Below are 55207 nucleotides of genomic sequence, written 5' to 3' on the forward strand. Positions count from 1 at the left end.
TGAGGTGTCCTGACAAGATCGGACAGTCCCGGATCAAGCAGCCTGAGCAGTTCTCCAATACCTCTTGTTAAACTCCGCCGGGCTGACATTGCCAAGTCGTGAATGCCGACGCTGGCGGTTGTAAAAATCTCTATGTATTCCTGAATCGCTGCCTTGGCCTCCGCTCTCGTCTTGAATCTATGGTGGTGAACCAGTTCATTTTTAAGAGACCCCCAGAAGCTTTCTATCGGGGCATTGTCGAAGCAGTTCCCCTTGCGTGACATGGAGGTCTGCATGTCAAATTGTACCTGGAGAGCCCGGTAAGCCTTGGCACAGTACTGACTGCCACGGTCTGTGTGATGAATAAGCCCAACGGGTGGCCTCTTCTGCTGCACAGCCCGAAACAGCGCCTGACTGACCAACCCGGTGGTCATTCGCTCTCCCATCGCATAACCCACTATCTCACAGGTAAACACATCCTTGAGACCAGCCAGATAAAGCCAGCCTTCGTCGGTGGCGATATAGGTGATATCACCGGTCCAGACTTCGTTGGGCTTCGTCGGCGCAAAGACCTGACCAAGGAGATTCTCCGCCACAGGCAGGGAATGAGCAGAATGGGTTGTCGCCTTGAATTTGCGCTTTTGTTTGCAAGACAACCCCATTTCACGGCGCAATCGCCCAATCCGGTCCCGCCCAGCGTAAAATCCTTCGGCGGCCAACTCAGCTTGTAAACGCGCTGCGCCATAGGTCTGGCGCGTCTTGCTGTGAGCAGCCCGAATGGCGACCTTGAGTCGTTCATCTTCTTGTTGGCGCTGTGACGGTGGACGCAGGCGCCAGTGGTAGAAGCCCGCACGAGAGACCTCCAGCACACGACAGATAACGGAAATGGGATAGAAGTCCTGCTGGTTGGCTATCCACGCGTACTTGGCAGTGACTCCTGAGCAAAGTACGCGGCGGCCTTTTTTATGATGTCGCGCTCCATGTTGGCTTGTGCGAGAGCTTTGCGTAGCCGGGCCACTTCAGCCTCCAGCTCGGCGACAGAACGCGCTCCGGGAATGGCCGATGTATCCTTTCCTCCTTTGGCTGCGACCACCCAGTTGCTCAGTGTGCCTTTGGCAATACCCAACCTTCTAGCGGCTTCAGCTTGGCCAAGGCCTTGCTCCAATACCAGTCGAACCGCCTCTGCCCGAAACTCTGGTGAATAGTGTTCTCTCGATTTCATTCAATACCCCCGATTGTCTCATCGTAACAATCGGGACTGTCTGTGAAAATCAGGATACCTCAGTAAGGGGCATTATGGAGGCAAGAGCCCGCAGGCTGCTCCGAACACGCTGGCACGCCAGTTTAAGGTCCCAGCCCCCAACATCTCCTGGGTGACCGACATTACCTATATCCGCACTCAAGAAGGGTGGCTGTATCTGGCGGTGGTGCTCGATCTGTTTTCTCGCCAGATCGTCGGCTGGGCAATGAAGCCACGCATGACGGCAGACTTGGCGGTTGAAGCGTTATTGATGGCCGTCTGGCGGCGCAAGCCAAAGCAGCCGGTACTGGTGCATTCGGATCAGGGCAGCCAGTTTACCGGTGGTGAATGGCAGGACTTTCTGAAGGCCCACAACCTGAGTTGCAGCATGAGCCGACGTGGCAACTGCCACGACAACGCTGTTGCCGAGAGCTTCTTTCAGTTGCTCAAACGAGAGCGGATCAAGCGCAGGATTTACGTGACAAGAGACGAAGCCCGCAGCGATGTGTTTGATTATATCGAGATGTTTTACAACCCCATCAGGCGCCATGGTTCCAATGATGGGCTGTCGCCGGTAGAGTTTGAAAAGCAGTTCAATGTTCAACAACAGAGTGTCTAGAAAACCCGGGGCAATTCACTACGAGCTGATTGCATCTGTGCCAGCTGGGCCCAGGAACGGCAGAGCAGGTCATGCCATGTGAGCGGGGAGGTATTGTCTGTGCCGTTGCTCTGGCGACGGGGTTGCTGATTTTCATCAAGCGTGTAGGGATGGATGTGGACTATCCGCAGCAACCATTGCTGGCCCCCTCTACTGGGAACCTTCTGCTCATCAATGACCAGAATGTCGGACAAGAGGCGTATTTTGGAGAAGGTGTACCACATAGACCAAGCGGAACCGCCTAATATGGCAGCGGCCTCTCGTGTACTGACCAGGCGTTGCTGTTCATAGAGCCAGTGGGCTACCTGCAAGGTGCGGGGAAGGGGTTTGTCAGTTGGACGGCTTGCCAATGGCCTCTCCTGGTTTTATCTGGCTGGCGCTGGATGGGCGTGCGTTGAGAATTGTCAAACGTGATGGTCTCTGCTAAGGTTCCGCCTCTTTGCGGGCCTATAGCTCAGTTGGTTAGAGCAGAGGACTCATAATCCTTTGGTCGCAGGTTCGAATCCTGCTGGGCCCACCACAACGCCAGAGTGGTGAAATTGGTAGACACAGCGGACTTAAAATCCGCCGGGCACATAAGCCCTTGCCGGTTCGATCCCGGTCTCTGGTACCATAGCCATCGGGCGTCCTCTCCTGGTTTCTAACGCCAGCCATACTTTTCCCGTAACGGTATGAACTCTTCGAGCAAGTTGGAGGCGTGGTTAATTCGAGCTGTGCTCCCTGGCATCAAGCTCACCCCCGGCTGGAATTTGGTTATCTTGAAATCAAGATCCTCCTTGGCCGTAGATAATGCTCCGCCACACATAGGGCAATCTAATTGCACCCCGAATGGGGCTTGTTCAATATTTTCTCTCCACCAAACTTTTTTGCAGGTACCCTTACATTTGTAAATCGGATGTTCATCCAAGTCCGAGCTGGTGATGTGGTACTCGGTTGTCACTTCAATCATGGTTTCTCCTTAACTCTCGACCAGAGAGAACCCCGTCCTCATGCGCTCTTGCACGATAGCTAGCTGGTAGCCACTAATCTTTCCAGCCCCTCTTCGGTCATCTGGGCGGGGCGGGGTTATCTCTCGGCCACGCAATATGCCACTCAGAAGCCATTCATTCAGCTCACCAACGTGGATACCCAACATTTTCGCTGCCAGCTCCCGGCTGTAACTCTGCTTTGAGCAGGGCGTTATCCCTCAACTCGTCGTATGTACCGGCCTGCATCGCCAGTAGGACACGGCGGGCAAGTAACTCGGCGGCCGTTCGGTGAATGTTACGCGCTGGCCCATGTGGGTGGCTACCCAGTGTCCTTTAGCATTTCGGGCTAACCCGTTCATCGTTTGTTCCTCTGACTTAGGCCGATTTATTTGCCTCCGGCAATGTTTGAATTGAATACCGGAGCCCGCACCTGCGTTTTTGTTGGCTCCGGATAAATGGCCAGAACTTTGATAAAGATTCGGCGACGTGCCATTCGCCCAGGTTCCGGTTTGCAACATCGAGTCTCGGCCAATTTATCCACATAGCTCAACGATCTCAGATAGATCACCACTTTGCTTGCATCGCTGGATGGTATCCCAAGCAGATAGGACACATCGTAAAGGTCGAAGAACTCACCATGTTTAAGCGCCCATCTTGCGACCTTCAACGCTGGCAATTTCAGTTTGCTGTCCATTGAGTCCTATCCTTATCAACGCAGTGTCACAACAATGGCGTGCTTGGCGTCAGTCTTCGTTAACTGCTTGATCATGCGCTGGGCTCTGTTCTGTCTTGGGGCTGTGTGACATGAAAAATAGAGTTTTCACTCGAATAGTTGGTGAGGCACCGCTAGCACTCGCGCACTACGAAATAAGTCCGTGTTGCTCAATGTGATCTAGAGCCTGGCGCGCAACAGCCTCGAACACGCGAAATGCCTCATCCCAAGTCAACGCATCCCCATACACCATAGGCTTCACGAACGCCTCATAACGATCTTTGTATAGGGGGTCACCAGCAATCACATCCAGGCCAAACCGCATCACACCGATAGGATCTTTTGCAAACTCGGGGTGTTGGGGACCATAGCGATCACGATCCATCTTCATCCCTTCAGCTATCAGCCCTGCCAGTTCTGCCAAATCAAAGGTGGTACTTTGTTGCAGGCGATAAGTGTCATAAATGTGGCGAACCAACGACTCATCGTCCAATCGTTCTGGGTCATGCTTGACGCTGGCTGTTCTGCGCAGCATCGACAACACTTTCTCGGCTTGGGTGGAGATCAGGGGAACCGTGTTGAAGGCTGGCACTTCAGGTCCTTGCTGCATGGCTTCATTGTGCAGCGAACAAATGGGCATGGGGTTATGGCCTGCAAGCAGATCAGTCTCAATGAGTTCGAGCTTGATGAAAGGCCGAAGGCAGGGGGCCTTGCTGAAGGCCTGTGGGTATCTCACCGGCATTTCAATGTACCTGTGCTCATCCCGACAAGTGACCTCAGCCTTCTCTACTTGGAAAACGCCAGTCGCATTGAGCTCTTCAATCAAACCATCTCTGATGGCTTTGCGATGGCGCTTCATCGCGCTTCGAGATTCATCTTTAGCACTATCGTTAACAGATAACTTGATGTCGACATCTTCAGACATACGCTGAAGCTTGACGTCAGCTTTGGCTAATGCGGTCCCGCCTGCAAACACCATGGTGTGGTGCTGGCAAAAATGGCTTGCAAGCAGTTTGAGCAGTTGGACGACGTAGTAGTCCTTTTCTGCTATCGCAGGGTTATCGATCCCGAAGTAGTCAGAAACGTCGGCGAAAATCGAATAATCTTTAGGCTGCATTGAACACTCGGCTTCCTATTTTCAGCTTTCTGGAAAAACGCTTTTTAGGCTTAACTTCCATAAAGGCGGGAACCTGAGTGGATTTCCCCGCGGCATAAGCTGCGGTCAGGCCCTTCAGTTCGTAAGGCACCTTCAGGCGGTCAAGCGTAGCAATGAGTACGGCGTCTGGACCACCAGGGGAGGCGATCATCAAGCGACTATTGATCCGGTTACGCCGTGCCTTTGCATACACGCCGTAGCCGACCTTCAGAAGCAGACCCTTTTCACACATCTGGCGTAAGGCTCTACCTATTTGGTCATAACCGCCCAAGTCATCGAAATCCTCACGGAGAAACACATCTCGCTTAGATCGTTTGATTCGTGCTTCAACACGGTCTGCAATGGTCATCATGAGTCCTCCTTTCTACATCTCCCTCAATTATACAAAAACACGACAAATTTGCATGCAAAAACACGACACCGCTATCGTGGTTGTATGTCGTTTTTTGTCTCATCCCCCCCTATATTTTATCCACCGGGTCAAATACTAGCTCTAGCAGGTAGGAGGCCTGCTTGTGCAGTTCTATGAGCGTGAGCCTGTCGGATCTGAGGTGCAGACTCTCCGCAACCGCTTGAACAGTGGCAACCCAGGGGCGGACTTCTTGGGCCTGTGTGTATCCAAAATGCCACCCCTGCAGCAGCGGCAGATGGCCGAGTTCTTCGGCCTTACAGCACCAGAGCAAACGCCCTCCTGATCTCCTCCTTCCTCACGTCCAGGTATGGCCAGCTCGGTGACGTGCACACCGGTTGAATGGGTGAGCCATAGCAGCATCACATCACGGATGGGCTGACGGCCTGTTACCGAGGCTACACGGATCACATGGCGAAGCTGTCCAGGGCGAAGGGATGTGGCATGACTGGCAGCTGGTTTGGGGTGGTAGTGCATGGGGGGGCTCTCTGTCTAGCGCTGGAATCCGGCAGGGTATCGAGAGAGTGAAGGGCAGGCCTCCTGGTGATCATACCAGCAGGGCCGCCCTGGTGTTCACGGAAAGTTTATACGTAGTCATGGACTGGCTTCATTTGATTCTTTATGATGGGCGCATCGCTCGGCGTCTGGTGCTGCCTGAACCATCAGGCGCTGTGTGGTATTCCTTTCTGAATCTTTGCATGGATATGTGCCACTTTGCCCCGCGGCTACCTGGTTGCGGGTTTTTTTTGCTCTGATGCGTTGTCGAGAGCAAAAAAAAAGGCCATTAAATGGCCTCAAATGTCTATTGGTCGTAGAAGCTCTATGACAGATGCAACCATACGGAGCTGCACTTGTCTGGATGAGTATAGCGCAGTCAGTGTGGGCCGATAGGAGAGGTAAGACCGAGCGGAACCTTGATGGGGTCGCTGCCCATGGAGAGTGGCAAGATGCCCTTCAATAGTTATGAAGAGAATACCTATCTGGATAGGCTGCTCCGAGAAGCGATCAAGCGATGGGATCCCGTCAAACCACGGCGCTGGCTGGCTCGCTATGGCAGCCTGCATGCTCTGGGCATTGGCAACGGAGATGGCGCTCAGAGATACAGGGAGATCCAGGCGCAGGCCATTGCGTTAACGCGCCGAGGAAAGCGCCCTGAAAGCACAGGTTCACTCCCCAACATTATCTACCCGGATTGGTGAAAGACCATCACGTTGCCTACCCCATCCCCCCAAGGGGAGAACAGGGTGAGCTGGTCAGTGTCTGCCCTTAAACTGCCGCGCTTCGCTTGCCTGCTGGCTTGTTCGTCGCAGCGAAAAGATGCCGCTCCTCAAAGCCCAGCCGTGACATGCTATTGCTTGAGTCCTGTGAGCCAGCTTGCGATCAATTGAAATGCGATATTGATTGATCAGATGGCGATTTTGATTATTGCAGCACCTCAGTCAATGCTCTCGAGGTGCTGCTCCTGCACCCGTTGCCACTTCTTGCATTCAGCGCTGTTACCCTGCTGTGTCCAGTAGCCGCAAATCATCCCGGCCAGCTCCGCGGCCAGGGCATGGTCACCATCCCGGCGACTCACCAGGTAATGGGACAGGTAGTTCTGGTATTGTTTCAGGCTCATCATCACTTACTCATGGGGTGGCGGATGTCAGGAGGGTAAACGGCCATCCTCAGTGCAACAGGGTTTGGTTTCCCCCGACATCCGCCATAAAAAGGTTGGGTGCTTGCGACCATGAACAAGCCATCTGAACAACCCCGAAAAGGCGGGGCTGGAGTCCCCGCCTTGCCGGTGTTACCTCTTCGCTTCGTAGGCCAAGTTCAGCCGGATCTCCGTTTGTCCCTGGTGAACCTCAAGTTCACACAGGGAGTCTCGTACCAGGGAGATGACCCCCAGTGCGGTGATGCACACGATGAGCAGTGACACCACGGCGGTTTTTCCAAACATACTTGCCTCCTTCGGCAGAAGAGGCTTAAAATCAGTTTGCGGAACATGACTCGAGCCTCGTTGGTGAATGAAAATTGACCTTCGGGGCTTTCGTCTATCTGGCTCTTGCTTGCGCTTGAGACAGACAGCCTCAAGCACCCGCGCCTATGATACAACCTTGACGCCCAATGTCCCAGAGAAGCCGACAAAACGACAAGCGAGCGCACCTGGCTCACATCGATGCACTGCTGCAGGAGGCCATCAGCCAATGGCAGCCCGAGCAGCCTCGCCGTTGGCTGGCTAAATATGGCGGCTGGGCGTTTGAGGGGAATAATCCCCTTGTCCTGGAGTACCGCGCTATCCGCAGGCAGGCCATGCAGCTGCTGAAGCGACGCCGCTAACGGCGAAGGCTTTCCATCAAAATCGCCATTAGATTATTCATTATCTGATTTTGATGGTTGGCGAGATGATCTGATAGCCCCGTTGCTCGCGTCGGCGACACTCCTGGTGGAAATAGTGGGTTGCCTCGTGCTCACCGGGAAAGGCTTTAACCAGTATCTTGCCCCTGGCCGTGCCCTTGCGGCCAAACACCTTGACCACCGTCCAGTCACCAAACAGGTCTTTTTGCAGCAACAGCGCGTAGTGGCGGGTATCTCGCTGGTACTGGATGAGGGTGGTGGCCATTGTCTTCTCCTGGGGCGTTGTCGGCATGGTGGCATGAGCGGTGACGGGTATCGCTCAGGTTATCCACAGAAGTGGGGGACAGGGTTGTGTGCAACAGGGGATAACCGTGTATTTCTGGTAGCGCTTGCGGCTCTCATCGCATAGTATGAGTGGTGCCGCTTGAGTCATCATGCGCTTTCCATCAACCGGAACGTTCCTCGTCACCTGACCCAAGCGGCACTTAAGCACTGTTTTCCGTATCCTGGTTAACTCCCTTCACACCGCGATCTCGTGGCGTTTTTTTCTGTCTCCAACCGGGGCTGCTTATCCCCGCGATCCGGCGCTCTTTGTGTCGCGGGCCTTGTCTCTGTGGTCGTGTGGTGGCCCGTCATCAGAGATTATCAAATCAGTCTTTTGAGTTATCAAAAGCGCCATTTGATGGTTGTTACTGGCTGATCTCGGTGAGGTGTCGAGCGGTGATCATGTTGTATTGCCCGGCCCCGCCTGCTCGTCGGTTTGCCTGAGTGCGTTGAGTTTGGCCATGGCTCGCGCTCGATCTTCATCACTGATGGGGGTCTGCTCGCCGCGTGGGCCAAGCCGATAAGGGGCTCTGGTGAGGGCCTTGAGGTAGGAGATCCGGCGGCAGTGGCTGGCCAGGGCTCTGGCTATCTGCTTTTGATCAAATGGCTCGCCCGCTTGTTGCAGGTGTTCGGTGATCTCTTCGAGGATCCCAATCTGCAACGGGATAGCTTGCCCGTCCGGGAACAGGGCTGGCCAGTGTTTGCGCAGGCACTGCAGCAGGGGAGAGGGGGCGCTGGCTTTCTTCTTGGGCTGCTTTCTTTCGCCTGTTTGCGGTGGTGGGCTGGGGTGATCGGCTGGCTGTGTGATCTGTGGTTTGATTTTGTTGAGGCTCAGCACTGGACGGGCGGTGATGTCACTCACGATTTCCTCCAGGGGGTGGCAAGGGGGATGGGGAGGACTTTATCGAACCCGTTCTCAAGATGCAAAACGCTTCTGCTGCGCGCTATTTCGCCTTGAGGTCACCTCGTGTTGCTTCGGGCATGACCGCGAGCGGTCGCGCTGTCATGCTTCGCAGCGAGCCAGCGAACCGATGCTGTCTCGCCCCTTCGGGTTTCCATCGCTCATGCCTGCGCCTCTTCGAGGCTGCGCGCTCCGCTTGCCGCGCCTGTGGCCATCTCGATTGCTCCTGACTGACCTCTCCGAGCCCTTCACCGCCCGTCAAACTAACACGCCGGTCATCTGCACCAGTGTGCGCTTTGCCGACCTCCTCACCCGTTCGCACTCACTGCGTTCGCTTGCGCTGCGGCTTACGGGGTCGCACTGGTGCCGACTCCCTGGTCGCGTGTTGTTTTCCTCTGTGCGGCGAAGAACTCAGAGAGGCAAATCAACAACAGCAACGCGGTAAAGAGCCAAAGGCGCAGAAAACCTAAAGCGCGGCTCGGAATCTAGAGAAGCAAATGGGGTTCAAGACCCGGCAACCAGCATAGAGAGGCAATCATGAGCGCAACCGTCATTTCAATGGAAGATTTCAACGCAGCCAACACACAGCAGCAGGGCACCCAATACGCCTGCCGTCCCGTCAGCGTCCTTGTTCAGCGCTCCGAGTCAAGCGCTTGGTGCGATGCGCAGCGTGTGACCTTTGCCGACTTTGAAAAGGAGGCCATGATCGCTGCCCTTGGTCACGCTGGTCGCGGTTATCTGAAAACACACGTCACCGTGACCCTGAGTGATGGCAACACCGTTGATCTGCGCCTTGACCTGGCGGCATCCGGGGATCTTGGCATCGCCGATCACTGCCTCTCTACGCTGAAATATGCCGAGACAGAAGAGGGCCGCCAGCGTTTGGCCGCTTACCCGGAGAGCATGCGTGATGCCCACCTTAACACCCTCGCGTTTTTGCGCAGGATTGATTTTGGGGTGGATGACGAGGGCTACCAAGCGGCGCGGATGATCGCGGGCCTCGCCGACATGGCGGCAATCGTGGAGCAGGACAAAGCAGCCAAGGCCGAGGCAGATGCACAGGAAAAAGCGCAAGAGGAGGCCGCGACAGTCGAGGCGGCCCGCCTGGCTGCTGGTGCCCCTGAATATGCTCACCTTGTTGCGCTCGGTGAGCAGGATCGCGGTGGCGTAGCTGCTGCCAAAAACGTGCGCCGCGATCTGAAAAAGGCGTTCCCTGGGGTCAAATTTTCCGTGAAAAGCACCTACTCCACGGTCAATGTCAGTTGGCTGGATGGCCCGACCCGCCGAGAAGTGGACGACCTGCTCGGCAAGTACGAGCAAGGCCACTTTGACGGGATGACCGATTGCTATACCTACCACACCAGTGCATTCAATCAGATGTATGGGGCCGTGCAATACACCTTTACCAGCCGCGACCATAGCGAGGCGCTGCGCGCCGTGGCCACCCGTTTGATAGAGCAGCAAAGCGGCGAGAAGGTGACCGGCGACACCCATCAGCAGATCTGGGGGGAGTGGGCGAGTTCCCTGGTGTGGCGAGAAGCGAGCCGGATCACTCTGGTGGAGGGGGTCTGGCACCACGATGGTGCGCCGATCGAATGGCGCAACGCGCAGCAGGCCGCGCCAGTGGTTGAGGTTGCCCCGCTATCACAGGAGCAAGTCACGCCAGCGGCAGAGCCGCAGGCCAAGCCGACATTTTTACCCCGGCGCATCGGCGGTACCTGGTCTGTGACCATCGGGCAGGGCGGCCAGACCCACCAGTTTGATGGCATTGTGGCAGCGAGTCCCGCCGAGGCTTGCCGCATCGCATGGGCCATGCTGATCCAAACCACGCCACCGGACGATGATCCGAGCGGCGAGCCGCTCCCCGTTGAGCCTGTTGCCGAACAGCTCACCCCCGTCGAACCGGGGGCCACGGCCCCCACACTGACCCGAGCTCAGACACTGGGCGACTATCGCGGGCGAGTAGAGCACAAGCGTGAGCGCCTCAAGGGCCGCGCCTGTCAGGCCGCCAGCCAGAGCGCGGGCCGTCATGTGGCGGTACGTGCCATTCTGAGTTTTATCTCTCCCGGCCAGCCTATTTTGGTTGGCCACCACAGCGAGAAGCGCCACCGCCGCGACCTGAAGCGCATGGATCAGCACATGGAGAAGGCTGTCGCGCTGGCGAACAAGGCTGACTATCTGGAGGAGAAGGCGGCCAGCGTTGGCCAAGGTGGGATAGCCAGTGATAATCCGGATGCGTTGGCGTTGCTGCAAGCCAAATTAGCCAGGCGAGAGGCCCGCCAGCAGGCGATGAAAGAGGCCAACAAGGTAACTCGCGGCACCTATCAGGGGTGGCAGCTCAGTAATAACTCGGCCGAGATCCGGCGCTTGCGCCAGCGTATCGAGCAGCTGCAGACATTGCACAACACCACCCCCCTCGAGCAAGCCGGGGCAGGGTGGCGGATGTTCGAGGATGATGGCCGTATTCAGATCCATTTTGATGGTAAGCCGGCATCCGAGCTACGCCAGTTGTGCAAGGGGGCGGGATTTGTCTGGTCACCCAGCCGCTGCGCCTGGGTTCGTAAAGTGACGGCAAGAGCGGTCAACGAGGCGCGCCGGTTAGCGCGTGCCTTGCCGGCGATAGAGTAACCCTGCCTGTGCTTATCGGCCCCGGCTTGCCGGGGCTTTTCCCCTGTCGATAAGGCTGGGCGCGTTGCGCCCGCTCTTTGTTGCTGCCGGGTGGCACCGTAGGTGCGGCGCGCCGGTTCCTCCCTGTACCCGATGGGGCATCCTTGCCTTGATAACGTCATAACACACTGCCGCCGGCACCGTCCGGGGAACCCTGCTGCCCTCTGCCATCGTGCAATGCCCCGCATTGCGGGACGCAAACAGCCTTCAAGCGGCTTTCGCGGCATATCCTCGCCGCGAAAAGCATACGGCTGCGGTATTCCACGTCCGCTTGACCCGCTGCAGAGCATTGCGTGTTGGCCTCGGGCAGCAGGGAATGGCGACCATCCCGGAGACCTCCTGCTACCCCATATGACGAGGCCAATACCATGTCACGATTCATGCTGGGTGATAGCGTTCAGATCATGTCTACCTTTCCAGATGCTGCCGTCGATTTCATTCTCACCGACCCACCCTATCTGGTCGGCTTTAAAGACCGTGCCGGTCGCTCGATTGCCAACGACGTCACCGACGAATGGGTACAACCCGCCTTTGAGCAGATGCACCGGGTACTCAAGCCTGATGCGCTGGCGGTGAGCTTCTACGGCTGGAACAAGGTTGACGTGTTTATGGCTGCCTGGAAGCAGGCAGGCTTTCGGGTGGTGGGGCACCTGGTATTCACCAAGTCCTATGCGTCCAAGGCGGCCTTTGTCGGTTATCGCCATGAGTGCGCCTATCTGCTCGCCAAGGGGCGGCCCCAGGTGCCCGGTCAGCCGCTGCCGGATGTGCTGCCCTGGGCGTACTCAGGCAATCGCCATCACCCGACCGAAAAGCCCATAGGCTCATTACAGCCGCTGATTGAGTCGTTTACCCGTCCGGGGGACATTGTGCTCGACCCGTTCGCAGGCTCGGGGTCTACGTGTGTCGCGGCGGCCAAGTGCGGGCGGCGCTATATCGGGATTGAGCTGTTGCCGCAATACCATCAGGCAGGGGTTAACCGGCTTAACCAACTCACAGGCCAGCGGGCTGCATAAGGGGAGGGGATACCATGTTGGCAGTGGAAACCCGGTTAGAGACCATGGCACAGCAGGCCCTTGAACTGGTGAAGTCCATGGAGGCACTCAGAATGGCTGCCATTGAGGTCAGCCGCGAGCAGGGCGAGCTTGAGCCTGTTGAGCTGTTGTTGCTTCAGATGATTGGCGAGGAAGAGGACAAGGTGCAGGCGGTGGCCCGCAATCTGTTCACCTGGCAGCACTTGGCGAGCAAGAGGAAGCCCCGCAGGCGATAGGGTGAGCCATGGCGGCACGGCAATCAGGGGCCTGCCGCCAGTCCGAGTAACCCGGAAACGCCACACATAAAGCACTTCCCCGGCTCCAGCCTTCGGCTGTGGCCGGGCCGCCCTCCGGGCGGTCTGAATTGTGCGTGGCTTCCTTCATCGGTTTAACCAGGTGCTTGCCCGATGGAGTGACAGGGTAAATCATCCTGGTCTGCTGGGTCTGCTGGGTCTGCTGGGTCTGCTGGGTCTGCTGGGTCTGCTGGGTCTGCTGGGTCTGCTCTACCCACATCAATCAAATGCTGATTTTGATAATTCAATTCCACAAAATGACTTGGGCATGACCGCAAGCGGTCGCGCTGTCATGCTACGCATCGAGCCAGCGAAAAGATGCTGTCTCGCCCCTTCGGGTTTCCATCGCTCATGCCTCCGCCCCTAAAGGGGCTGCGCGCTCCGCTTGCCGCATCATTGGCCGCTGCTGGTCTTATTTTCCTCCCTGAGACTTCACCGCGCATCAACATAACACGCCGGAATAAATAGCAAGAGCGCCCTCTGCACCCGTTCGCGCGAACAAGTTCGCTTGCGCTGCGGCTTTGAGTGCCCTCTTGCTATTTCTTCTTGTCGGCGTGTTGTGTCGCTTCGCACGGCGAAGAACTCAGAGAGGCAAATAAAAATAAGCAGGGAGCAGATGCCAATGACGCAGAAAACCTAAAGACCGGCTCAGAATCTAGAGACGCAAATTTCACAAAGACAAAAAAGGAATTAACCATGACAACTATCGAGCAAGTAAATAATGAATGCGGCATTGCAAGCCAATGGGGGCTTTTGCGTGATATTACGCCCAGCTTTGGGGCTAGATTGGTTCAGGAGCGTTATCGTCTGCATTTCCTTCCTGACCGTGCGGGGCTTGTTGGGGAATGGTCAGAGCAAGAAGTAGCCGCATTGGAAGCAGTTTTTACAACGATTATTAAAGAGCTTGAAGGCGCTTTGTTGGCGGGCGAACTGGACACACACCGCCAAAAGTGCATCCGCATAGAGCAAGGCGGCTTTATATGTGAGGCGGATAGTCTGGGGAACTTTGGATATATATACATTTCAGTGTATCCCGCGCGCTTGGTTTGATGTTGGATTTTCTTTTACTAATTTATGAATGAGGTGTTTGCTATGTCATGTTTGATTGCAGGGGTTGTGATTGAGTCGAAACGTTTGGATATGATGCCCAAGTATTTTGGTCGCTGGATGATGCAGACTGAAACAAACATTTACGGGTGGCTTTCTCGCATCTGCGCCGCGTATCAGGGTGGCTATTGGGATATGTGGGAAGTATCTAATGATGCATTCTTTATGGTTCCCCCTGCCATTGATGAAGGTTATAAACTGTCCATTGATAGCAATGGTTTTGAGGGGGTGTTATCTGCTCATGCTGCTGGTGTGGTTGTCTGTCTTTTTGCATATTGCCACGTTTGGGAAATAACAGGCGATGATCGCTTTGCAAAGCTCTATCACGCTTTGCGTGAATATGCCCTGACCTTGGACGAGTACAGCCTTATTTTTCAAGCGACAGACTAACATGCCTTGTATTAACCAACGTTATTTTGCCCCTTTCGTGGGGCTTTTTTTATGTCCTCATAAGTGGCCTTGACCCGCTGCGCATACCACTTGCGTTTTGCTGCCTGCTCTGGTGATGCGGAAAATCCGGCATAATAAGCGCCTACGGCCTCCCAGTTGTAGCCCATGCGTTTGATCGCGTGAGCCATATAATATGCCCCAGTGTAGATATTTAAACATGGATAACGATATAACCCCTCTGGGGTGATCCCGAACTGTGCCAAGTGGGAGAAATTACTAGAGTGGATCTGCATTAGGCCAACGGCATATTTTTTCTCAGAGACGACATTTAGTGCGCGAGGATTAAAGCTGGACTCTCTAAATGAGGTGGCCCGCAACAAATCGGGGTCGATACGGTAAGCCTGACCAGCGAGATCGAAACAATCGGCGGCACTCACGTTATGGGATAACAAGAGCATCAGCGTAAACAGTTTTTTCATGTCACTCCCTCTCTGGTCGATGCCTTCATTTTGCCACTGGATAGCAAGCCATGCCAGGTAAACCTCATTCGTTAATATGCCTGGACAGGGTAACGAGCAAATTGCCCGGCGAACTGATGCCGCACAATTCCCCCGTCACCCTGTCCTATATCGGCGAGAGAGTCACACAGAGCAAGATAACCCCATGAAAAACGCCGCGCAGAGGATAACTCGAAAATTTTCCGGCGAACGGATGCCGAAAAATCCCCTCGTCACCCTCTGCGCGCATATACCGAGTCAGCCAAAATCCCATATTGGTAGATAGCCTACTCCTCAACCCCAAAGCTCCACACCCGTAGCAAATCTTTGATTTGCAGATATGCACTTTAAAATCATCGGCTTATAACAACTCCTATGTTGTTTGTTTGTGTGATCTAAACAAACTAGAGTCTATAGGGACTTCTATAAGAGTCCCTATAGAGTGCAATCTAGAGTTCGATTAGAGTCATGCCGCATAAAAACTAGGGATAGACCCTGTGGGACTCTAAGAGGAGTCCGCATTAACTCATCATGCCGAGTCGGGTCTTTTGGTGATTTTTGATGCTACGCCATCCGCTAGACTCTAACAGGACTCTCGCGTAGAATGAGGGTATTAATACAATAATAGGGAACAATGATATGCCGAGAGTTCAAGTCTATCTTAAGCACAATTGTATTGATGAAATACATGGGCTAGTCGAGGAGGATATCCAGGCGGGAGCAAATCCAGCAGAGGTCAGTTTTTCCAGTAAAGCCTGCATGTTATTGGAATTGGGGTTGCGTGTTTATAATTTAAGGCGCTCTGAGCATACGAGCTCAGGTCATGATGATTTTGATAGATTGTTGCTCCAATCTAGCTTGGAGTCTATGTTTTTAAGCCAACACTTAACTGCCAAGCTTGGCAATATGGATAAAAGTGAAAAAGATTCTTTGCGAGCATCGATAGATAGAAAGGTGGCAGAAAAAATGGAGCCGTTTTTCCCTGCTACTGATGATGAGTAATGCTTAAATAAAGACTGCTCAGAATGGAGTTCTGAGCAGTCTTTAGGTATGGTGTGGTCATTTTTTGATTAGTCCAAACCCTTGCATTATTTTTGAGCTGAGTTTTCTAAGTACACTATTGACTGGGTTTGGTGGTGTGTACACTAATACTTCGGATACTTCGGATACTTCGGATACTTCGGATACTTCGGATACTTCGGATACTTCGGATACTTCGGATACTTCGGATACTTCGGATACTTCGGATTTAAGTATACCAACCTTCCCTTTTACGCCATCTTGGTTAAAAGGCAGTGATATTTTATCACTAAATCTAACAGAGAAGAACTCATAGTGTTCCACGTAAAAACATCCATTGTTAGGGGCATCTTTGGCAAAAAAGAATATGTATGGATATTTTGTCGGAGATTTTTTACTTTCATAATAATGTGCCCTTGCATTATCTAGGACATTGCCCACTGACAAATCGAACGCGAACTTTTTCTGTATAGACCAACTTTGAGTGTTTAGCTTTAGCTTGAATCGTTCTTCTTTGGATGTAAATGGCAGAAGAGTGATCGTTACAATCCCTTCTAACTCATAAGGTTTTTCATTGAATGACATTTGACAATAAAAGATATGCCCGCCCTTATAGTCTTTATTGGCAGTTATTAACTGGAATGCACTCTGGTAAGTGCTCTTTTTACTTCCAGGTAATTTTATGAGGTTTACCTTGGCCTGACTAGGGTCTTCTATGTAATAGTCAATTACGGCCTCTATATACTTTGATGATCTGCCATCATTGCTGTTTTCTTTTTGTGTCGCACTTGCACTGGCCTCCCTACGGTTGCGCGTTGCTGCACTGATGGTCGATGGCTCTCTGAGTTCATTTATATATGTGGAAAATGGGGCCTGCTGCCCTTCTTCCGAGTCGGCATGTTTTTCCTTTTTGTTATGTGTTGTTTCGCATTCTGGGTGGTGTTTCTTATACTTAAAATAAGACTCCACTTTGTTTGTTTCTTTGTAGGCGCAAGGGATAGCCGGCATCTCGCACTCATCATATGGACAAACAAATTCAGTTCTGTTTATTTCATCCTGAGTCATTGATTTAAGGTGTTTTCCATGAAAAATATCTTGTGTGTTTTTTATTTTGGCAATGGACATAATGTTTTCTATCCCTTTGGTTATATTGTGATGCCGATCTGTACCACAATACATATTGATTGACAATGTTGCGGATAGCCTAAGTGGATGTGTGGTTGGCCTACTTTCATTTATTCAACGAAATCCTGATGCTCGATCAGCATTGTTGAAGATAAAGACATATATATTTCTATGTGATTAAGTTTGTCATTTAAGTTCTAGCTTCATCTGTTCCTTGACGAACAATGAAGGGTGAGTGAAATGCTGTCACACAGACTGTGAAGTCTTAATGAGTGGAAAGCTAGGTTGTTTTCTAAAAATTAGAGCGAACAAGCCTTTGGCATTGGGGGGGGGCAGTTCAGCATTGGGTTAATTAAGATGCGTCCGTCAAGGCTGATGCCGAAAGTTCCACTGCTCTAGGGGTGAATACGTGTTGTACGCAATCAGGTACACGTGTCATAATCTCAGACAGTAAGCCATTGCCAAGGAGATAAATCATGCACACAGTTACCTTCTCGGATGCCCGTAAGCATTTTGCGGACACCATGAGCCGTGTAACCAACAACGCAGAACCGGTGCGCATCATGCGCCGCGATGCTCCCGACATTGTCATGGTCGATGCTGGCGAATATGAGGCTATGTTGGAGACTATCTACCTGTTCAGCAATCCCGCGAACGCGGCTCACATCAACGAATCATTAGGACAGTTGGAGCGCGGCGAAGTTGTCAAAGTGGACTATTAATTTCACCACAAACGGTGCGGCTGATTTTGCCTACTGGAAGGGGATAGATCTGAACAAGGTCGAGCGGATAAGAGCGCTCCTACACGCCATCGAGGTCGACCCGTTCAGTGGGATCGGAAAGCCCGAACGATTGCGCCATCACAAGAACCCTGCCTTGTACTCGCGACGCATCGATCAGCAGCACCGGTTGGTTTACAGCGTATCCGGCTCCACTGTTACGGTGGTCGCCTGCCGGTTTCACTACGGGGACAAATAAAAGGCCGCCAAATCAAAGAATGGGCCTTTTCAAGGCAGCAGCAGCAGGGAGCAGGTAGAGGTGGTGGCTACCAGCTACTTGGGGGATTTTCTGGGCGATGCTGATTCGGCACTTGCTGGCTAACCGTGTGGTGGTTTCTGAAGATCACAATGTGAGAAAGGCATCGAGAGCGCTACTGCAAAGAGCGTTTTTACTGTGTTATGCTGCCCGTCAAGGCTGACGCGCTAACCAGCCTCATGGCTTCCCTCGGATGCAAAGAGCCAAAATGTAAACCACCTGTGTGCCAGGTGGTTTTTTTTGGTCTGTTGATCTGGTTTCGGCTGGGCGGGGGAGGTGTGTTATTCGCCCAGTGTCAGCTCTTTCACGATATCCCTTTCCAGTCGGTCCAGCTTATCGTTGAGCTCTGCGGTGAACTTCACTCTGGCCGCTGCCTTGATGGCTGCGATCTCCCGTAGCTGCCTGTCACTGAGGGCCGCCTCGTTGTCCAGTTGCTTGATGTCCTGCTTGAGGCGCTCGGCATCCGGGTCACGGGGTACTGCCTTGTCATCCGGCAAGGGGATCGCCTCCTTGGTGTGTTCCCTGGCCACCTGTTTCATCACTGCCTCCTGGCGTTTGGCTTCCTCCTGCTGAGCTTTATCCTCCGGCAGTTTGATGGTGTCGTCGCTGCTGCCTGTATCCGTAGTGGCCAGCGCCTTATCGCTGTCGGTGACCAGCAGTTTGCCGCCAGTCATGCGCTGCAGGTTGTGCGGGTGCATGTCGCCGTTGATGCTCACCAGAACCCCGCTTTTCGGGTGGGCGGCAGCAAGCGCAATGCCTTCATCGAGACTGGTGGCGATCCGGGTTTCACCGTTGATGGCGCGCTGCAGCCCGATAAAGGCCGCCTGCTCGTTGCTCACCAGTCGATAGTCGTCGGCCAGACGTGGCCCTGGCTGGTCGGCCCGGTGGCGCAGCTCCACCATCGCGGCCCCGCTCGGCTTGCCATTGTTGTCCCAGGTCGGGAAGGCTGCATGCGGGGTCGGGTATTTCTTGCCGGGGGCGATGTATTTGCCCATGTGCTGCTGCTCATCGAGTGCGTGACTTTTCAGAACATGGCGGCCCAGGGCGGTGGCGCGCATCGGCGAGGCATTGCCCATGAGTTCCTCGGCAAGCCGTGCCCCCTTGCCCTGGTTGGGGGCCAGGGCGTCATGGGCGGTGTGGACTTGTTGCTTGAGGCTTTTATCCAGCATCTTCTGCCAGGTCTCGATACTGTCGGTGTAGGTCTGCAGGTGCTCCTTGGCCCGCGAGGCGGGCACATAGGCCGATGCCAGAGTGACCAGGTTGCGGTTGATGCCCTTGACCGCCTGCAGCTCGATAGCATATTGGCTGCTGGCCCCTTGCGCGCCATAGGCGGTCACGGCATAGCCCAAATCGATATGCTGGTCTTCTTGCTGCTGCCCTGGGCGCAGGGTTTTCTCTTTGCTGCCATCGCTGAGCACCAGGGTGCCATTCTCCTCGATGCGCGTGACCTGCCACTGGCTGTTGGCGACATGGCCATGCTCATTGACGGTGCGGGTAAAGCGGATCTTATCCCCCTCACTGACCTGGATGTCCCTTGGCTGATAGATAGCGAGGTCATGGGCGGTGTTCTCGACGTTGGAGAGCAGCCGCGTCTTGCCCTGGGCATCGGTGAGGGTCATGGTGCCCGCCTGGGTATCAACGGCGCTTAAGGTGTAGTACTGCTGGTCAACCACCGCGACCATGCCCTTTAAGTTATTGCCGGCCACCAGGGCGCTGCTGCGAAGGCTGTTTTCCTCGATGCGCACCGGGTCAAGGATAGTGAGGGTGGTTTGTTGCTTACCTAATTGGCCCTTATCAAACAGCGCCTGATGAATGGCTCCGTTTATCTCGTGGCGTACCTTGTTCAGATGCACGATCACCAGGGTGTTATCGCGGGCCTCCCTGGTGCGACTGACGTAATCGTTGACCACCAGGGCGGCAGGGTTGGCGTCCTCAATCACCGAGTGTTCCGGTGTCCAGGCATCAGGCGCAAGAGGCGGGTCGCGGGGCACCACGGTGGGGGCAACCGCTTCACGCTCTGCCAGTGACCGGGCCAGGTTGCCCTCGATAAGGCTGTAGATAGCGGGTTTGAGCTCGGGGCGTTGGCGGACAATCTCTTTCATCACCGCGACGTCGATGGCGCTGCGCTCTTGCATCAGCTTGAACGGGGCACCCGATGAGATGGCCTTGAGCTGGGCGGTGTCGCCGCTGCTGACCACCCTGGCCCCGCTGGCGGCAACGCGCTGGTTGAACTCGGCCATGTCCCGGTTGCCAATCATCGAGCTTTCATCGACCAGGAACAGGGTGTTGCGGTAGTCGGGCGTCTCGCCGGCCATGGCCTGCTGACGGCTTTCGCTCAAGAACGAGGCAAGGGTCTGGGCCTTGACGCCGATGGATTGCATTTCGTGCACGGCGCGGTGGGTCGGGCCGATGCCGACCACTGTGGGGCGCAGCTGTGCGGGGAGGGTGTCGATGGCACTGAGCACCGCCTTGAACTGGGTGGTTTTACCCACTCCGGCATAACCCTGGATGGCGATAAACTGGTCGTCACTCTCAAGGATGAGGCGAGTCGCCTCTGATTGCCCTGGGGTGAGCCCTTTGAGCAGCTGTTCGGGTACCTTGTCCATGTAGGGGGTAGCGGCGCCCTTGCCTTCGGCAATGGTGGCGATGATGGCTTTTTCCATCTCAAAGCTGGCGCGCGAGACCACATCGCCAGGGCTGCCTGGTACGGGCATGAGGTCACCTTGCGCCACTTTCATGTCGATGGCGGTAGCGATGGCCTCAACGGGGGTGGATGGCGCAAAGTCGAGCGCTGATTTGAGCAAGTCCGGGGTGCTAAAGACAATGCCCCTGGCTTCCACCTGGGCCAGACCAAGGTGAATAGCCTGCTCTGCCGGGGTAAAGAGGTTGCCTGTGGCGTGTTTCATGGCGGTATCGAGCTGCTCGCTCTGGCCGTGCGCTTTGACCTTTTCGCTGGCCAGCTGAAACTGCGGATAGCTGCCGAGCTTCTGCTCGGCCTTGTCTTGCGCGAGCGGAGTATAGAGGTGCAGCTCGTTGCCACTTCTGGCCAGCTGGTTGAGGGTGGTGCCGGTCATCTGTCTGGCGCTGAGCGCCGCCAGGACGGTGCCCTCTTTGTGGGCGGTGCTGCCGATGCCGGTGACGTAGTGGTGACCGAGTTTCAGTGCCCGGTCGGTGGGGAGGGTGAGCTCCCCGGCGGGCGTCTCGACGCGCAATTGCCCGGCCTCCACTGACGTCACGGTCAGCGTCTGCTGGGCCTTGAGCTCGCCTTGTGCTTCACGGCCCAGCACCTTGAGGGTATCGCCGGCTGCTACCTCGATGCGCTGGCTCTCAAACAGTGACCAGCTGCTGTCGATGGCGCGCACTTTTTGCACTTGGCGCGCCCCTTGCTCGCCAACCAGCACCAGGGAGTGGGTCTTATCGGCCACCTGCTCGATGCGGTAGCGATGCATGGTTTTGCTGTTGTCGTCCCACTGCTCCATCACCATGCCGGCGCGGTAGGTATCGCGCTGATGGCGGGTCTTGCTGTCGAGCCAGACCGGGGAGAGGACGTTCAGGGTGACATCTGGCCCGTGCAGTTGGCCGGCCTCTCGCAGGGCACTGCGAATGTCGCCGGTGAGCTGGGCCTGGTCACGCGCCCCGGAAACTTGCGCGACCACCTGCTCGCCTTGCTGCAGGCGTGTCACGTAGTCGTGGGCCAGTGCGGCAAAGCGCGGGGCCTTGTCCGACTCGCTGACCACGGATGCCTGGATTTTGGGGGCATCGTAGAAGCGATACTGGGCGGCCCCGGTCTGTTTGATGACCGAGAGGGCATTGCCCACCCCGTTTCTGCGCTCACTGTCGAGCAGCAGGAGCTGTACATCGCTGGCGCGAGCCTTCTCGAGCAGCAATACCGCGTCTTTGAGGGTGAGGGTTTCGGCCTGCTCGACAACCAAGGTGCTGTGGGGCGTGAACACGCTATCTGCGTTGAGGGTATGGCGCGGGGCCACGTGGCCTGCCAGGGTGTCACTTTGGGCGAGCAGTTGGGCCGAGCGGTTGTCGCTGGCCAGGATCATCACCTCCCGCCCCTGCTCGCGGGCCATGAGCGTCGCATCCTCCAGTCGCTCGATGGTCTGGGTCATCCCGCCCTTGCCTGACAGGATCGCCAGTGGGGCTTTGTCTTGCGCCAGTACCGAGTAGGCGTCCGCATAAGGGCGGTGGCGCGCCTGGGCCTGGGCTGGAAAGGTGGCGACAGGCGGGCGGGCAGTGAGCTCCTTGGCAAGCTGTGAGACCGACAGCTCATTGAGCAGGTGAATGTCGGAGGTGAAGATACCTTTCTCTTTATCGAGCGGAATAAGCCGCTCACGACCGAGGGCCTGCTCAATGCCGTCTCGGGCCGCATTGACCAGCCCCGGCTCTGACGGGAGTTGGCTGATGGTGGCTGCCAAGAGCTCGGAGTAGGAGAACTGCACCTTCTTGTCAGAGAGCAGCGAGATGGCCTGGCCGACTGCATGCTGGATGTCCTGGGGGGACGACTCGACAGGTTGCCTGTCCCTGGCGCGCTCATCGGCATTGGCAAGATACAGGGGCAGGTCAAAGCCCTCTTTGTTGAGGCGAGCGCGCCAGTCGGCCAGCAAGAGATCGGGGTCGGCCACCGCTTTATCCTTGCGGGTATCGAGGGTGGCCACATCGCGGGACTTGGGAGAGGCATCCGGGCCGACAGCCTCATTGATTTGCTGACTGCGCTGGCTGAACTCCTTGGTCGGCACTCCTTTAAGCTCCCACAAGCCATGCTTGCCGGTGACCTCCACCTCAAAACCCATCGCCTCGACGTCCTGGCGCAGGGCGTGGCGGTATATCTGGCCGAGTGCCAGCTTGTTGTTGAACATGTCTTTGCCAAACCCGGTATTCATGTGGGCGGCATCACTGCTCAGCGCCCGCCATTTGCCTTCGGCCCAGGTGGCATTGAGCACCAGCGAGTGGGTGTGCAGCTGCGGGTCGAGCTCGCGGGAGGTGTCGTGGGTGTAGAGGGCGGCCACGATGTTGCCGGTGGCCTCGGTGCGCGAGACCCCCTCGGTCATGATGCGGGTGCTGGCCAGCGCCTCGACTTCCTTCATGGCGACGGCCACGGCGCGGTGGTGGGCCTCGAGAAAGCGCTTGTCCCCCGCAACCAGGGCCATCACCGAGACGGACTTGGGGGCGGAGAAGGTCAGATCATAGCCGGCGCGGTGGGTCTCCTTGCCATTGACGATGCGCGAGAGCTCGGTGCCGTCGGGGAGTTTCCCCTGGGCCATGGCATCGAGGGTGGCTCCCTCGATAGGGCCACTGAGTCCCAGGCGCTCGGCCCCCTCGCCAATCCAGACTGACTCCAGCTCGCCGATAGCGTAGTAGTTTTCTTCGGCAGCGTAATAGGCAGCACTGCCTTTGATGGGAGAGAGTGACAGCATTTACATGAACTCCGGCTCGTCACCACCCGGCTCCTGGTGGTGATGGTTGATGTTGACCTCTTCGCGCCGCGCAGAGTCTTTCACCTGAGCGCTTTTCTGGTACTGGGCGTAGAGATCCTCGTCGTAAATCACCCCGTTTTCATCGACCCCATCGGGGAGCGGGGGGCGCATGGTGAGCTCCTTATCACGACCGGCAGGCGGGGCTTGCGTCGCGGCAGCCTGGGGAGGTGGGGCGTCCGTTGGTTGCGTTGCTTGCGCAGTGTGATCAGCAGCCGCTGGCGGGTTCGGGGCGCTCTGTGGTTCGGCGGCGAGCGTGGTGGCGACCACCTGGGCGATCACGCCAGGCTGGATGCCATCAAACACTTTGCCGGTTTCATTGAGGCGCTGCGCCACCAACTCATCCACCTCGGGATCCAGGCTGGATTGGATGTCTCGTTCGGGCAGGGCTTCGGCGATCTTGGCTTTCTTCACAAACTCCAGCGCCATGCGTACCACCGGGTAGTTACCGGGGAGGGTGACGAAACACTCCAGGTCTTCGAGCATCTGCACATCGGTGTAGCTGACGATGGAGACGCGCTCCTCATCCTTGCCAAAAGAGATACCGTCACGCACCTGGTCTGCACCAAAGCTGGTCTGCTCGGAGAACTTCTTGCGCACGGTTTCACCAATATCCTCCTCGACAAATTTGGCCACGGCAGCGGAAGGGGAGCGGAAGAAATACTTGGTGTTGAGCAGGTCATACATGGCTTCTGCAAACTTGTTGCCGTATATCTCCTCGAGCTGGGAGTAGGACTGAAATCCCAGGGCGAAACAGCCGCCGAACTTGCGAGCCTCGGCAATGACAAAAGGAAGGCTCGGCAGCTTGTGCAGGGAGGGGATCTCGTCATAGAAGAACCAGACGCGCCGGTAACGGTTTTCGCCCATCGAGAGCAGGCTGTTAGCGGCAATACTGAGCCACATCGAGATGAGTGGTTTGAGCGATTCGTGGTGCTTCTGGTTAGAGGTGATAAAGAGCCAGCCGTTGTTGCCATCATCGCGGGCGTTTTGCATCCACTGACGAATGGTAAAGGGCTTGCCCCGGCGCTCGATACCTTGCAGGTAGCGCATCGCCTTGACGTAGTTGGTTAACACGCTTCGGATGGAGATGGCGGTCTTTTCAATCTTGCCATCAACCAGGTTGGCGGCGGGGGTGCCGGCCAGAAACTCGCGCAGCTTGTCGAGGGTGATGGCCAGGAGGGTGCGCAGGAACAGGTTGTAGCTGCGGCCCTTTTCGCCGCGCAGGCGGTGTGCCCCCTCGGCAAAGATGGTGCGGGCAGACCCTTGCCAAAAGGGGTCTTCCGAGGAACCCATCGGGATGAGGGTGGTGGCTGCGGCTTCGAGATCGGGCAGGGTTTGGCACTCTTCCCACATATCCCAGTTGGCGCAGCGCGTGTCCAGGGGGTTGAGGATGATATCGCGCCCTTCCTGGTAATACTCTTCGACAAAGGTACAGCCCTTGTCATAAATGATGACCATATCCCCACGCTGGCGGCACTGGTCGAGGAACTTGCGCATTAATGTCGATTTACCGGAACCCACGGTGCCGTGCATGGCGAAATTTTGTATTTCGCTGTCTTTTTTTATCGGGAGTGAATCTATTTTAATATCAGACGCCTGTTTTCTGCGGCGCATCATGCGCGCCACTTGCCTGGGGTTTTTATTAAGGACTCGACCCCCGGTGATTTCATCGGTGCTTTGCCGTTTCCCTGTCAGACCCAGATAGAATAAAAAGAGGATGCCCCCTAAAAACACCAGTGCGCCAGAGACGGATGCTGCGATAATGAGTTCGTTTTTTAATAGCTGACCACAATAGATAGTGTAGGCATCGACCAATATCTGCTTGGTGGTGTAGAGTAGCTCCTTGTCATAATAGCGAATGGTATAGGTGGGCGGATTCATCATCTGGCTATGCAGTGGTACCAGGGTGGTTGCAAACCAGTAGATGGTGCCATTCATGATATTTTGGGTGCTGACGCGGAAAAACAAAATAGCAATCGTCAAGACACCGAATGCCATGATGAGCCAGTACGTCATGATATTGAAGATTTGCAGGGACATGCGAAGTTGCATAAATGCGACCTGACCGCCCTGCGTCATATTGCGGGTATTGAGACTCATGGTGTGTCCTTAATAAAAAAGGGGAGTGGCCTCCCCTTCATTCACAGGTAATAATCAGAACAGTCCGGCAAGGGTGTTTGCTAATTGGTCTTCAAGTACCGGCTTGGCATCTTTGAAATCCAGATTAACCTGGTTGGCATTGCTCACAATACGGGTTTGATATTTATGGCGATTACCGGTGGCGGTGCTGGATTGTTCTTTTGAACCGGATGAACCTTGTTTAAGGGAGGTATTATCCTTGGTGGTCACGGTGACACCGGCAGGGGCTTTTTCGGCGATCTGCAGGTCGGTGACCATGGTGTAGTTGGTGTCTTCAACCATGGCATCGGCGGCAACGCCGGCCAACGCGCCGACCAGTCCGGCACCGAGGGCGGCCCCGTTGGAGGAGCTGTTATAGGCGACAGCGCTGGCTGCAGCTGCGGCCCCAATGGCACCTGCCCCATAACCGGACAGAAGGGCGTTTTGGGCATCGCGCAGGTTCATCTTGCCGACAGAGAGGACATTGGCCTGGATCCAGTATTGGGCAGTATCCGGGTTGTTAGAGATGACCATCCCTTTGTTTTGCAAGGCTTGGCGCAGCTTTGGCTCAACGGCCATGCTCTGTTCGGTACTGGTATTGCGCAACTGCAGATAGACGGTGCGCTCAACAGTGGGTTCAAGGAAGATGGTCTCGGACATCTTGGTCTGGACATCGAGGTTACGTTTGGTGACAGCAGTATGCACGGCGGAGCATCCAGCCAGGCCGAACATAGCGACAGTAACCACTGCCAGAACTGTTTTTTTCATCATCGTTACTCTCTTCTTTTTTTGGTAAAGACTTACGGTTTATGGAGTGAGGCATCCACATCCCCACCTTCCCGCCATTGTTTAATGGCGGAGCTCAACAGGGCGAGGTCGTATCGCCCCAAATCGACAATGGCGATAAAGTAAATCACCAGTAGTGACAAAAACTGTACAACATAGGAAAAAATAGCCTCGATGGCGAAAGCTTTTATTATGAGTCCGGTGAGTACGTTTATTGAAAGCCAGGTGCAAGCATAAAAAGCGGACTTTTTAGTTATGAGTCCAACTATTATGCTTTCATCTTTCACCTTTTGGGGGAGGGATAGGTATTTTCCTCTTAGGTTAGTCAGTGAAAGGAAAACAAGAAACCCAAGAAAAAAGGAAAAGCCAATCGAACCTAGAGAAAATATCCTTGTCATCTTTCCTTCGTCTAAAAAAGGATAAGCAATAAAAAGCTGCCATAGCGTCAATCCGGACATGAACACAAGTCCTGGTGTTGCACAAGACAGGAATGATGGGATATCTGCATCCTCTTTTTTAATGGTTTCCAAAATGAGTGCGGTGTCATTTTCTATGGTTTTTCTGGAAATGTTCATCACTTGCTTTCCTTGTTGAGATGTTCTTTGAAGAGGTTTTCCATTTCGGCGGTACTGGGGTCTTTCTGACCTTGATTAACAACAGCCTCTGAATGTTTTTCTTTAAACTTATCGGACGCAATGACATGGTCTGACTTTAATTCTTTTTGTTCGTTCATTATAACACCACCTTGCTGCTCAATCGACACTCTCTCGTCATAAATACGTTGATTATTTTCACCGATTAATGAATTAACTCGTTCTGATGTGTCGTTATTAATGCCTGACTGTTGAGCTCGTTGATTAATCATCGCCTCGCCTTGCGCTGCTGCCCCACCTTGAGGTGGGGTCGGGTTGCTCACGGTGGACATGCCATCGCTGAGACCCTCTCGGCTCTGCTCATACATTCCCTCTACCCGTGAGCGCAGGGTGTTTTCCATGAACTGGCCGGCAAGCTGCTCACGTTCAGCGCGCAGGGTTGGATTAGCGGTGTCAGTCAGCAGTTGATCCGCTTTTTCCGGTGCCTGCTGCTGCACGTAATGCACAAACTCCTGCGCATAATTGCTCTGCATGTTGGCACTGGCGGTGTCACTCGTGGAGGCCATCTGGCTGTATTCATGACTGCGAGTGAGGCTGGATGTGTACTGGTTGTATTGGCTGTCGGCAACGCTCAGGGTCGTGCCAAGCTGATCCAGCATGGTATTGGCGGTGTTGTCGGTGTGGCTGCCTGATACGCTGGATCGGTAGCTTTGCACCATGTCCTTGCCCTGACGGAAGTCGTTGAGCTCTTGACTGGAGCGATCAGAGGAGTGGTCGCGGCTCTGGTTACTACCCTGATTGGTGCTGTCGGTGGACCCTTTGCTTGCAGAACCGCTTACTCCACCATATACCTCACCGCCACCAGAAACCCCAAAAGCCAAGCTGGCCACTTTACCAACGATAGCTCGGTCGGAATCCATACGTCCGTACACTTTCCCACCTGCATGAGCCTCACCTCGGGTGGATTTGTCCATAAGCTCATTAAATGCTTGCTGTTCGCTGATGTTGTTGCGCTGGGCATACGATTTCGCTGCAGAGAGCATCATGTTTGCACCCTGGCTTTGCGTGGTCGCCTGGCTGCTGTCGGCCCCGGAGGTCAGCGTGCTGCTGTTGCCGGATTGGGTTGAGAACTGCTTGGCCTGGTTATAAGCGCTGTTCACCGCATGGTTATAACCGGCCAGTGAGCTTTCGGCCTGGGTTTCACTTTCTCTGGCAAGCCGCTGCGCCGTACTGCTCATGGCCTTGCCGAAGTTGATGTCGACCGGCAGCTTGGACATGGCGGGCGCAGAGTTATAGACGCTGCCGCCCCCGGCTGTCTGAGTCACCAATGCCCCGTTGTTGGTCTGCGCGGTCATCTGGCCGTTGGCATAGCTGGAGTTGGTATCCCATTTTCCGCCCGTCACATTGTCGGTCTGCATGTTGTTAAACGCCCAGGTACCGTCCACGGCCTGGCTCGCACTCTGGGTGGATGCACTTTGCAGGGCATTGCCAAGATAGCTGCCGGCCTGGGAGACGGCGCTCCCCATGCCCTTCACAATGCCATAGGCCAGGAAGGGGATGGACAGGGCCAGCCAGCCTGCGGTGGTGCCAATGTCAGAGAATTGCTGCTGCACCTGGGACAGGCTCGACAGCGTGACGTTGAAGCCCTGAGTGGTCTCCTTGAGGTAGAAGTTCATGGCGTTGTTCAAAATGGCGAACAAAATGGGCCAGGTCTGCAGATAGGCGATGGTGAACACGTAGTTCTTGAGTACATCGACGGTGAGCAAACTGGTGATGGCCAGCAGCATGATGATGGGGAAGAGGCCAATCTGTATGCCAAACAGGATGGTTTGCATGGTTGGCAGAGTCTTGGTCGCGATGCTGGCACCTGTTGCCTGGGACATGCGCAGCTTGGCAAAGCTCGATTCCTCGGACAGGTTGACAAGGCTGGCCGTGTCGCCGTTGCGGGCGCTGTAACTCACAATCCCCTTGCGCAGGGCGTTGAGGGTGACATTGCGCTTCATGATCTCGCTGGCACTTTGCCCGCCGCCATAGAAGTAGCTGTAGCTGTCCCCCATCATGGTGCCAAACAAGGTTGTGGCGCTGGGCCGGCCACCAAAGAGTTTACGCACGTAATAAGTCCAGGTGTTGCCACCGGGATTGGTGTCGACGTTCAAGGCGGTTTGCAACTGCAAGGCCGCCCACTGGCAGGTCTGGAAGTTGCCGTTTTGGTCATAGACGCCGCGCAAGGGGCTGGGGCGGGAGAAGATCAACGCATAGGGGTCTTCACTGCGCATCAGCTCTTCGAGGCTGTACTTGTGGTTGAGCATCATGTCGCCGACTACGCAGTTCTGCACATAGTCGGAGAAGAGGCTCGCGATAATCGGGTCAGTTGAAGCGAAATCGGTGCTGCCACCCACCAGGCTTGCCCCAAAGAGCATGCCGGTCTTGTTGTAGGTGAGGGCATCCGGGCGGTGGAACACGGTCTCATAGGCGACGACCACGCCGTGGCCAATGGTGCTGATAAGGCTGGCCGGTAACACCAGCCCGACCGGCACGTTGTCCACCTGGTAAACCCCGGCAGGGTCTGAGATGTCAATGACCTGTACCGGGCGTTTGACCCCGAGCAACACGCCGCTGACCATCACGAATGCCACCACCCATTTGAGCATGGTGGTGAGGTCATGGGTGCGAATGTAGGCGACAGCGGCCACGGTAATGGAGAGCACCGTGGCCATGTAGAGCATGGCCGCCCAGTTACTGGACATGGTGAATGCCGCTACGGCATTGAGGGAGTCCCGAAACAGGCCCCCTCCGGTGGTGACATAGATTGCGTCCATCAGGAACCGGCTCCCCCGAATTTGTAGTTGGATTGATAGCGTTCCAGCAGGCGACTGGAGAGTTGCTGGCGCATGTAGCTCATCTGGCGGTCAACCACCATGAGGGCGCTCTGGTTGATCTGCACCCGCGATTGCAGCACCGCGATGTTCTGGCTGGCCTGGTTAAGGCTGTTGTGGAGTTGCTCGATGGCTGGCTCCGGGTAGTTGCTGCTGCCGAGCATGATCCGGGCCTGCTGAATGAGCTCCTGCAGGTACTGCATCAGGATGTCGTAGCCGATGTAGTCGGACAGTTGGTAGAGCAGGGTGTTGGCCACCCCCAGCGACTGCGGGTCAACCAGGTACTTGAGTACCGGCACGGAGGTGGAGCTGATAAACCCTTTTTCCTGCTCGGTCAGCGGGGTGTCAGAGATGGCCTTGTTCTGAATGCTGATGAGCAGCTTTTTCACTTGGCCATTCATGGAGTTTGCTTCGCTGATGGTGACCGGCTTAATCGTCGGGGCGAGGCAGAGGGTGGTGGTGTCGCAGGCATAGATATTGGCGGTGCCGCCGTTCATCATCGACTTGATGATGTCCTCGTTGGTGGTGAGCGCCACCAGGGGTTTGATGTTACCGGTTGCATCAAAGATGAGGGTGCCGGTCAGGCTCATGGCGAACTCCTTGAGCTCGCGGTTGCTGTTAAACATGGTGTTTTTGCTCAAGGACTCCCACATCAGGTTTTTATTTTTAAGTACCTGATCTTTCATCTTGTCGCTGGCCTTGTCGGTGACGCTGCCATATTGGCCGCCCAGGGTGCAGCCCTGGCGGGAGGCGGCCCAGTCGCTGAAGAGGTTTTGTTCCCCGGCGATATCCTGACAAATTTTCTGTTGGCTGACGGCTGTCTTGGGCCACAGGCCACCGACAATGCCCTGCGCTGCCTGGCACGAGCTCATGTTCATGGAGTTGACGTCAGAGGCGAGCTTTTGCAAAAAATCCTTCGCCTGTTTCATTTCCGGCACGGTGGTTTGCAGGGCGAGATCGAAAAAGTACCCGGCAGCGTTGCCCATGATCTGTTTGACGAAGCGCTGCAGCTGGTCGCCGTTGATATGGGAAAAGGCCCCCAGGTAGGCATCGATACCGCCACAGCCAGCATTGAGGCTCGGTACTTGAATGGACACCAGCTGCACCTGTTTGACCGCTGTGCGCATATAGATTGAGCCGCCGCTGGCATAACCGGCAGCCTGCCCCTGCCAGGCATGGGGCATGGTGGTGTTGCTCTCGAACCCCAGCTTGCCAAAGAAGTGGTTGAGGTCGCTGTTGACATCGGCATGAGCCAGCGCGCTTGCGAGCAGCAAGGGGGCAATGGCAAGGGCTCGCCGTTTACTGTTGGCCATGGGGTACTCCCTGGTTAAGCGCTATCTGAAACACCTCATCGAGGCGGGACATGAATCCCGCCTGGTCGACGGCCCCCTGGAAGAGGGGGTAGGTGGTCATGGTGTGGACATTGACCAAAAAGGTGGTCGGGGTGGCGATGGGGAGCCCACTGCTGAAAAACTCCACCATGACATCGGGGCCAGCGGTCAGTGCCGAGGGGAAGGCCGCATCGCCGCGTCCATCCAGGGTGTAGGGGAACACGCCAATGCCGGTCTGCTCGCTGATCGCCTTGAGGAGGGGGTCAAACTGATGGCAATAGCTGCAGGTCGATTGCATGAACAACACCACTTTCCAGTCCTCGGCGCGCACACGGCGGCCATCACTGAGGATAAAAGGGGTGTGAGAGGGGGCACTCTCTGGTGCAGCCGCTGCCGGTGCCTGCTTGGCTGCGTCGAGTGCGGCAATCTCATCCCAGGTTGACGCCTGGGTGGTCATGCTGCCAAGCAGCAGGGCGACCAGCATGGTGCGCCTGGCAAGCGGGGGAGTGCGTGGTGACATCCCGTCACGGGCAAACAATGTGTCCATCAATACTCACCTTTAAAGTCGGTTGCGATATTCAAAAACTGTTTTGACAGGGCATCAGAGGTAATAAACCCGTATGCCAACGGCTGATATGTTTCGTTTTTTGGGTTAACCAAAAACAGCGCCGGAAAGAATTTCACCCCCATGGTTTTACTTTGGCCGCTGTCTAACTTTGAATTGGGCAGTTCCGGGCTGATGGTGCCATCAACGGAAATAGGGATGATGCTGAGCTTGTTATCTTTTGCGAAATTATTAATAACGCCACCCATTAAATTATCAATGGGCATGTTACCTCGATAGAAAAAGAAAATACCATGACTGTCCGCTATTTTTTCAATGGCGGACTTTTCTTTATTGCGGTCTATTTCCATCTGCTTTTCAACGGTGCCGTTATAGTAGCTATAACGCAGGTTATAATCGAGCTCTGGATATTTGAGCATGGCTTGCTTGGCGCTTTGGGTAAATGCCCCTGCGCGGTCTGTCCAAAAGTTTTGCCAACGCATGTATTTGGCAAAATTATCGGGCGAGCTAAACAAGATAGCCCTATCCTTGGCCTCTTCGGTGGCCCGTTGCAGCTGTTTTTTCAACTCGGTGGCCGAACGAGGGGCGGGTGTTTGCGGGCTGGCCTGCTGGGTCTCCTCCTCATCGTCCTGGGGTTCGTTGTACCACTGCCATCCTTGCGGGTCGGCATACTCGAGCACCGCCGAGAGCGCCGGGAGGGGGCTGGCCAGCAGCAGCACGGCCCCGAGCCGTGCCGCCCACTGGCGCGCTACGCTTGCCTGCTGGCTCGCTCGGTGTGGCGAAACGATGCCACCCCTCGGAGCCCAGCCTGATGTCTGCAGCAGGTTGCCGATCTTGAGGCTCATTTTGTGCCTCCTGCCTGGTTGTTCACCTGGTCTTTTATCTGCTGCTGGACGCGCTGGATCAGCGCATTGTCCTCGGGGACAGCGGAGCCGTTTTGCAGGTCTTCGTAGAAGTTGCTGAAGTCGAGGTGGTCAAACTTGATGTTTTCCAGCTCATCCATGGTGATCCCACGGCAATCAGGTGACGATGCGCCACCAAAGCCGACGCCGAGCTGCCACTGTCGCCCTTGTTGCTGGACGATCTGCGCCAGTTTTGACTCAAATACACAGTAGGAGCGCTTTTTCTCGACACAGACGCCGAGCACTTTCTTGCTGCAGAACTCGCCGATATCGACGGTGAGCTTGCGCTGACGGGCCTCCCCGAGCGCCTTTTCCTCGCTGCTGCAACTGGCGAGCCCCACATCCTGGCCCCAGCCGGAATCTTTGCAGCAGTTGCTAAAGCCAGCTGCGAACTTCTTGCAGTACTGGGCCTTGCCAGTGAATGCGCGCACGTCCGCGCCATTGAGCTCTGCCACGTCTTTGCCAGCTGCGGCGACGGCGGCCAGTTGTGACACTGCCTTTTGAAAGGCGTTGTTTTTGCCGGCAGCAGACTGGGCACAACTGCCGTCTTTACAGAAGAACGTGCCACCGCACATGACTCCCGCACCGGTGGTTTTGTGCTCGCAGGAGTAGGTCAGGTTTTCATGCAGGCAGAAGCCATCGAGGGTGTAGGCACACTGACGATTGGCGATGGTACACGCCGGGTTATTCATATATTCACGGCAAGATCCTTCACTCTGGGCTTGGGTTAAATAGGTATCTTTATAAGCCCAGCAATCGCTGTACATTGTATATGGCTGACCATCGACACAAATTGTTCTGTTGCCACCTGGCTCAATGCACTCGGATTTTGTTAGTCCACCTTCCGATTTATCAAATGGGCAGGATTCAGACCATGAAATATAAGGGTTAAAAGATCGGTTTTTGATATAAAAAACAAGCCTGATAGCCGGTAGTTTTTTTGCGGCACCTTGGTACATTGCGGCTAGCTCATCACAGCTATCACACATGAAAACCCAATTGGCAGTAATTGCGAAATTAAAGGTCTCGCCCTTACTTACTTTTACACCATAAGCGCTAGTTAATTCAGCGCCAGCAGGCTGGTTTACAATCGAGCTCATTGCTCCAGAAGTCCAAAGCTGCCTTCCTGAAAGATAAAGACTTTCACCCCAATAAAGGAATGGACAAGGGTTGCCCCATTCACAAGGCAGTATCTGAGCACGAAGACCAATTATCTCGCCTTCAAATGGTGACGGGAAGGTGATATTCATTATCGATTCAACATAAGGTGAACCTACTCTTGTTGGAGAGTACGTCATTTGCCAGGAGTCAATCACATACTCTTTGTTGGCTGACCCGGAGTAGTCCCCCTGTATGGAGGCTCTGCGCTCGCAATACTGATCGACTTGGGTATCACGCGAGCACACATGGTTGGTGTACTCGGTATGGGTCACCTCCTGCTCGACACAACCGTCAAAGCTCCCGTCCGTTACGCTTTCGGCGTTGTCCTGGGCATCGGTGCCCACCGAGATGAAAGGGGCATCCATGCTCGGTTTGTTGCCTGCCGGCGTGTTAAGGATGGACTCGGTGATGGTCTTGCCGACCTCCGATTGGTTTAAGGCGGCATTACCTTGTGAGGTGAGGTCGGTCGAGGCGTTGGTGACGCCCCCGTAATAGCCTGACTCAGGCGGTGCGCTGGTGTAGCTGGGCAGCGCACCTGCCGGGTCAAAGCCACCGATGGCCGCCTGCTCCTGGCCTTTGATGCCCTTGGCAAACTCGCTGCCCTGGTTGTATTGCTCATTGGCCGAGGCCGGGGTAGCCAGCAACATGCTGGCCAGCCACAGCGTCAAGAGCAGACGACATTGAGTCATGCTACCTCCTGCCCCTTGATCAACGTGCTTTCGCGATGCTGTGCCAACGCCTCGGTGGCGGCCAATTGGCAGAGCTCCAGGAGTTCACGTTGCTGCTGCGCGGCATGGACTCGGCCCCAGGCGCGGTCGTGATACACCCAGGTGAAACGACCGGTGTTGCATGTCACGCCCACCAAGAAGGCGACAAGTACGGCGCTCAGTAGCAAGTTTTTCAGCAGGGCATGCGCTTCGTCTTGCGGACTCGCGATGTATGAGGACTCGGGATAAGGACGCTGCACCTTGACAGGCTCGGACACTGCGTCGATGTCAGATACAGCCGTGGGTTCCTCGGCCCTCTGGATGATATCAAGCGGCATGGCCTGCATCGGCGGCAGAGCACGATCATCAAGATAGGTACTAGCGCGCGCTTCAATCAGCGGGGAGAGGGGGGGGAGCGTGTCGGGGGCCATGCTCAGCAGACATAAGATCCAGGCCGCCAGGGTCGCGAGTGCATGCACCACAAAGGTGGTGGTGAAACGAAACACGCCGAGGACGATGTTTTTCATCTGGTCGAACGCGTTTTCAGACTTGCGGTACTCCTCGCGAATAGCCTGGTTAAAACAGAGGTGGGTGGGTTGTGTCGTCATGGGTGTCGCTCCTTGCTTAGGGATGGGCGGCCAGGATGGCCTTGGCGGTGTTGGCGCAATCGCCAGACTCTGTGATTTTGGTCAGGGCTTCTCGCAAGGCGAGGTTGCCGGCAATGCGGTCATAGCGGCCATCGCAGGTGACCACCAGGGCGGGTACAGCGTTGATGCCGTAGGTGCCAAATGCGTCGGGGTCAATCTGGACACCGCCCCGCTTGTCTTCGTTAACCAGGCGCAGGACGGCATTGGCGGTCTCGCGCATGTCCCCCTTCACCATGCCGCGCAGGGTGGCGGGGATGCCGAACGTATCTGCATCCAGGATGAGGCGCTTGAGCCCCTCCTCGGGGATGGAGAAGGAGACAAAGTACAGGGCTTGCGGCGTGGGTTTGGCCTGCTGCGCCCGCTGGCGCGCAAGCTGGTCGGCCCACTGGCGGTGCTCGGGCTGTTGACGTTGCCGGGCTGCTTGCGCGAGCGCAGCGGCTTCCTCTACCTGCTCGGTGGCGGGCGGGTTGGCAATCAGCTCGTCAATAAAGCGCTGGGTATCGGTGGCGCTCATGTCGCGGGCCTCGCCTGGCATGGCCAGCAGGGTGCACAGGGCGCAAAGCAAATAGGGTCTCATCGGCGGCTCCTCACAAAAAAACACAGTTGCGTTTGCGCCACAGCAGATAGCCGAAGTTCTTTCGGTCATTGGGCATGTTGTGGCCGGTACCCCAGCGGGTGGTGGTGCGGCCAAAGGGGTGGCACGCCGCCACATCGGGGTGTTTGTTGACCATCTGATAACGCCAGCGCTCCTTGGGGACGATGGCCGAGGGGTACTCAAAACAGACGGCCCGGTCTTTGCCGATGGAGTTCATCACCATCCCCTGACGGTGCAGCTTGGCGGCCATCCGCTCGGAGAGCAGGATGGAGGACTGCATGGGGCTGAACTCGTTGCTGACGTAGCCGGTGAAGGGGTACATGGAGCCGTGCGCGCCGGCACACCAAAAGAGCGCATCGATGGGCTTGCCAAAGGCACTGGCCATGGCATCGGCAGCGCAGGCCCCCTGGGCAATCACGTTGTTAAACAGCATCGCCTCGGGGCTTAAAATGAGCGCGATAGAGGAGTCATTCCAGGTCGGATCCAGCTCGGACAGGTAGCCGATATCCATGTCCCCGCCCTGCAGACAGCCCATGCTGGTGATGATGTTGAGCCAGTAGGTGAGGGGGTATTTGTACCAGTGGACATGGTAGAAGGCGCCCGCGACATCCTTGTCACTTTGGCCGGCTGTGCCGGTGCCGACCTTGCCAACGCCGAGGCTGATGCCACCCATGTTCACCAGGCAATAGGGGCTGCGGGTCACATCGGTGAGCGCCATTGGCTCCCAGTAACCGATGGCGAGCCCAACCCGGTAAAAAATCCCCATCGGGCAGATCTGGATAGGCATCGAGGGGTTGCTGGTATCCGGTTGCGAGCCAGCAGAGACTGCAATGCTGCCAATGGAGATCGGAAACAAACATTCCCAGCAGATGTCGGTGATGGGATTGACAAATCTCCCCTCGCACTCGACTGCCGAGGCGCGAGCGGGAGCGCTGTGCAGGGCTACACACAGCAGCAGGGTCAGCGTCATGCGGGTGATCATGGTGTTTGCTCCAGGGCGTAGGTGTCGACCTGCAGGCGCTTGCCGTTGGGGGCGGCGCGCACCGTGGCGGGGACGGCGGTCAGGGCAAACTTGCGGCTAAGTACCCCCTCCTGGTCGAAATAGATGCGGGTATCGAGCTGCTGGGTTGCCTTGCGGATATCGCCATTGACGAGGATCACCTTGTAGATCGGGGTCGCGGGTTGCTGCTGGCGCATCCAGGCCACCTGGCGGGGATCATCGGCGTCAATAAAGTAGAGGGTCTGGACAAAGGGCACGGCGTCCAGGGGGTTCACCTTATCCCCCTTGCGGGCAAACACCCGTCCCTGGTGATCGGCAATGTCCTGACCGACCACGAAGGTGGGATCCACAAAATGGGTGCTGTCTTCGCTTGCGAGCTTGAGCCCGGTGACGGGCGCGGGGCGCAGGCTGTTTTTGATCACCCGCTCCTTGAATGCCTCCTGTTGCTCGGCCAGCTCTCCGCTCTCTTGCATGGCATTGAGGCGGTCATGGATGGTGGTCAGCATGTTCGGCTCGGTGATCGGGTAGAGATCACCCCATGTGCCGAGGTCGGCGGCGTGAGCCCCCCCGCCGATGAGCAGCAGTGTCAGCAAAAAGGCGCGGGTCATGGGGCACCCCGCATTCTGGTAGCGATATCGTGCTGAATGAGCCGGGTGATATCGGGCGCGCCCCGCACCACAGAGGGGGAGACCAGGATCAGGGCATCATGCTGTTGCTGCCAGGCAGACAGACTGTCATCGAGCGCCTGGCTAAAGCGCTCTGCCAACACCTTGCTTTGTGTCTCGGACAACTGCTGGCTGGCGGATTGCTCCATGAACTGATCCAGGGTGGCCTTCATGTCAAAGGTCACGATGGCGGGCGGGCGTTGCCAGAGCAGCCAGCCACTCAACACCAGGTTGAGCAGCAGCAAGGTGGTCAGGGTGGCCGTGAGCCAGGGAAAGGGGCGCTTGGCGTCCCCGGTGGTTACGGTTGCCATGCTTCGAGCACCTCCATCTCTTCGGGGAAGCGAAGTAATGCCAGCTCATAGACGGCATCGTGAATATCAGCTCCCTCGGCGCGGCGCTGTTGCAGAAACTCGAAGTCCTTGCCGTTTGAGCTGAACATGGCGCGCGAGAGGGGGTCGACAAACAGGCGATGAAAGGAGGAGCTGTCGTTGATGCGCAGCATGAACGACGAGAACCACTGGCGTTTGGCATCGCCAAATTTCGAGATAACCTGGCGCTCGAGCTCGCTGAACTGGTTGGGGCGGTTCTGGTTGTACTGCTTGAACTCCATGGTGTCTTGCTTCAAGACCACCTTGAAAGCGCTGTTACCCCAGGCTGCTTTGGCAGCGCTGCTGGCATCGTCAGCGTCAAAATCTTTGATGTTTTGCGAGATGGTGATGAACGCCCCGGTATGGCGACGCACGGTGCGATAACCGGTTTCGATAAACGCCCCCACCTTCTCGTTTTTGAAGTTGAGCAGCTTCCAGCCTTCATCGATGGCGCACACCTTTTTCAGTGAACGGTCGGTGCGGTACATCTTGTCTTCGATGTAAATGATGAGTGAGAACATCACTGCCGCCAGCAGGGCCGGTTTGTCCTGCAGGCCACCGAGTTCGAGTACCACCATCCGCGCATCGTCGGTGAGGGAGGGGGTATCGGAGTTGAAATACGCGCCGTAAATACCGGTGGTGCAGTATTTGCCGAGCAACTCGATGATCTCGTCTATGCGGGAGGTGATGGTTGCTGACTTGTCATAGCGCGGGTCGTCGCGCTCTTCTTTCAAAAAGGCGACCACATCATCAATCCGCGCTTGCTTCTGCTTCTCGCCCCAGGCAGCCAACACGGCCCGCAGCAACAGATCTTCATGCACCTCATCCAGATTGCCGTTGGGGCTGGCCAGCACCGCGAGCTGGTCACGTATCCGCTCGCCCGATTCGTTGATGTTGGTGATGTTGGCAAACGGGTTGAATTGCAGCGAGCGGCCATCGAGGTAGACCCCGCCCATGTTTTCGCAAAAGCTCTTGTAGCCATCGCCCATGTCAAACACCCACACCAGCCCACCGGAGTCGAGCACACTGCGCAGGATGGGCTGTACCAGACCGGTCTTACCCGCGCCGCTGGTTCCGCTGACCGCCATGTTGTAGTTGGTGTTGCCCAGGGTGGTATCGAATATGTCGAGGAACCCGAGCTGGTTGCGGTAGGAGGGGGCGAGCAGCCCCTTGGGGCTCAGGCGGTTGTCCGCTACCACCGGCAGCAGGTTGACCGCCTGGGTGCTTTCGGCGCGGCGAGTCGCCCCGGACAACTTGAGGTCTTCCCAAAGCCCTTCGCCCGCGCAGAACGGGAACATGGCCAGGTAGTTGCGCATCTGCATAAAGACCGGGCTGTATAGCGGCATCCCGTTCTTTTTGAACGTATTGAGGATCTGCTGCTCGCACAGCAGCGCGGCATCATCATCGTCAGCGCAAAAGGCGGTGAGGTTGTAGTAATAGCGCACCAGGCAGCTGGAATTACTGTTGAGACGCTCGCGCAGTTTCCCCCACTCACGGGCCTCTTTGCCCACCGCTGGAAAAACTTTTCCGTAGGGCGAGTTCGCCTTTTTGTCGCGGTCAAAGAACTTGCGGGTCGCCTCGTTTTGGGCCTGAACCTGGTCTTCTGCCTCGAGGGTCATGGTCAGCACAAAGGGACTGGCGACACTGAGGTCGGGGCTGAGCAGGTTGGAGATGTTGTCGCCGCTTTGCCAGAGCATGAACAGATCGGGGTTTTCCTCGAGCATGAAGTTCATGATCCGGGTGCGTGATTTGCCGCCGTTGGGGGCATCCAGGGTCAGCAGCAGGTGATCGGGATAGACCTGCAGATCGGTGGAGCGGTCGATGACCTGGAAGTTGAGCTCATCATACGGATTGGCCGTCTTGTTGGCGGCGTAGAGCTGCTCGGGACGGTGGTTAGCCATTTGGCTGATGATGTTCACGAAGGCCGACTGATCGACCTGCATGGTGGCGATCTTGGCGGAGTCCAGGGAGGCGCGCACGACCTTGAGCAGATGGCTCAATTCGGTGATGGCGCTCTTGTCGAGGGCCTTGGATTTGACGCAGTAGGAGATATAGAGCCGAAAATCGCGCAGGGTCAGGGGGAGGTTGGTCGGGCTATTAAACTGCCCCCTGGCCGCGCAGTGGTAAAAGGCTCGGGTGATGCGGTTAAAGTGGTCGGCACGTTTGCCCTGCCAGCTGAAATCGCTGATGCCATCATCAATCTGCTGGCCGATCACCTTGGTGGAGACCAGGTGAAAAGAGAGGGGCACCTGGCGGGGTAGCTTGGATTTCACCAGGTCATCGAGTACCTGGACAATGTGCTCATTGGCCCCGATAAGGGGCTGAGCCTCGAGCATAAAGCCGATGCTGCCCTTGTTCACATAGAGCCCGGAATCGGCATCGTAGTAGCGATAGGGCAGGAGGCTCGACACTTGCGGGTAGTGCAGGTCGCTCAACGCCTTGTTGGCGGCGTGGGCACCATCCTGTTTTTTGAGGGCTGACCGCAGGCGGTCAACGGTGGCGGTAATGAGATCCATGTTGTTCCCCCGGATTAACGGCGCGCAGATGCGTCGCCGTATGTGGTATTGATGTGCAAGGTGAGGGTGCAGTTAGCCTGCACGGCGGCCAGCTCGGCCTCGTTAACCGGTCCCAACTGTTCGCGAATACGCTGCAGGATGGGCTGGAGTAACACTGTCTTGCCTGCGCCACTGGTGCCCCAGACCGCGAGGTTGTAATGGGGGTCGCCAAAGAGGGCATCCGGCATGACGAAGTGGGCGGACGGATTCAGAGGTTTGTTGTTCATCGTGCGATCCTCAATTGAGCTGGTGTGGCAGTTGCCAGGTGCCGGGGGTCAGGACGAACGACACGCGACCTGGTTGGTGAAACACGTCGGCATCGTCAATCCAGGGGGCAATCCAGAGCGTGGCGATGGTGTCGGTCAACCGCAGCGGGGTGGCCTCGCCCAGGGAGTCGCAGCGCGGCGCGGTGCACAGCGCCTCGGTGTGCAAAGGGGTACTCCCCGGTGCTGCCGGCGTGAAGGTGGCTTGTTGGCCCGTCTTGGCGGCCTTGACGGCGGATGACGAGGCCGGTGCCACGAACCCGGATACCGGTGCGGGCGTCACCGAAGAGTGAGGTTTCACCGCAGTCGGTACCGAGAGCGGGGTGACAGAGGGTGCCGGCAGCTCAACCAGCGCTGGCAACGCGCCGGCACCCGGCTTTCCCCGCGCCCCCTCGGTCTTATTGCGGGCCATGTCGTTGGCCTGCTCCATAGTCATACAGCGGTCACTGGTGGTGGCATTGCACTCAAATTCGCTTGCGGTGCCGGCGCAGCCAGCGAGTAGCAGGGCGGCGACCAGGGCGAGCCAGGTGTGATTGTTCATGATGGGTTTCCTTGTTAATCCATAGGGGGGTGAACCAGGTCACCGACTTTCATTTCCTTGATGGAGGCGGTCACGGAAGGGTCGGCCAGTTTGTCTTCGGTGCTGGGCTTGGCGCGTTTGTCCGCTTTTTTCAGTCGGGCCTCCTCGATGGTTTCGAGCTGAAAGCCATCCTGAAAAATCATGGTCACCTCGTTGCCTGCCCCAATCGGGATGATGGGGTGATACTGTTCGGCGCGTTTGATGTAGTACTCGCTCAGCATCTTGCCGGCCGCGCCTGCGCCGCCGCCGACCCCGGACTTGAGAATGTCGCCGCCGCTCATGGCGGTGCTGCCGCCAACGCCGACCACCGGGGTGCCCGCTTGCTGGATCCCCTGGCCGATACCATCGACAAAGCCGGCTCCCCAGGCCCAGCCCAGGATCTCGCCATTGCGCATCACCACTTCGCCTTTGATCCCGTTTTTGCCCATGAAGGAGACATGGCCGGCAATCTTCTGGTCGATGACATCGCCATTTTTCTTACAGCTGATGCCGCGAGAGCGGACGATGGCCCGTTCGCTTGAGACATCGCCCCAGGCTTCCAGGGTGACAAAGCATCCGGTGAGGTCGTATTCGTGGTCATTGGGCATCTGCACATGGCCAATGAGGCGCAGCTGCATGGGGGCGGTATTTTGCTGGCCGGTGACCGCCGCATTGGTGTCGGCCCCCTCAATCACGATGGCTTTGGCAAAGGAGCCAGACGGGATATAGGGGTACTTGGGCTCGAGACTGGCTTTTGCATCGTCGTAGCTGAAGGTGGTCGACTCAATGGCGTCAGGGTTGGGCATCGGGGCCATGGGGTGCATGGTCATGCTGCCTTGCACCGGCGTGCCCATGCCGGCGTAAAAGTGGGTCGGGGGTGGAATATCGCCCGTTGTGGTGGCCGGTGCCCCGGCCATGGCTGCAGCAGCTGCGGCGGTCGGGACGGGTTCCCCGTTCGGGGTGCCTGCCTGGCCGCTCAAGGTGAGCTTGAGGGCGCTGTTTTCCTGCTCGAGGGTGGCCAGTCGCTGCTGATCGGTATTGCGCTCACGGGAGAGCATGCTCATCTCTTTGCGAATGGCCACGAGTTCTTCGCGCATCTCCTTGTTGACGCGCTGAAACTCGGTGACCGCGCTTTCCTGCACCTTGTCATCAAAGGTCTTGTTCACCACCCCGGTCATATCCGGTACCGGTTCTTTGGTGGCGAGGGAGTCAGCCTTGCGCTTGTCAGCTGTCGAGATGTACCAGCCGCCGCCCACGGCAGCGGCCAGCGCGAACAAGACGGCGACAAACAGCGCAATCTGGTTTCGCTTGGTCAGGGCGTTAACGTTGGCCATCTGCGCGCTCCTGGGTACGGGTGACATAGAGATAGGTAGAGGCCCCGCCAATCAGGCGGTTGTAGCGGGGGTTGACCATCACGGCGCGGGTGCCGGGTTGCCAAAAGTCCTGTTCGCGCAGGGCAACGGGGACAGAGAGCGGGTTGGCCAGCTTGTAGCGCACCACCCGCAGGGCGTTGCCGACCCAGGCGGCGTCGGGGGTGGCATAGAGGCTGGAGGCAGAGAGCGGCAGCTCCTTGTCGATGGTGGCCGGGCCATAGCCCTCGGGCATCACGCCTTGCATCAGGGCGCGGTTGAGATCGATGAGCATGGACTCATAGGGCAGGGCACTTTCCCAGGCTTTGGCGAGCGGTCTGGCAGTCTGGGTGGCTGGCATCAGGCGATAGCTGCGCCCTTCCCCCTTGCGGGGGGCGGCGTTGACAGAGAACACCTGGCCAAGCTCGGTTTCGACAAAGAAGGTGAAGGGCTTGCTGTTGTCGCTTGGGGAAGAGAAGAACACCGCGCCGGCCTTGGTGTTCTTCTTGTCGGTCAGCATGCCGGCAGCACTGCTGATATTCACGACGCGATCCCCTGGAACCACAATCATATTGGGATTGGTGTTGCTGATGGCGAGATTGAGCTGGTCACCGGGCGCAAACGTAAGGGTGACCGCGGATGCCTGTACGTGGGCCGCCACGAGGCTCAGGGACAGGCAGACCATGGGGGTGATGCCGGCAAGGTGCCGCCTGGCGTTACTGTTTGTCATCGTTCACCTCCAGAAATTTGACGATGCTGGTGACGCCGTTTTTATAGGTGAGCACCAGGGAGTAATGCTTGAGGTCGGTTTTGGGTTGGCCATTGCCAATCCAGGTCTTGAGGACACCGCGAATATCGATGCGGTTGTCAGCGGGAAAGACCTGGAACTGGGTTTGATAAAAGGCGCTATTGACCTCGTTTTGTTTGATGCGCTGCGCCTCTTGCGCCAGTGTCACCTTAAAATCAGGCTGGGCACCGGGTTTGACGTAGCCCAACAGGAATTGATGCTGGGTATCGACGGTCTCCGGGGAGATATTCAAACGCAGGGCCATAAAGCTGAGCGCCATCATTTGCATATAGGCGGGGCTGCTATTTGCCTCGGAAATAACAAACGGCGCATCGTAGGCCATTGGCGTGACAATGGTCTCCCGAGTGGATGAGAGATATCTGTTTTGCAGCGCCAAAATACTATTGGCGACAATGCTCAGAGTTAGCAGCACGAGCAACCCGAGCACGACAATAGCGACCACCTTATTAGTGGAGTCTCTGGCAGTTAATTCCATGTTTATTTAATCCATTGTCGAAAACTGGAGTCTGGTATCACTTTAAACGCGATGCGAAAGAGGGCCGTTGGGAGATACCAATAAAGCAGGTTATATAACCACATAGACCCGCGCCCTCGTTTGACGGTTTTAATGAGCAGCCAGATAACCACCGCTGCACCGAGGCCAAAGAGTGAATTACCGACATATACCCCCCACAGGAGTGGGGGGAGAGACGGGATAGCTTCATCGTATGGCAAGCCGAGCAGGCGGGGCTGCTCACTCAGCGTTTTCGGAAACCGGTATTTGTCGAGGTTGTCCGAGTCCATCACGAGCTCCTTTTAAACTATGCCGAATGCGACGTTGAGGAACACGATAACGACAGCAACACCGAGCAGAAGCATAAGGTTCTTGGTTTTGATATACATAATGACTGCAACAAATATCTCAGCCATGATGACCCATTTTGCCAGAGTGGAATCTTTACCGAAGGTGTCATCAACCGTTTGTTTTCCGCCTGCCATCAGGTCTGCTGCATGCACATGATCCATGCAAACAAGGACAAGTAGAAAAACCAGAACAGTCCAGGCGGCAAATCGCAATGTGCTGCGAAATACCGGGGTGGTTTGTGGAATAGATAAAATCATAACAATGCTAACTCCATGTTAAATATTGAGCTCGATGCTAAGTCGCACCGAAACAGGACTTTTATAGGAAGCCCTGTGTCCGAACGACTACTTATCTGTATCATCGACAGGAAAACGCTTACCTTCGGTAGCTATATCTGAAAAAAGCATGAGGTGGTCTCGGAGCCTCAATGAAGCCTCCTGGACTTTGGTTCGCCCTGAACGGGCAGCTGCCTCTGTCAGCAGCTTATTAAGGGCTGCCGACAACTGAACAACTGTGCTCGTATCTTTATAATGGCTTGACATCGTGCTCACCGTGAAATTCAATTCAAATTCCAAATTCGAATATATTTTCCCACAATCGATCACGAGTGCAAAAAGAGGCGAAAAAAAACCTATGAACTTCATAGGTTTTGTAAGAAATATCTTGTTGGTGGCGCGATGAGGTTTTTTTGGTTTTTAAATGAAAAAATTAATCATGGTTTGAATTTTGCATTTAAAATAACAGCTTACCTCTTAATGATAAATGGCATAATATCATGAAGGCCTTGTGCGTAGGCGACTGATTTGAGTTGCTCTATTGTGTCTGCCTTGAATTTCGCCTTGAGGTTCTTCATGTGAAAATCATATGAAGAGGTGCTCAATTGGGCCATCTCGGCAACTTCAGTGCGTTTGTACCCCTTGAGCGCATAGTAAAGGACTATGGATTCTTTTTTTGTCAAGCCAAGGCCATAATCTACGACCTTGATAGCGTCGCTTCTACCTGCAAGATTGCCAAACTCGACATCGGCATCAAGAGGGAGTGCTGTCGCAATAGTGCCTTGCGGTATGCCAAAACGGTCATAAATAATGCTTTTCTGGGTAATCAGATTAGCCTTTTTAAGTCCTGGCAATGGTTCGATGACGCTATAGTTGAGACCTGAAAGAATATCTTGTTCATGGGCTATGTAGATTTTAGATTGTTCAGACCATGGCATATCCAAATCACTAAGGCCGATGATCTTTTCGGGCGGAACGCCGGAAAAAACTGAAAAGGCGTTGTTAGATGCAACAAAGCGATGCTGGCTATCCTTGACAAGGAGTATTCCAACATCATGTTTTATAATTGGATTTTTTAGATAGAACTCAATCGTATTGTCCATGACTAAAGCCTGAAATTGCACTCTATACATGTTAGCGCATATAATGCGTAACAAACGAAGCTCACAGGAGACCCCGCAATGAATGAGGATAAATTATTATTGGGTGAAATTAAGATAATTCACCGACCTGAACAGAAAGGCCCCCTCTCTGATTACTGGGTTGCTATATACCAAGACAACCTAGCTGGAGGCGAAACAAGAGAGGAAGCAAAACAGAATCTTTTGAATAAGCTCAAAGAGTTGCATTAATAGCTTAATGGGGGCGAATGCTATTCGCCCTCAAAAACACTCACATCCCAAGATTCTACGGAACCATTCTGAGATAAACACTCATTTTCAAAAAAAGCCTTAATTGGTTCAGTTTGACAATGGTATTCAAAATCCTCAATAGAGGCCCAGATCTCGTTCATTGCGATAGGTAGGCAACTGCCCTCTGCGAAGGGGCTGGCTACTCTTTTGGTGGTGACATACTGAATACAACCCGGATCTTGGCGGGAACCCTCCTCAAGGGATTTTAGCGCATTAAAAAGTCGCTCCTCGCAACCCTTCTTGGGAAGGTATTGGGCAACACAATATATTTTCATTTGCATAGCACGCTCGTAGTCAGTCAATCCGTGACCTATATCATGTGCCAAATAGGCACAAGAATGCAAGCGGTATAGAGTGTTTATCAATCATTTTTTGGACAAGATCTCCTCATAGGCGATACCAAGTAGAATGAGGTCTATCACCCGTTTCTTCGTTTTCCACCAGTTGTAAAGGGTTCTGCGAGGAATGTCTGCGCTCAATGCAACCTCATCAACATCAAGACCGCACCGTGCTTTACACTCGTGTGTCAGGCCATCCTGGTGTCTATCGTTCATGTGTAGCCCTCTCAGTAGAGATATAACTCAACATATGCGCTCCTTTCGCGCACCGACAAAAAGGAGCGATAGAATAACACAGGGGGATGGGTACACTACCCGAGATCCGATCTCGCGTGCTCTCAATCTAAAGTGGAAGAAATGATAGATCTTAATGTAATGCCTGTTTTTATCTTGTCTGTAATAGCTCTTTTACTGGCTCCTGGGCCTGACATGGTGCTGATTAGCTCGCTCAGTATCAATAAGGGGAGGGCTGCTGGTTTATGGGCTTGTTTAGGGAATATGACATCCGGTGTGCTGTTAACTATCGCAACGGCATTAGGTGTGGCGGGTGTGATAAAGGAACTGCCTTACTCGTTCGAAGCTATGAGGGTCATGGGGGGATGCTACTTACTATACCTTGCATGGGCTGGCTTAAAAGAGATAAGCCTTGATCAGAAGGGGAAGGGGCAGTCTGGGAACGCGTGGTCTTGCTATAAAACAGCTGTAGTAAACAACCTGATGAATCCTAAAGCGTTGCTTTTTTTTATGATGTTCCTTCCTCAGTTTGTATCGCCAAACATAGATGCATCCCCAAGAGAACAATTGCTTTTATTGGGGTTAATATTAAATGTAATGGGGTTTTTATTTAATGTATCGCTTGTCGTTTTGCTATCTAAAGTCGTGGACGCTTTGATGAAAAACACGGTAAGCATAAAATATCAGCAGAGAGTCGTAAGTTTTGTTTTTGCATGCTTAGGGGGATGGATGTTAAGCGGATTGGTGGGGTGATTGCAGTACTGCAATCGCCCTAAGTGAACAAGAATCTCCGTGGACAACTGCCCCGCCCACAGGGGGCAAGCCCCTGATGGACGGCCTTCGGTTCGGCAGTTGCCCACCTCGACAAGTTGCTCTCTATAATTAAAAATTTTAAATGACTAACTAGTCATCTAAAAAGGTTTTTTCATCCAGTAATGAATGCAATAACGTGTTTGCTTCGACGGTTGTTAAAGTACCGAAGTACTCTTTATTGACCAATGTTAGCTGAGACAGTCTTTCTATTTTTTTTCCAAGGCTCAATGGCAAAGACACTGCGATAAATGTAAAACCAGGTGGGATATGCGCGTCCCATATTTGTTTTACTACCTGCGAGACAGCCCCCTTGGATACGGAGTAGTTTTTGGCTACCTGTGATTGCGTCATACCCCTGACGATAACATCACGAGCCATGGCTATTGTGTGAGGGCGCAGAGTTGTTCTTTGTGCCGCTTGATAGAACTGCTCATCAGTCATCGTTTTCTTAACTGAAGCCATCAACGATCCCTTACTTGTCTAGGTTTTATAACCTCATCATTAGTATCAGTGTACAGTAACAGCTAGCCATAAAAAAGGTTTAGGGAAAGTTTAGTTTTGTGATTGACTGGTGTGGATGCTTTGGTATCATGTATCACTGTGGGTTGGCCCACGACCGAGCACCGGGTTATGTGGTGCGACTAGGAGATAAAACATGTCTAATCAAGTTTTTAATCGCAGTGTTGTCCTCGTTATTTGCAACCCCAAAGGTGGCGTTTGTAAAACGACTGTGGCTCTAAATATGGGCTGTATTCTTGCTAGTGAGTATGGCCTGAAAGTTTGCTTAATAGATGGCGAAAAAGATGGTTCGCTTAGCAACTTTGAATTTAGCGAAGCTTTAAACAAAGAAACACTTCCCCATATCCGAGCCGGATATAATCAAGACCTGCACAGAGATATTCCGATATTCAAACAGATATATGATGTAATCATCGTCGATACTGCAGGCGTGACGCCCGACTTTGGCTCTGTTAGTGGAGAGGTGCTGGGAGGGCAGGAAAAAGTGAGCCTGCAGAGTCTCTCCATGGCCGACATGCTGATAGTTCCGATCACTCCTAGCCCTGTGGTGATTCGAAAAACAGCTGGTTTTGCCCCTATTGTTGAGCGCTGGCAAATGATGCGAGCTGGCCAACTGGATGCCGTAATGGTGCTGAACATGGTTAAGACTCGAGAGCAGCTGTCTACGATGGTAATTAATGAGCTAACAGGTGCATTTGAACATTTACCACTGATGGCCGAAACGGTGCGTGATACCACAATGGTAAAGCAAGCATACGGCGCAGGTATGTCTGTGCTTGATTTCAACAAGTCGCACCCAGCGACAGCAGAGTATTTGTCGCTGACAGCTGCATTAGTTGAACGAATCAAATCAAAAGTGAATGGGTGAGGGCTGGAAGATGGCAAAAGGTATCTCATTGCTTGGTTCCGGTCAGAACAAAGCGTCAAGCGGGAGCGCCCCAAACGAAGATATGTTTATCCCTCGGGCATGTGATGGCAAATCCCTTGCTGATTTGCCCTTGGATAGGGTGCATCCAGATCCGCAGCAACCAAGAACATGGGCAGAGGATGAGCTGGATGAGCTGCAGGCTAAGATTGAAGGGGCTGGTAAAATCCTCCAGCCAATCACAGTCATTCCTCGAGCTGACATGCCTGGGCATTATCTTATCAAGACTGGCGAGGGGCGGTGGCGCGTTGCTGGTCGGCTGGGGTGGGGGTTCATTCCTTCGGTGATAGAGGATCTCCGTGTAAATAGCGATACTCGCCAAGTGTTCGCGGATCAAATACTCGAGAACATTGGTCGCGTTGGCATGAACCCGATGGATATTGCGCGTTCCATTGAGCGGTATATGAATGACTTTGAGCCATCACTTACGGGCAAAGAGGCCGCAGTCATGCTGGGCCTTAATGAGACCAAAATAAGTCGCTATCGAAAACTTCTCACCGCAAATGAGGAGATACAGGAAATAACGCCACAGCTAACAAACATTAATACGCTTGGTTATTTAATAGACCTGTCTAGACTTGATGATGGCGCATACACGGACAGCCTTAAAAAAATAAAATCTGGCGAGCTTGTTAATGCTGAAAAGTATTTAAAGGACTTGGTCTCTGATATCAAGAATCCAGATAAACCCAAAGCAGAAAAAAAGAAAGGTAAAGAAAGCAAAGATACTGGTTCCCCAGGTGGAAAGGGGAAGGGGGAAGTCAAAAAAAGGACTGATGAGGATGATATATCATCTGAAAGAGAGGTTCTCCCGCCAAGTATCATCGATGGTATATGGGATGATGGAGTGACATCTGAACTTGATGATGCAAAGCTTATATCAACAATAAAAGGCGCGGGCGCTGATGGTATTGCAGTTATCAAGCTTATGCAGGCAAATGGTGATGCAATTTCTTTCAAACTGGACTACGAGAACCAAATAAAGCTCAGGTGGTTACTCAATAAATGCCTGGATAAATAACGAGGGTGGCGGGCATAACGCCCGCCAAATCCAGTAGGAGTAATGATGGGCATTGGAAAAAAAACTGATGTCGATAAAGATGCCCTCTTACAGGAGGGCAAACTTTTTTGCAGGGTGTTCCTGGCATACTTATGGGGGCACCCAGAATATAGGGGATGGTGGGGGAAAGAGGCGCTAGCATGCGAGCTCATCGAGGAAGGGAAGAGAAGCACTGCTGTGACCAGGGAGGTGCTGTCTCATGGCGATCTGACCGCGCTGTTGTACAACAGGACGAACAAAAACCCTTACTGGCTTAACTATGCCTTGATGCAGTTGGCGCTGAGGAGGGGGTTTGTGCCTGCGCATCTAGCTGACTGGGTTGCAATATGCAGAACGGTCGCCAATGAGTTGGTGTTGCCCACTCTTGAAAGTCTTGAGGATAAGTTGGCCACAGAGTATGGGTTGACGCTGCCGGTGACCATGAAGCAGGAGATAGAGGCGCGCTTATGAAATGGAAGATGAGCGATAAACGTGTGATCCAAAACGAGATCCAAACAAGATCATTGGATCTCGGAAGAAATTCTGAATATACTCATGGGTGTATTACGGGCCTGCACCATGGTGATGGGGAGAACGGAAATGAAAAGTAGTGCGGCATTGATCGAACGCAGTGATCAATCGGTGTCTACATCCGACATGTCACGTCGATATACCCATTACATGGGGTTGCTGGCCTCGGGTGAGCAAGATCGGCTTGTTGTGATGAAGGCCGGGCGGCCATTAGCTGTGTGTATGTCAATCCAAGAGTTCGAGAAGATACAGAGCGAGCTGACAAAACACAGAGAAACATCAGAAAAAAATTAAACCCACTGGGGTCAGTTTGGCGACCACCCCAGCGGGCTATATATGAGCAAAAACCACCCAACACAAGCAAAGACGCAGCATTAAGGAGGTTCTTATAAAGAATTAACCAGCGGATCAAGACAACCGGTTTTTTTCACGACCCGCACAGAGACGGCTCGTGTGAACTCTCAGTGGCAATAATAGCACTTCAATATTTTTGTGCAAGCCGCTGCACTTTCGCACAGCTCAATGCGGGGGTTTTTAACCTTCTGGAGTGGCGAAATGGAATGGCTACAATTGCAGTGCTGCAATTTTAATAGTGTCCCAGATCTTGTGCCTCCCTGCGCTGCATGGGGTTCAGGGTGCTGCATTTAGCATTACCTGCGTCTGCTGGCGAGCTGGACACTACCTCTCCCCATATGTGGGGGCGAGCTCATTACCCGCATCCAGGTCAATGGCTTGGCTCCGGCAATCGCTGCGGCCATCGCCCTGCATCACCTGCCTGGCACCAGTTCAGCGAGCCAGAGACCAGGAAACCCTTGCCGCACTTTATCCAAACGTTGATCGACAAGGTGCGTGACTATTACGCCAAGCCATCGTTGTTGCCCACCCTGGCCAACCTGAGCGGCAAGATCAACAAGCTCTCCGGCAAACCCCGCCAAAACCGCTCAGAAGCGCGCGAAGCCGAGAGTCTGGTCATGCAGGCGATCCTGTCGCGTACTGATTTTGCCAGCCTACGGGTCGGTACTCCGCTGCCTGACGGGCGCTTTATCCATCGTACTATGGTCGAGATCGCCACGATTGCAGGTATGATAGATAAGGCCACCGGCTTGCCGACACAGCGTTTCTGGCGGGCTGTTAGGCGCTTAAAGATTGGTGGTGCAATTGACATCCACAAGCAGTACGAAACGCTGGAGGATGGCACGATCAGGGCAAGGCCGGGGATAAAAACGGTCAATATGCACTTTATCGTGGCGTTGGGGCGCATCAGCTATGAGAAGCTCAAGGCGTTCCGTACCCATTGCTCCAAGGCGCAGAGACGGGACGCTGACAGCCATAAGCAGCAGTTCCCTGACATGCACGACCCCGAGATAGCCAATCGCCGGTTGCGTGATCGGCAGCGTGAAAAGGGCATCAAAACCACCCCTCCCCCCTCTGCCGACAAATCGCCGGTGATGCGTGACCGCGATCAGCGCAAAGAGCTGCAGCGGCAATACAGCAAGGCACAGCTCGAGTTTGCTACTAACCTCTATGGCCAATACCCTGGGCGACCAGAAACCTGGTACCGCGAACAGCTCAGGCGAGAGTTCCCCAGCCTGGACGACTGGATAGCCAGGAACAGCCGCTAACCCCACCGACTAACCGGCTCCGCTGGTGCACACCCCTGCTTGCAGCAGGACTCCCCCCGCCCGTCCGTCATGCTGACAGCCCGATTTTCCACTCCCGTTGTGAGTAACTGGCCATAATCGGCCCGAAACACCCACTGTCACTGTTGATGGTTTATGAATATGAAAATTTAAGTGATTTAAAACAAAAATTAGGTCATGAGATTTTTTTTTAGCTGTTAACTGTAAATATGCTTTAAGAAAATGGTTAGAGACTCTGTAATATCATCCATCTCTACGTTCAGGATGTATAAAAAGCCTGGCTATGCAGGGCGCAAGCGCCCGCCGCCAGATAAAAATTACCCATAAAATGCCTGACCTTGCAGGCCAGCAAAACACGCTGGCCGCCGGTCAGAATATAACCCCTTTTCGTGGGGACACGTCCCCACACCCCTCCCCTAACACACCAGCTCGCCACTGTCATGCCCCATAAAGGGGCCGATCAACATCAGTGAAACGTCAGGCAGCACGGGCCTTAAAGACGGTTTTGCAGGGAGGCGGGTAGGATGGCACCTTGAATATCAGTGTAATACCTCACATATCGCGTACAGGCTCACTGCGAGGCTTTAATAATAGCTAGATAGGCTCTATGATGGAGCTCGTTTATATTGCCTCACAGAAGCGCTATTAATAGCGCTCTCGATGTTTTTATTTTCATACTCATCCATGACCATAACCAGGAGTGTTGCCGGTGAATGATTTTCTGAAAGTGTTATTGAATATCCGCAGCCTGCGAGCAGCTGTCCGTGACTTGCCGTTTGAGCAGCTGGAAGAAATTAAAGAGAAGTTTGATACGGTCGTCCAGGAGCAGCTAAAAGCTGCAGAAGCAGAGCAGGCCGCAAAGCTGGAGTATGAGAAGAAGTTGGCGGAGTTCAGAGAGCTGATGATTACAGAGGGGATCTCGGCAGAAGATCTGGTTGGTGGTGCAGCTGTCGGGACAGTATCTGCCGCCAGTCGAACCAAACGGGCTCCCCGTCCGGCCAAGTACGCCTACCTTGTCGATGGTGAGGAGCGTACCTGGACAGGTCAGGGTCGCATGCCTGCGCAGATCGCGACAGCTGTGGAAAATGGCAAGTCGCTCGAGGATTTCCTGATCGCACCCGCGACCGCCTGATCCCCCAGGTCGGCAGCAGGGAGAACGTGGCCAGGGGCGGCGGCAGTGGCCATTCCGCCCCTCGGTCGAGGTCGAACTGATGACCTCGCCTCGCTGGCGGTGCCGATCTTCAATCCCGCATCCCCGACAGATCGACTTCCACACGGCGAAAGCCGATGTTTCTTGCGGTTTGCACAGCCGCATCGATGGTCTTGAACTGCCGTGTGCCCCCGCGCTGTAACTCGATGAGTTCGGTACCGGACTGACGGCCAAACTTCACCAGGTGCAGATGATAGCCGGTGCCCATCGGCGCACAGGCGACCAGGGCTTTTGAAAAGCCCCCTTGCTCAAATACCCACTTCGCTTGCAGCTCTTTCATCGCGTGTCCCTCCGTTGGTGACAGAGACAGTATGCCCGACAAAACATCAAAATCAATATTTGATTGTTCAAAATTAAATTTTGATTTGAGGGGGAAGAAAAAAAGCCGCTACGGAGCGGCAAAGAGCATGGCGTCACATCGGGTAGCGACGTCTACGCTATTGTGTCGTAACTGGCTGTGGCTGTCATGGTATATCTTTTTCCTGTTTTGATTATTCATATTTTAATTTTGATAAAGCGGATCCTGGCGCGGTGGACAACTGCCGTACCGCAGGCCGTCCAGCAGGGGCTTGTCCCCTGTGGGCGGGGCAGTTGCCCACGGTGCGGGGTTAGCCGTGGCAACCGGCCATGATTGGCCCGACCGGATAACCCCCTTGCCGATGGACTTGCAGCTGCAGCTCACTCCCCAGATCGGGCACCCCTGCCTGACGCAGGGCGCTGGCCACAGTCATCGAGCGGCGGTCGGCCCTGGGCAGCAGCAGCACCCGCCCCTCGCTGTGGGGACGAGGCAGGTCACCGGCGTACCAGGTGGCCTGCAGTGCCCGCATCGACTCAAAAAGTTCATCCCAGAGCAGCGGATCGCGGGTGATGGCAAACAGCTCAAATTCCTCGGTGAGGGCGGTGACGGCGGCAGGGTTGAGCAGGTAGCCCTTGAGCATCCCTTTGAGCTCGACCGGCTGGCGGGCGACACCGGCCAGGTAGCGGGCGGTCGCAAAATGATGGCTGCCGCCGCTGTTGATGAGGCAGATCCGGCCATCCCAGCCGTGGAAGAGAAAATAGTCGCCGCGCCCCGGCTGCATGATCCTGACCTCGCCGTGGGCAAGGTTGCGGGCGATGTTGTCGGGGCTCGGGTCATCGAGGTGGCCACGGCAACGGGCCTCGGCAAAGGCATCCAGATCGGTAAAGTCCGCGAGCGGGCTCTTGGAGGCTGAGAGCACCTGCACCTGACGAATGTCACAGGCCCAGTCATCAAATTGGGCCTGTTCACAGAGGCTGGCCAGGGCATCGACCTGGATAGCGTGGCCCTGGTATTGGCCGTGTACCCGCCCCCAGCCGCGCAGCTCACCAGGTTGGGCGTTCCAGCCTGCCGGTCGCCATTCGTTCCAGCGAATGATGCTGGCGGCACTGACCGAGGGAGGGATATCGAGGGCATAGCCCAGGGCGGGAGCGGTGGCCAGCAGGGCATGGAGGCGGGCGGGGTGGCCCAGCTGATGCTGGATAAAACGCACGGCGGTGGTCAACATGGCAAGGACTCCATCAAATATTAAAATTGATTTTTCAAAATGCGATTTTGATAAACACCCCCGCGCCGCTGGCGCGAGTGCTGTTTGCGTCCCTATCCTGTGGCCTTCCCCGCCCGCCGTCAACTCAGCCTCCCAGCAGCGGATTGCCCTCGTTCGCTACCGAAAAACTCAACCCTATCTCCGAGGCCGCCGCATCGAGCGCCAGCACCTGGGTATAAACCTCCGTTGAGCGGATCGATCGGTGGCCCAGGTACGCCTGCAAGCGCTTGATATGGGTGTTGCCGGCGAGCAGGTGGTGCATGGCGTAGCTGTGCCGAAACACATGGGGCGTCAGCGCCACCACTAACGTGATCCCCCTCCCCCTCAGTGCCCCCTCCGCTTCTTTCAACCAGTTGCGCACCGTCTGATCCGTCACTGTCCAGATCGGGGCCGACTTGGCCAGCTTGACCGTGGCCAGGTACTCGCGGGCCAGCTGGGCATAAGCCGGATCGAGTAGCGGCACCAAGCGCTTGACCGTCTCCCCCGCTTTGGGGCGGCCCTTGCCGCGCCGGCGCTGCTTCAAGGTGCGCAGCACCACAAATGGCCGCTGGCCATCGAGCTCGAAATCCCCTGGGGTCAGCGCCAGCGCCTCGTTGATACGGGCGCCCGAGTTCCAGAGGGTGGCCACCAAAAACCGCCGTTGCAGATCGGGCAGCATGGCCAGCACCGCGCCGACTTCGTGGGC

The 55207-nt window shown here is 55.1% G+C and carries 57 protein-coding genes, 2 tRNA genes and 2 pseudogenes (1 of these 61 cut by a window edge); 21 read left to right on the forward strand and 40 right to left on the reverse strand.

The annotated features are described in order from the left end of the window. Positions 1–33: 33 nt before the first annotated feature. Positions 34–1201, reverse strand: a pseudogene (locus AB5Y71_RS03070) (IS3-like element ISAeme20 family transposase). A 46-nt stretch (positions 1202–1247) separates the two neighbouring features. Here AB5Y71_RS03070 and AB5Y71_RS03075 point away from each other — a divergent pair. From AB5Y71_RS03075 to AB5Y71_RS03085, 3 genes and pseudogenes are all read left to right on the forward strand, one after another. Then, positions 1248–1838, forward strand: a pseudogene (locus AB5Y71_RS03075) (IS3 family transposase); the annotation flags it as partial. 482 nt (positions 1839–2320) lie between these two features. Next, positions 2321–2397 (forward strand) — tRNA-Ile (locus AB5Y71_RS03080). Positions 2398–2401: 4 nt separating this feature from the next. Continuing rightward, positions 2402–2490 (forward strand) — tRNA-Leu (locus AB5Y71_RS03085). Between the two features lie 27 nt (positions 2491–2517). On the opposite strand, the gene AB5Y71_RS03090 is transcribed toward AB5Y71_RS03085, so the two are convergent. The 4 genes from AB5Y71_RS03090 to AB5Y71_RS03105 form a co-directional block, all read right to left on the reverse strand. Beyond that, positions 2518–2826, reverse strand: coding sequence for a hypothetical protein (locus AB5Y71_RS03090; RefSeq protein WP_139396514.1), 309 nt, complete (start codon positions 2824–2826; stop codon positions 2518–2520). Between the two features lie 404 nt (positions 2827–3230). Further along, on the reverse strand, positions 3231–3539 hold the full coding sequence (locus AB5Y71_RS03095; protein ID WP_368170963.1) for a hypothetical protein: 309 nt from the start codon (positions 3537–3539) through the stop codon (positions 3231–3233). Between the two features lie 166 nt (positions 3540–3705). Beyond that, positions 3706–4674 carry a nucleotidyl transferase AbiEii/AbiGii toxin family protein gene (locus AB5Y71_RS03100; RefSeq protein WP_368170964.1) on the reverse strand — a complete coding sequence of 323 codons (969 nt, stop codon included), beginning with the start codon at positions 4672–4674 and terminating at the stop codon, positions 3706–3708. Then, positions 4664–5065, reverse strand: coding sequence for a DUF6088 family protein (locus tag AB5Y71_RS03105; RefSeq protein WP_005321450.1), 402 nt, complete (start codon positions 5063–5065; stop codon positions 4664–4666). Before AB5Y71_RS03105 ends, AB5Y71_RS03100 begins: the two co-directional genes overlap by 11 nt. Before the next feature lie 1004 nt (positions 5066–6069). Between AB5Y71_RS03105 and AB5Y71_RS03110 the strand changes: the two genes are divergently transcribed. Next, positions 6070–6321, forward strand: a complete 252-nt coding sequence (locus AB5Y71_RS03110; RefSeq protein WP_368170965.1) for a hypothetical protein — start codon at positions 6070–6072, stop codon at positions 6319–6321. Between the two features lie 236 nt (positions 6322–6557). Here AB5Y71_RS03110 and AB5Y71_RS03115 read toward each other — a convergent pair whose 3' ends face one another. Beyond that, on the reverse strand, positions 6558–6743 hold the full coding sequence (locus AB5Y71_RS03115) for a hypothetical protein (RefSeq protein ID WP_017412827.1): 186 nt from the start codon (positions 6741–6743) through the stop codon (positions 6558–6560). A gap of 168 nt (positions 6744–6911) precedes the next feature. Continuing rightward, complete coding sequence (locus AB5Y71_RS03120) at positions 6912–7064, reverse strand: Hok/Gef family protein (RefSeq protein WP_005321445.1); 153 nt, start codon at positions 7062–7064, stop codon at positions 6912–6914. Positions 7065–7231: 167 nt separating this feature from the next. On the opposite strand from AB5Y71_RS03120, the gene AB5Y71_RS03125 reads away from it, so the two are divergent. Then, positions 7232–7444, forward strand: a complete 213-nt coding sequence (locus AB5Y71_RS03125; RefSeq protein WP_201910432.1) for a hypothetical protein — start codon at positions 7232–7234, stop codon at positions 7442–7444. 40 nt (positions 7445–7484) lie between these two features. Here AB5Y71_RS03125 and AB5Y71_RS03130 read toward each other — a convergent pair whose 3' ends face one another. Together AB5Y71_RS03130 and AB5Y71_RS03135 are read right to left on the reverse strand one after the other, a co-directional pair. Next, positions 7485–7727 carry a WGR domain-containing protein gene (locus AB5Y71_RS03130; protein WP_019841189.1) on the reverse strand — a complete coding sequence of 81 codons (243 nt, stop codon included), beginning with the start codon at positions 7725–7727 and terminating at the stop codon, positions 7485–7487. 459 nt (positions 7728–8186) lie between these two features. Next, complete coding sequence (locus AB5Y71_RS03135; RefSeq protein ID WP_368170966.1) at positions 8187–8648, reverse strand: ProQ/FINO family protein; 462 nt, start codon at positions 8646–8648, stop codon at positions 8187–8189. A gap of 576 nt (positions 8649–9224) precedes the next feature. Here AB5Y71_RS03135 and AB5Y71_RS03140 point away from each other — a divergent pair. From AB5Y71_RS03140 to AB5Y71_RS03160, 5 genes are all read left to right on the forward strand, one after another. Continuing rightward, entirely contained in the window at positions 9225–11315 is a 2091-nt protein-coding gene (locus AB5Y71_RS03140) for a DUF3560 domain-containing protein (protein ID WP_368170967.1), read from the forward strand. A 419-nt stretch (positions 11316–11734) separates the two neighbouring features. Next, positions 11735–12367 carry a DNA methyltransferase gene (locus AB5Y71_RS03145; RefSeq protein ID WP_368171001.1) on the forward strand — a complete coding sequence of 211 codons (633 nt, stop codon included), beginning with the start codon at positions 11735–11737 and terminating at the stop codon, positions 12365–12367. Between the two features lie 14 nt (positions 12368–12381). Next, the gene (locus AB5Y71_RS03150) at positions 12382–12621 is read left to right on the forward strand and encodes a hypothetical protein (RefSeq protein WP_368170968.1); all 240 of its coding nucleotides are present in this window, start codon (positions 12382–12384) and stop codon (positions 12619–12621) included. Between the two features lie 753 nt (positions 12622–13374). Next, on the forward strand, positions 13375–13728 hold the full coding sequence (locus tag AB5Y71_RS03155) for a type IV toxin-antitoxin system YeeU family antitoxin (protein WP_368170969.1): 354 nt from the start codon (positions 13375–13377) through the stop codon (positions 13726–13728). Positions 13729–13770: 42 nt separating this feature from the next. Continuing rightward, positions 13771–14175: an antirestriction protein gene (locus AB5Y71_RS03160; protein WP_368170970.1), complete on the forward strand. Its 405-nt coding sequence runs from the start codon at positions 13771–13773 to the stop codon at positions 14173–14175. Between the two features lie 11 nt (positions 14176–14186). Here the strand turns inward: AB5Y71_RS03160 and AB5Y71_RS03165 are convergent, their stop codons facing one another. Further along, complete coding sequence (locus AB5Y71_RS03165) at positions 14187–14654, reverse strand: transglycosylase SLT domain-containing protein (RefSeq protein WP_368170971.1); 468 nt, start codon at positions 14652–14654, stop codon at positions 14187–14189. A gap of 657 nt (positions 14655–15311) precedes the next feature. Between AB5Y71_RS03165 and traM the strand changes: the two genes are divergently transcribed. Next, positions 15312–15674, forward strand: coding sequence for a conjugal transfer relaxosome DNA-binding protein TraM (gene traM / locus AB5Y71_RS03170; RefSeq protein ID WP_368170972.1), 363 nt, complete (start codon positions 15312–15314; stop codon positions 15672–15674). 57 nt (positions 15675–15731) lie between these two features. Here the strand turns inward: traM and AB5Y71_RS03175 are convergent, their stop codons facing one another. Beyond that, on the reverse strand, positions 15732–16817 hold the full coding sequence (locus AB5Y71_RS03175) for a hypothetical protein (protein WP_368170973.1): 1086 nt from the start codon (positions 16815–16817) through the stop codon (positions 15732–15734). Positions 16818–17293: 476 nt separating this feature from the next. Between AB5Y71_RS03175 and AB5Y71_RS03180 the strand changes: the two genes are divergently transcribed. Both AB5Y71_RS03180 and AB5Y71_RS03185 read left to right on the forward strand, forming a co-directional pair. Continuing rightward, positions 17294–17539 (forward strand): type II toxin-antitoxin system Phd/YefM family antitoxin, encoded by a 246-nt coding sequence (locus AB5Y71_RS03180; protein ID WP_017412854.1) that lies wholly within the window; start codon positions 17294–17296, stop codon positions 17537–17539. Further along, positions 17520–17795 carry a Txe/YoeB family addiction module toxin gene (locus AB5Y71_RS03185; protein ID WP_017412855.1) on the forward strand — a complete coding sequence of 92 codons (276 nt, stop codon included), beginning with the start codon at positions 17520–17522 and terminating at the stop codon, positions 17793–17795. Before AB5Y71_RS03180 ends, AB5Y71_RS03185 begins: the two co-directional genes overlap by 20 nt. Before the next feature lie 338 nt (positions 17796–18133). On the opposite strand, the gene traI is transcribed toward AB5Y71_RS03185, so the two are convergent. From traI to AB5Y71_RS03305, 24 genes are all read right to left on the reverse strand, one after another. Continuing rightward, positions 18134–23275 (reverse strand): conjugative transfer relaxase/helicase TraI, encoded by a 5142-nt coding sequence (gene traI / locus AB5Y71_RS03190; RefSeq protein ID WP_368170974.1) that lies wholly within the window; start codon positions 23273–23275, stop codon positions 18134–18136. Beyond that, a complete protein-coding gene (traD, locus tag AB5Y71_RS03195; protein WP_368170975.1) occupies positions 23276–25432 on the reverse strand; it encodes a type IV conjugative transfer system coupling protein TraD in 2157 nt (718 codons plus the stop codon). Positions 25433–25486: 54 nt separating this feature from the next. Further along, a complete protein-coding gene (gene traT / locus AB5Y71_RS03200) occupies positions 25487–26221 on the reverse strand; it encodes a complement resistance protein TraT (protein ID WP_201910372.1) in 735 nt (244 codons plus the stop codon). Positions 26222–26250: 29 nt separating this feature from the next. Then, the gene (locus AB5Y71_RS03205; protein WP_368170976.1) at positions 26251–26811 is read right to left on the reverse strand and encodes a conjugal transfer entry exclusion protein TraS; all 561 of its coding nucleotides are present in this window, start codon (positions 26809–26811) and stop codon (positions 26251–26253) included. Continuing rightward, positions 26811–29648: a conjugal transfer mating-pair stabilization protein TraG gene (gene traG / locus AB5Y71_RS03210; protein ID WP_368170977.1), complete on the reverse strand. Its 2838-nt coding sequence runs from the start codon at positions 29646–29648 to the stop codon at positions 26811–26813. The genes AB5Y71_RS03205 and traG overlap by 1 nt, the downstream gene beginning before the upstream one ends. Continuing rightward, positions 29648–31018: a conjugal transfer pilus assembly protein TraH gene (gene traH / locus AB5Y71_RS03215; protein WP_017412464.1), complete on the reverse strand. Its 1371-nt coding sequence runs from the start codon at positions 31016–31018 to the stop codon at positions 29648–29650. The genes traG and traH overlap by 1 nt, the downstream gene beginning before the upstream one ends. Beyond that, on the reverse strand, positions 31005–31583 hold the full coding sequence (trbB, locus tag AB5Y71_RS03220; RefSeq protein ID WP_368170978.1) for a type-F conjugative transfer system pilin assembly thiol-disulfide isomerase TrbB: 579 nt from the start codon (positions 31581–31583) through the stop codon (positions 31005–31007). The genes traH and trbB overlap by 14 nt, the downstream gene beginning before the upstream one ends. Further along, positions 31583–32446 (reverse strand): type-F conjugative transfer system pilin assembly protein TraF, encoded by an 864-nt coding sequence (gene traF / locus AB5Y71_RS03225; RefSeq protein ID WP_368170979.1) that lies wholly within the window; start codon positions 32444–32446, stop codon positions 31583–31585. Before traF ends, trbB begins: the two co-directional genes overlap by 1 nt. Then, entirely contained in the window at positions 32443–34353 is a 1911-nt protein-coding gene (gene traN / locus AB5Y71_RS03230) for a type-F conjugative transfer system mating-pair stabilization protein TraN (protein WP_368170980.1), read from the reverse strand. Before traN ends, traF begins: the two co-directional genes overlap by 4 nt. Then, positions 34350–34979 carry a hypothetical protein gene (locus AB5Y71_RS03235; RefSeq protein WP_368170981.1) on the reverse strand — a complete coding sequence of 210 codons (630 nt, stop codon included), beginning with the start codon at positions 34977–34979 and terminating at the stop codon, positions 34350–34352. Before AB5Y71_RS03235 ends, traN begins: the two co-directional genes overlap by 4 nt. Positions 34980–34995: 16 nt before the next feature. Then, entirely contained in the window at positions 34996–35595 is a 600-nt protein-coding gene (gene trbC / locus AB5Y71_RS03240; protein ID WP_368170982.1) for a type-F conjugative transfer system pilin assembly protein TrbC, read from the reverse strand. Positions 35596–35605: 10 nt separating this feature from the next. Further along, complete coding sequence (traU, locus tag AB5Y71_RS03245; RefSeq protein WP_368170983.1) at positions 35606–36595, reverse strand: conjugal transfer pilus assembly protein TraU; 990 nt, start codon at positions 36593–36595, stop codon at positions 35606–35608. Next, the gene (gene traW, locus AB5Y71_RS03250; RefSeq protein WP_368170984.1) at positions 36592–37221 is read right to left on the reverse strand and encodes a type-F conjugative transfer system protein TraW; all 630 of its coding nucleotides are present in this window, start codon (positions 37219–37221) and stop codon (positions 36592–36594) included. Before traW ends, traU begins: the two co-directional genes overlap by 4 nt. After that, a complete protein-coding gene (gene trbI / locus AB5Y71_RS03255; protein ID WP_368170985.1) occupies positions 37218–37589 on the reverse strand; it encodes a type-F conjugative transfer system protein TrbI in 372 nt (123 codons plus the stop codon). The genes traW and trbI overlap by 4 nt, the downstream gene beginning before the upstream one ends. Then, positions 37577–40162: a type IV secretion system protein TraC gene (gene traC, locus AB5Y71_RS03260; protein WP_368170986.1), complete on the reverse strand. Its 2586-nt coding sequence runs from the start codon at positions 40160–40162 to the stop codon at positions 37577–37579. The genes trbI and traC overlap by 13 nt, the downstream gene beginning before the upstream one ends. 14 nt (positions 40163–40176) lie before the next feature. Continuing rightward, positions 40177–40428: a hypothetical protein gene (locus AB5Y71_RS03265; RefSeq protein WP_368170987.1), complete on the reverse strand. Its 252-nt coding sequence runs from the start codon at positions 40426–40428 to the stop codon at positions 40177–40179. Between the two features lie 10 nt (positions 40429–40438). After that, positions 40439–41005 carry a type IV conjugative transfer system lipoprotein TraV gene (gene traV, locus AB5Y71_RS03270; protein WP_368170988.1) on the reverse strand — a complete coding sequence of 189 codons (567 nt, stop codon included), beginning with the start codon at positions 41003–41005 and terminating at the stop codon, positions 40439–40441. Positions 41006–41019: 14 nt separating this feature from the next. Then, a complete protein-coding gene (gene traB, locus AB5Y71_RS03275; protein ID WP_368170989.1) occupies positions 41020–42357 on the reverse strand; it encodes an F-type conjugal transfer pilus assembly protein TraB in 1338 nt (445 codons plus the stop codon). Next, complete coding sequence (gene traK, locus AB5Y71_RS03280; RefSeq protein WP_368170990.1) at positions 42344–43102, reverse strand: type-F conjugative transfer system secretin TraK; 759 nt, start codon at positions 43100–43102, stop codon at positions 42344–42346. Before traK ends, traB begins: the two co-directional genes overlap by 14 nt. After that, positions 43089–43655, reverse strand: a complete 567-nt coding sequence (traE, locus tag AB5Y71_RS03285; protein ID WP_034284168.1) for a type IV conjugative transfer system protein TraE — start codon at positions 43653–43655, stop codon at positions 43089–43091. Before traE ends, traK begins: the two co-directional genes overlap by 14 nt. Before the next feature lie 2 nt (positions 43656–43657). Continuing rightward, positions 43658–43963 (reverse strand): type IV conjugative transfer system protein TraL, encoded by a 306-nt coding sequence (traL, locus tag AB5Y71_RS03290; protein WP_219273114.1) that lies wholly within the window; start codon positions 43961–43963, stop codon positions 43658–43660. A 12-nt stretch (positions 43964–43975) separates the two neighbouring features. Next, positions 43976–44281: a type IV conjugative transfer system pilin TraA gene (traA, locus tag AB5Y71_RS03295; protein WP_368170991.1), complete on the reverse strand. Its 306-nt coding sequence runs from the start codon at positions 44279–44281 to the stop codon at positions 43976–43978. An 87-nt stretch (positions 44282–44368) separates the two neighbouring features. Further along, complete coding sequence (locus tag AB5Y71_RS03300; protein ID WP_330847744.1) at positions 44369–44668, reverse strand: TraY domain-containing protein; 300 nt, start codon at positions 44666–44668, stop codon at positions 44369–44371. Between the two features lie 101 nt (positions 44669–44769). Next, entirely contained in the window at positions 44770–45402 is a 633-nt protein-coding gene (locus tag AB5Y71_RS03305; RefSeq protein WP_368170992.1) for a helix-turn-helix transcriptional regulator, read from the reverse strand. Positions 45403–45480: 78 nt separating this feature from the next. On the opposite strand from AB5Y71_RS03305, the gene AB5Y71_RS03310 reads away from it, so the two are divergent. Further along, positions 45481–45651 carry a hypothetical protein gene (locus AB5Y71_RS03310; RefSeq protein ID WP_201910400.1) on the forward strand — a complete coding sequence of 57 codons (171 nt, stop codon included), beginning with the start codon at positions 45481–45483 and terminating at the stop codon, positions 45649–45651. Between the two features lie 20 nt (positions 45652–45671). Here AB5Y71_RS03310 and AB5Y71_RS03315 read toward each other — a convergent pair whose 3' ends face one another. After that, positions 45672–45992 carry a putative quinol monooxygenase gene (locus AB5Y71_RS03315; RefSeq protein ID WP_368170993.1) on the reverse strand — a complete coding sequence of 107 codons (321 nt, stop codon included), beginning with the start codon at positions 45990–45992 and terminating at the stop codon, positions 45672–45674. A gap of 414 nt (positions 45993–46406) precedes the next feature. On the opposite strand from AB5Y71_RS03315, the gene AB5Y71_RS03320 reads away from it, so the two are divergent. After that, complete coding sequence (locus AB5Y71_RS03320) at positions 46407–47036, forward strand: LysE family translocator (RefSeq protein WP_201910404.1); 630 nt, start codon at positions 46407–46409, stop codon at positions 47034–47036. A gap of 150 nt (positions 47037–47186) precedes the next feature. Here AB5Y71_RS03320 and AB5Y71_RS03325 read toward each other — a convergent pair whose 3' ends face one another. Continuing rightward, on the reverse strand, positions 47187–47558 hold the full coding sequence (locus AB5Y71_RS03325; protein ID WP_368170994.1) for a TrfB-related DNA-binding protein: 372 nt from the start codon (positions 47556–47558) through the stop codon (positions 47187–47189). A gap of 193 nt (positions 47559–47751) precedes the next feature. Here AB5Y71_RS03325 and AB5Y71_RS03330 point away from each other — a divergent pair, with 193 nt between their 5' ends. The 6 genes from AB5Y71_RS03330 (at position 47752) to AB5Y71_RS03355 (ending at position 52882) form a co-directional block, all read left to right on the forward strand. Further along, entirely contained in the window at positions 47752–48483 is a 732-nt protein-coding gene (locus tag AB5Y71_RS03330; protein ID WP_368170995.1) for a ParA family protein, read from the forward strand. Positions 48484–48493: 10 nt separating this feature from the next. Next, positions 48494–49561, forward strand: coding sequence for a ParB/RepB/Spo0J family partition protein (locus tag AB5Y71_RS03335; protein WP_368170996.1), 1068 nt, complete (start codon positions 48494–48496; stop codon positions 49559–49561). A 42-nt stretch (positions 49562–49603) separates the two neighbouring features. After that, complete coding sequence (locus tag AB5Y71_RS03340) at positions 49604–50050, forward strand: hypothetical protein (RefSeq protein WP_339373842.1); 447 nt, start codon at positions 49604–49606, stop codon at positions 50048–50050. Between the two features lie 129 nt (positions 50051–50179). Next, on the forward strand, positions 50180–50404 hold the full coding sequence (locus AB5Y71_RS03345; RefSeq protein WP_141108940.1) for a hypothetical protein: 225 nt from the start codon (positions 50180–50182) through the stop codon (positions 50402–50404). A gap of 518 nt (positions 50405–50922) precedes the next feature. Next, a complete protein-coding gene (locus AB5Y71_RS03350; RefSeq protein ID WP_368170997.1) occupies positions 50923–51732 on the forward strand; it encodes a plasmid replication protein repA in 810 nt (269 codons plus the stop codon). A 727-nt stretch (positions 51733–52459) separates the two neighbouring features. Further along, positions 52460–52882, forward strand: a complete 423-nt coding sequence (locus tag AB5Y71_RS03355; RefSeq protein WP_182936420.1) for an H-NS family nucleoid-associated regulatory protein — start codon at positions 52460–52462, stop codon at positions 52880–52882. A 109-nt stretch (positions 52883–52991) separates the two neighbouring features. Here the strand turns inward: AB5Y71_RS03355 and AB5Y71_RS03360 are convergent, their stop codons facing one another. The 3 genes from AB5Y71_RS03360 to AB5Y71_RS03370 form a co-directional block, all read right to left on the reverse strand. Further along, the gene (locus tag AB5Y71_RS03360; protein WP_201910414.1) at positions 52992–53240 is read right to left on the reverse strand and encodes a plasmid replication protein RepB; all 249 of its coding nucleotides are present in this window, start codon (positions 53238–53240) and stop codon (positions 52992–52994) included. A gap of 328 nt (positions 53241–53568) precedes the next feature. After that, complete coding sequence (locus tag AB5Y71_RS03365; RefSeq protein WP_368170998.1) at positions 53569–54483, reverse strand: DUF6685 family protein; 915 nt, start codon at positions 54481–54483, stop codon at positions 53569–53571. A gap of 124 nt (positions 54484–54607) precedes the next feature. Next, a protein-coding gene (locus AB5Y71_RS03370) for a tyrosine-type recombinase/integrase (RefSeq protein WP_368170999.1) crosses the window boundary here: on the reverse strand, positions 54608–55207 show its 3' portion. The gene runs 159 nt beyond the window's last position; the window shows 600 of its 759 coding nt (coding positions 160–759); its start codon lies off the right edge, out of view; the stop codon is at positions 54608–54610.

The sequence above is a fragment of the Aeromonas sp. R9-2 genome, assembly GCF_040908025.1.
Taxonomy (GTDB): domain Bacteria; phylum Pseudomonadota; class Gammaproteobacteria; order Enterobacterales; family Aeromonadaceae; genus Aeromonas; species Aeromonas veronii.

Excerpts from the sequence above, each read along its gene's own strand:
- AB5Y71_RS03090 (WP_139396514.1), bottom strand. The coding sequence starts at position 2,826 with ATGATTGAAGTGACAACCGAGTACCACATCACCAGCTCGGACTTGGAT.
- AB5Y71_RS03095 (WP_368170963.1), bottom strand. The coding sequence starts at position 3,539 with ATGGACAGCAAACTGAAATTGCCAGCGTTGAAGGTCGCAAGATGGGCG.
- AB5Y71_RS03100 (WP_368170964.1), bottom strand. The coding sequence starts at position 4,674 with ATGCAGCCTAAAGATTATTCGATTTTCGCCGACGTTTCTGACTACTTC.
- AB5Y71_RS03105 (WP_005321450.1), bottom strand. The coding sequence starts at position 5,065 with ATGATGACCATTGCAGACCGTGTTGAAGCACGAATCAAACGATCTAAG.
- AB5Y71_RS03110 (WP_368170965.1), top strand. The coding sequence starts at position 6,070 with ATGCCCTTCAATAGTTATGAAGAGAATACCTATCTGGATAGGCTGCTC.
- AB5Y71_RS03115 (WP_017412827.1), bottom strand. The coding sequence starts at position 6,743 with ATGATGAGCCTGAAACAATACCAGAACTACCTGTCCCATTACCTGGTG.
- AB5Y71_RS03120 (WP_005321445.1), bottom strand. The coding sequence starts at position 7,064 with ATGTTTGGAAAAACCGCCGTGGTGTCACTGCTCATCGTGTGCATCACC.
- AB5Y71_RS03125 (WP_201910432.1), top strand. The coding sequence starts at position 7,232 with ATGTCCCAGAGAAGCCGACAAAACGACAAGCGAGCGCACCTGGCTCAC.
- AB5Y71_RS03130 (WP_019841189.1), bottom strand. The coding sequence starts at position 7,727 with ATGGCCACCACCCTCATCCAGTACCAGCGAGATACCCGCCACTACGCG.
- AB5Y71_RS03140 (WP_368170967.1), top strand. The coding sequence starts at position 9,225 with ATGAGCGCAACCGTCATTTCAATGGAAGATTTCAACGCAGCCAACACA.
- AB5Y71_RS03145 (WP_368171001.1), top strand. The coding sequence starts at position 11,735 with ATGCTGGGTGATAGCGTTCAGATCATGTCTACCTTTCCAGATGCTGCC.
- AB5Y71_RS03150 (WP_368170968.1), top strand. The coding sequence starts at position 12,382 with ATGTTGGCAGTGGAAACCCGGTTAGAGACCATGGCACAGCAGGCCCTT.
- AB5Y71_RS03155 (WP_368170969.1), top strand. The coding sequence starts at position 13,375 with ATGACAACTATCGAGCAAGTAAATAATGAATGCGGCATTGCAAGCCAA.
- AB5Y71_RS03160 (WP_368170970.1), top strand. The coding sequence starts at position 13,771 with ATGTCATGTTTGATTGCAGGGGTTGTGATTGAGTCGAAACGTTTGGAT.
- AB5Y71_RS03165 (WP_368170971.1), bottom strand. The coding sequence starts at position 14,654 with ATGAAAAAACTGTTTACGCTGATGCTCTTGTTATCCCATAACGTGAGT.
- traM (WP_368170972.1), top strand. The coding sequence starts at position 15,312 with ATGCCGAGAGTTCAAGTCTATCTTAAGCACAATTGTATTGATGAAATA.
- AB5Y71_RS03175 (WP_368170973.1), bottom strand. The coding sequence starts at position 16,817 with ATGTCCATTGCCAAAATAAAAAACACACAAGATATTTTTCATGGAAAA.
- AB5Y71_RS03180 (WP_017412854.1), top strand. The coding sequence starts at position 17,294 with ATGCACACAGTTACCTTCTCGGATGCCCGTAAGCATTTTGCGGACACC.
- traI (WP_368170974.1), bottom strand. The coding sequence starts at position 23,275 with ATGCTGTCACTCTCTCCCATCAAAGGCAGTGCTGCCTATTACGCTGCC.
- traD (WP_368170975.1), bottom strand. The coding sequence starts at position 25,432 with ATGAGTCTCAATACCCGCAATATGACGCAGGGCGGTCAGGTCGCATTT.
- traT (WP_201910372.1), bottom strand. The coding sequence starts at position 26,221 with ATGATGAAAAAAACAGTTCTGGCAGTGGTTACTGTCGCTATGTTCGGC.
- AB5Y71_RS03205 (WP_368170976.1), bottom strand. The coding sequence starts at position 26,811 with ATGAACATTTCCAGAAAAACCATAGAAAATGACACCGCACTCATTTTG.
- traG (WP_368170977.1), bottom strand. The coding sequence starts at position 29,648 with ATGGACGCAATCTATGTCACCACCGGAGGGGGCCTGTTTCGGGACTCC.
- traH (WP_017412464.1), bottom strand. The coding sequence starts at position 31,018 with ATGGCCAACAGTAAACGGCGAGCCCTTGCCATTGCCCCCTTGCTGCTC.
- trbB (WP_368170978.1), bottom strand. The coding sequence starts at position 31,583 with ATGGACACATTGTTTGCCCGTGACGGGATGTCACCACGCACTCCCCCG.
- traF (WP_368170979.1), bottom strand. The coding sequence starts at position 32,446 with ATGAGCCTCAAGATCGGCAACCTGCTGCAGACATCAGGCTGGGCTCCG.
- traN (WP_368170980.1), bottom strand. The coding sequence starts at position 34,353 with ATGACTCAATGTCGTCTGCTCTTGACGCTGTGGCTGGCCAGCATGTTG.
- AB5Y71_RS03235 (WP_368170981.1), bottom strand. The coding sequence starts at position 34,979 with ATGACGACACAACCCACCCACCTCTGTTTTAACCAGGCTATTCGCGAG.
- trbC (WP_368170982.1), bottom strand. The coding sequence starts at position 35,595 with ATGAGACCCTATTTGCTTTGCGCCCTGTGCACCCTGCTGGCCATGCCA.
- traU (WP_368170983.1), bottom strand. The coding sequence starts at position 36,595 with ATGATCACCCGCATGACGCTGACCCTGCTGCTGTGTGTAGCCCTGCAC.
- traW (WP_368170984.1), bottom strand. The coding sequence starts at position 37,221 with ATGACCCGCGCCTTTTTGCTGACACTGCTGCTCATCGGCGGGGGGGCT.
- trbI (WP_368170985.1), bottom strand. The coding sequence starts at position 37,589 with ATGGCAACCGTAACCACCGGGGACGCCAAGCGCCCCTTTCCCTGGCTC.
- traC (WP_368170986.1), bottom strand. The coding sequence starts at position 40,162 with ATGGATCTCATTACCGCCACCGTTGACCGCCTGCGGTCAGCCCTCAAA.
- AB5Y71_RS03265 (WP_368170987.1), bottom strand. The coding sequence starts at position 40,428 with ATGAACAACAAACCTCTGAATCCGTCCGCCCACTTCGTCATGCCGGAT.
- traV (WP_368170988.1), bottom strand. The coding sequence starts at position 41,005 with ATGAACAATCACACCTGGCTCGCCCTGGTCGCCGCCCTGCTACTCGCT.
- traB (WP_368170989.1), bottom strand. The coding sequence starts at position 42,357 with ATGGCCAACGTTAACGCCCTGACCAAGCGAAACCAGATTGCGCTGTTT.
- traK (WP_368170990.1), bottom strand. The coding sequence starts at position 43,102 with ATGACAAACAGTAACGCCAGGCGGCACCTTGCCGGCATCACCCCCATG.
- traE (WP_034284168.1), bottom strand. The coding sequence starts at position 43,655 with ATGGAATTAACTGCCAGAGACTCCACTAATAAGGTGGTCGCTATTGTC.
- traL (WP_219273114.1), bottom strand. The coding sequence starts at position 43,963 with ATGGACTCGGACAACCTCGACAAATACCGGTTTCCGAAAACGCTGAGT.
- traA (WP_368170991.1), bottom strand. The coding sequence starts at position 44,281 with ATGATTTTATCTATTCCACAAACCACCCCGGTATTTCGCAGCACATTG.
- AB5Y71_RS03300 (WP_330847744.1), bottom strand. The coding sequence starts at position 44,668 with ATGAAGTTCATAGGTTTTTTTTCGCCTCTTTTTGCACTCGTGATCGAT.
- AB5Y71_RS03305 (WP_368170992.1), bottom strand. The coding sequence starts at position 45,402 with ATGGACAATACGATTGAGTTCTATCTAAAAAATCCAATTATAAAACAT.
- AB5Y71_RS03310 (WP_201910400.1), top strand. The coding sequence starts at position 45,481 with ATGAATGAGGATAAATTATTATTGGGTGAAATTAAGATAATTCACCGA.
- AB5Y71_RS03315 (WP_368170993.1), bottom strand. The coding sequence starts at position 45,992 with ATGCAAATGAAAATATATTGTGTTGCCCAATACCTTCCCAAGAAGGGT.
- AB5Y71_RS03320 (WP_201910404.1), top strand. The coding sequence starts at position 46,407 with ATGATAGATCTTAATGTAATGCCTGTTTTTATCTTGTCTGTAATAGCT.
- AB5Y71_RS03325 (WP_368170994.1), bottom strand. The coding sequence starts at position 47,558 with ATGGCTTCAGTTAAGAAAACGATGACTGATGAGCAGTTCTATCAAGCG.
- AB5Y71_RS03330 (WP_368170995.1), top strand. The coding sequence starts at position 47,752 with ATGTCTAATCAAGTTTTTAATCGCAGTGTTGTCCTCGTTATTTGCAAC.
- AB5Y71_RS03335 (WP_368170996.1), top strand. The coding sequence starts at position 48,494 with ATGGCAAAAGGTATCTCATTGCTTGGTTCCGGTCAGAACAAAGCGTCA.
- AB5Y71_RS03340 (WP_339373842.1), top strand. The coding sequence starts at position 49,604 with ATGATGGGCATTGGAAAAAAAACTGATGTCGATAAAGATGCCCTCTTA.
- AB5Y71_RS03345 (WP_141108940.1), top strand. The coding sequence starts at position 50,180 with ATGAAAAGTAGTGCGGCATTGATCGAACGCAGTGATCAATCGGTGTCT.
- AB5Y71_RS03360 (WP_201910414.1), bottom strand. The coding sequence starts at position 53,240 with ATGAAAGAGCTGCAAGCGAAGTGGGTATTTGAGCAAGGGGGCTTTTCA.
- AB5Y71_RS03365 (WP_368170998.1), bottom strand. The coding sequence starts at position 54,483 with ATGTTGACCACCGCCGTGCGTTTTATCCAGCATCAGCTGGGCCACCCC.